The 50293-nt window shown below is 63.1% G+C and carries 48 protein-coding genes and 1 pseudogene; 28 read left to right on the top strand and 21 right to left on the bottom strand.

The window, feature by feature from the left end; all coding sequences use genetic code 11:
* On the bottom strand, window positions 1-199 hold a 199-nt coding region (locus tag P3W85_RS00575), incomplete at its 3' end, for a hypothetical protein (protein WP_276263337.1).
* On the opposite strand from P3W85_RS00575, the gene P3W85_RS00570 reads away from it, so the two are divergent.
* Window positions 182-2491: a DNA repair protein gene (locus tag P3W85_RS00570; RefSeq protein ID WP_276263336.1), complete on the top strand. Its 2310-nt coding sequence runs from the start codon at window positions 182-184 to the stop codon at window positions 2489-2491. The two genes, P3W85_RS00575 and P3W85_RS00570, sit on opposite strands and share 18 nt — an antisense overlap.
* 113 nt (window positions 2492-2604) lie before the next feature.
* Here the strand turns inward: P3W85_RS00570 and P3W85_RS00565 are convergent, their stop codons facing one another.
* The gene (locus P3W85_RS00565) at window positions 2605-2913 is read right to left on the bottom strand and encodes a hypothetical protein (RefSeq protein WP_276263335.1); all 309 of its coding nucleotides are present in this window, start codon (window positions 2911-2913) and stop codon (window positions 2605-2607) included.
* 159 nt (window positions 2914-3072) lie between these two features.
* Entirely contained in the window at window positions 3073-3648 is a 576-nt protein-coding gene (gene radC / locus P3W85_RS00560) for a RadC family protein (protein ID WP_276263334.1), read from the bottom strand.
* A gap of 295 nt (window positions 3649-3943) precedes the next feature.
* Between radC and P3W85_RS00555 the strand changes: the two genes are divergently transcribed.
* Entirely contained in the window at window positions 3944-4207 is a 264-nt protein-coding gene (locus tag P3W85_RS00555; RefSeq protein WP_276263333.1) for a hypothetical protein, read from the top strand.
* Between the two features lie 132 nt (window positions 4208-4339).
* Here the strand turns inward: P3W85_RS00555 and P3W85_RS00550 are convergent, their stop codons facing one another.
* Window positions 4340-4834: a hypothetical protein gene (locus P3W85_RS00550; RefSeq protein WP_276263332.1), complete on the bottom strand. Its 495-nt coding sequence runs from the start codon at window positions 4832-4834 to the stop codon at window positions 4340-4342.
* A gap of 123 nt (window positions 4835-4957) precedes the next feature.
* Here P3W85_RS00550 and P3W85_RS00545 point away from each other — a divergent pair, with 123 nt between their 5' ends.
* Window positions 4958-5188 (top strand): hypothetical protein, encoded by a 231-nt coding sequence (locus P3W85_RS00545; protein WP_276263331.1) that lies wholly within the window; start codon window positions 4958-4960, stop codon window positions 5186-5188.
* A 59-nt stretch (window positions 5189-5247) separates the two neighbouring features.
* Here P3W85_RS00545 and P3W85_RS00540 read toward each other — a convergent pair whose 3' ends face one another.
* Window positions 5248-5424 carry a hypothetical protein gene (locus P3W85_RS00540; protein ID WP_276263330.1) on the bottom strand — a complete coding sequence of 59 codons (177 nt, stop codon included), beginning with the start codon at window positions 5422-5424 and terminating at the stop codon, window positions 5248-5250.
* Window positions 5425-5788: 364 nt separating this feature from the next.
* Between P3W85_RS00540 and P3W85_RS00535 the strand changes: the two genes are divergently transcribed.
* The gene (locus P3W85_RS00535) at window positions 5789-6031 is read left to right on the top strand and encodes a hypothetical protein (protein WP_276263338.1); all 243 of its coding nucleotides are present in this window, start codon (window positions 5789-5791) and stop codon (window positions 6029-6031) included.
* A gap of 102 nt (window positions 6032-6133) precedes the next feature.
* On the opposite strand, the gene P3W85_RS00530 is transcribed toward P3W85_RS00535, so the two are convergent.
* A complete protein-coding gene (locus P3W85_RS00530) occupies window positions 6134-6529 on the bottom strand; it encodes a winged helix-turn-helix transcriptional regulator (RefSeq protein WP_276263329.1) in 396 nt (131 codons plus the stop codon).
* 117 nt (window positions 6530-6646) lie between these two features.
* Here P3W85_RS00530 and P3W85_RS00525 point away from each other — a divergent pair, with 117 nt between their 5' ends.
* Window positions 6647-7111, top strand: coding sequence for a nuclear transport factor 2 family protein (locus P3W85_RS00525; RefSeq protein WP_276263328.1), 465 nt, complete (start codon window positions 6647-6649; stop codon window positions 7109-7111).
* Window positions 7108-7716, top strand: coding sequence for an FMN-dependent NADH-azoreductase (locus tag P3W85_RS00520; protein ID WP_276263327.1), 609 nt, complete (start codon window positions 7108-7110; stop codon window positions 7714-7716). The genes P3W85_RS00525 and P3W85_RS00520 overlap by 4 nt, the downstream gene beginning before the upstream one ends.
* A gap of 98 nt (window positions 7717-7814) precedes the next feature.
* Here P3W85_RS00520 and P3W85_RS00515 read toward each other — a convergent pair whose 3' ends face one another.
* Window positions 7815-8711: an AraC family transcriptional regulator gene (locus P3W85_RS00515; protein ID WP_276263326.1), complete on the bottom strand. Its 897-nt coding sequence runs from the start codon at window positions 8709-8711 to the stop codon at window positions 7815-7817.
* A 99-nt stretch (window positions 8712-8810) separates the two neighbouring features.
* Here P3W85_RS00515 and P3W85_RS00510 point away from each other — a divergent pair, with 99 nt between their 5' ends.
* Window positions 8811-9554 carry an SDR family oxidoreductase gene (locus tag P3W85_RS00510; protein ID WP_276263325.1) on the top strand — a complete coding sequence of 248 codons (744 nt, stop codon included), beginning with the start codon at window positions 8811-8813 and terminating at the stop codon, window positions 9552-9554.
* Window positions 9555-9835: 281 nt separating this feature from the next.
* On the opposite strand, the gene P3W85_RS00505 is transcribed toward P3W85_RS00510, so the two are convergent.
* Window positions 9836-14587 (bottom strand): Eco57I restriction-modification methylase domain-containing protein, encoded by a 4752-nt coding sequence (locus P3W85_RS00505; protein ID WP_276263324.1) that lies wholly within the window; start codon window positions 14585-14587, stop codon window positions 9836-9838.
* A gap of 797 nt (window positions 14588-15384) precedes the next feature.
* Between P3W85_RS00505 and P3W85_RS00500 the strand changes: the two genes are divergently transcribed.
* Window positions 15385-18693, top strand: coding sequence for a hypothetical protein (locus P3W85_RS00500; RefSeq protein ID WP_276263323.1), 3309 nt, complete (start codon window positions 15385-15387; stop codon window positions 18691-18693).
* A gap of 130 nt (window positions 18694-18823) precedes the next feature.
* Here the strand turns inward: P3W85_RS00500 and P3W85_RS00495 are convergent, their stop codons facing one another.
* The 6 genes from P3W85_RS00495 to P3W85_RS00470 all read right to left on the bottom strand — a co-directional run bounded on the left by P3W85_RS00495 (window position 18824) and on the right by P3W85_RS00470 (window position 24784).
* Window positions 18824-19369: a hypothetical protein gene (locus tag P3W85_RS00495; RefSeq protein ID WP_276263322.1), complete on the bottom strand. Its 546-nt coding sequence runs from the start codon at window positions 19367-19369 to the stop codon at window positions 18824-18826.
* Window positions 19370-19606: 237 nt separating this feature from the next.
* Window positions 19607-21376, bottom strand: coding sequence for a hypothetical protein (locus tag P3W85_RS00490; protein WP_276263321.1), 1770 nt, complete (start codon window positions 21374-21376; stop codon window positions 19607-19609).
* Window positions 21377-21410: 34 nt separating this feature from the next.
* Window positions 21411-22091, bottom strand: coding sequence for a hypothetical protein (locus P3W85_RS00485; RefSeq protein WP_276263320.1), 681 nt, complete (start codon window positions 22089-22091; stop codon window positions 21411-21413).
* Window positions 22092-22094: 3 nt separating this feature from the next.
* Window positions 22095-22628 (bottom strand): hypothetical protein, encoded by a 534-nt coding sequence (locus P3W85_RS00480; RefSeq protein WP_276263319.1) that lies wholly within the window; start codon window positions 22626-22628, stop codon window positions 22095-22097.
* A 396-nt stretch (window positions 22629-23024) separates the two neighbouring features.
* Window positions 23025-24230 carry an MFS transporter gene (locus P3W85_RS00475; protein ID WP_276263318.1) on the bottom strand — a complete coding sequence of 402 codons (1206 nt, stop codon included), beginning with the start codon at window positions 24228-24230 and terminating at the stop codon, window positions 23025-23027.
* Between the two features lie 11 nt (window positions 24231-24241).
* A complete protein-coding gene (locus tag P3W85_RS00470) occupies window positions 24242-24784 on the bottom strand; it encodes a Chromate resistance protein ChrB (RefSeq protein ID WP_276263317.1) in 543 nt (180 codons plus the stop codon).
* Between the two features lie 192 nt (window positions 24785-24976).
* Here P3W85_RS00470 and P3W85_RS00465 point away from each other — a divergent pair, with 192 nt between their 5' ends.
* From P3W85_RS00465 to P3W85_RS00450, 4 genes are all read left to right on the top strand, one after another.
* Window positions 24977-25603 carry a hypothetical protein gene (locus P3W85_RS00465; RefSeq protein WP_276263316.1) on the top strand — a complete coding sequence of 209 codons (627 nt, stop codon included), beginning with the start codon at window positions 24977-24979 and terminating at the stop codon, window positions 25601-25603.
* Window positions 25596-26540: a nucleotidyl transferase AbiEii/AbiGii toxin family protein gene (locus P3W85_RS00460; RefSeq protein WP_276263315.1), complete on the top strand. Its 945-nt coding sequence runs from the start codon at window positions 25596-25598 to the stop codon at window positions 26538-26540. The genes P3W85_RS00465 and P3W85_RS00460 overlap by 8 nt, the downstream gene beginning before the upstream one ends.
* A gap of 89 nt (window positions 26541-26629) precedes the next feature.
* Window positions 26630-27010 carry a hypothetical protein gene (locus P3W85_RS00455; RefSeq protein WP_276263314.1) on the top strand — a complete coding sequence of 127 codons (381 nt, stop codon included), beginning with the start codon at window positions 26630-26632 and terminating at the stop codon, window positions 27008-27010.
* A gap of 130 nt (window positions 27011-27140) precedes the next feature.
* A complete protein-coding gene (locus P3W85_RS00450) occupies window positions 27141-28574 on the top strand; it encodes a hypothetical protein (protein ID WP_276263313.1) in 1434 nt (477 codons plus the stop codon).
* 102 nt (window positions 28575-28676) lie between these two features.
* Here P3W85_RS00450 and P3W85_RS45425 read toward each other — a convergent pair whose 3' ends face one another.
* Both P3W85_RS45425 and P3W85_RS00445 read right to left on the bottom strand, forming a co-directional pair.
* Window positions 28677-28847 (bottom strand): hypothetical protein, encoded by a 171-nt coding sequence (locus tag P3W85_RS45425; RefSeq protein ID WP_430869465.1) that lies wholly within the window; start codon window positions 28845-28847, stop codon window positions 28677-28679.
* A 126-nt stretch (window positions 28848-28973) separates the two neighbouring features.
* Window positions 28974-29825: a LysR substrate-binding domain-containing protein gene (locus P3W85_RS00445; protein WP_276263312.1), complete on the bottom strand. Its 852-nt coding sequence runs from the start codon at window positions 29823-29825 to the stop codon at window positions 28974-28976.
* A gap of 98 nt (window positions 29826-29923) precedes the next feature.
* Between P3W85_RS00445 and P3W85_RS00440 the strand changes: the two genes are divergently transcribed.
* The 10 genes from P3W85_RS00440 to P3W85_RS00395 all read left to right on the top strand — a co-directional run bounded on the left by P3W85_RS00440 (window position 29924) and on the right by P3W85_RS00395 (window position 37750).
* Window positions 29924-30823 (top strand): DMT family transporter, encoded by a 900-nt coding sequence (locus P3W85_RS00440; protein ID WP_276263311.1) that lies wholly within the window; start codon window positions 29924-29926, stop codon window positions 30821-30823.
* 112 nt (window positions 30824-30935) lie between these two features.
* Window positions 30936-31100 carry a hypothetical protein gene (locus P3W85_RS00435; RefSeq protein WP_276263310.1) on the top strand — a complete coding sequence of 55 codons (165 nt, stop codon included), beginning with the start codon at window positions 30936-30938 and terminating at the stop codon, window positions 31098-31100.
* Window positions 31101-31214: 114 nt separating this feature from the next.
* Window positions 31215-33029, top strand: a complete 1815-nt coding sequence (locus P3W85_RS00430) for a PRTRC system ParB family protein (RefSeq protein ID WP_276263309.1) — start codon at window positions 31215-31217, stop codon at window positions 33027-33029.
* Window positions 33030-33109: 80 nt separating this feature from the next.
* The gene (locus P3W85_RS00425; RefSeq protein ID WP_276263308.1) at window positions 33110-33607 is read left to right on the top strand and encodes a PRTRC system protein E; all 498 of its coding nucleotides are present in this window, start codon (window positions 33110-33112) and stop codon (window positions 33605-33607) included.
* A 107-nt stretch (window positions 33608-33714) separates the two neighbouring features.
* A complete protein-coding gene (locus tag P3W85_RS00420; protein ID WP_276263307.1) occupies window positions 33715-34155 on the top strand; it encodes a PRTRC system protein C in 441 nt (146 codons plus the stop codon).
* A complete protein-coding gene (locus tag P3W85_RS00415) occupies window positions 34152-35198 on the top strand; it encodes a PRTRC system protein F (RefSeq protein ID WP_276263306.1) in 1047 nt (348 codons plus the stop codon). Before P3W85_RS00420 ends, P3W85_RS00415 begins: the two co-directional genes overlap by 4 nt.
* 23 nt (window positions 35199-35221) lie before the next feature.
* Entirely contained in the window at window positions 35222-35962 is a 741-nt protein-coding gene (locus P3W85_RS00410; RefSeq protein WP_276263305.1) for a PRTRC system protein B, read from the top strand.
* Window positions 35962-36675, top strand: coding sequence for a PRTRC system protein A (locus tag P3W85_RS00405; RefSeq protein WP_276263304.1), 714 nt, complete (start codon window positions 35962-35964; stop codon window positions 36673-36675). Before P3W85_RS00410 ends, P3W85_RS00405 begins: the two co-directional genes overlap by 1 nt.
* Window positions 36663-37517: a PRTRC system ThiF family protein gene (locus P3W85_RS00400; protein WP_276263303.1), complete on the top strand. Its 855-nt coding sequence runs from the start codon at window positions 36663-36665 to the stop codon at window positions 37515-37517. Before P3W85_RS00405 ends, P3W85_RS00400 begins: the two co-directional genes overlap by 13 nt.
* Before the next feature lie 26 nt (window positions 37518-37543).
* Window positions 37544-37750, top strand: coding sequence for a hypothetical protein (locus P3W85_RS00395; protein ID WP_276263302.1), 207 nt, complete (start codon window positions 37544-37546; stop codon window positions 37748-37750).
* Window positions 37751-38119: 369 nt separating this feature from the next.
* Here P3W85_RS00395 and P3W85_RS00390 read toward each other — a convergent pair whose 3' ends face one another.
* Window positions 38120-40018, bottom strand: a complete 1899-nt coding sequence (locus tag P3W85_RS00390; protein ID WP_276263301.1) for a phospholipase D-like domain-containing protein — start codon at window positions 40016-40018, stop codon at window positions 38120-38122.
* A gap of 204 nt (window positions 40019-40222) precedes the next feature.
* Between P3W85_RS00390 and P3W85_RS00385 the strand changes: the two genes are divergently transcribed.
* Entirely contained in the window at window positions 40223-40699 is a 477-nt protein-coding gene (locus P3W85_RS00385; RefSeq protein ID WP_276263300.1) for a PaaI family thioesterase, read from the top strand.
* Window positions 40700-40971: 272 nt separating this feature from the next.
* Here the strand turns inward: P3W85_RS00385 and P3W85_RS00375 are convergent, their stop codons facing one another.
* On the bottom strand, window positions 40972-42171 hold the full coding sequence (locus tag P3W85_RS00375) for an integrase domain-containing protein (RefSeq protein ID WP_276263299.1): 1200 nt from the start codon (window positions 42169-42171) through the stop codon (window positions 40972-40974).
* Between the two features lie 1192 nt (window positions 42172-43363).
* On the opposite strand from P3W85_RS00375, the gene P3W85_RS00370 reads away from it, so the two are divergent.
* The 5 genes from P3W85_RS00370 to P3W85_RS45415 all read left to right on the top strand — a co-directional run bounded on the left by P3W85_RS00370 (window position 43364) and on the right by P3W85_RS45415 (window position 46313).
* Entirely contained in the window at window positions 43364-44383 is a 1020-nt protein-coding gene (locus P3W85_RS00370; protein WP_276263298.1) for a PRTRC system protein D, read from the top strand.
* The gene (locus P3W85_RS00365) at window positions 44380-44670 is read left to right on the top strand and encodes a hypothetical protein (RefSeq protein ID WP_276263297.1); all 291 of its coding nucleotides are present in this window, start codon (window positions 44380-44382) and stop codon (window positions 44668-44670) included. The genes P3W85_RS00370 and P3W85_RS00365 overlap by 4 nt, the downstream gene beginning before the upstream one ends.
* Before the next feature lie 82 nt (window positions 44671-44752).
* The gene (locus P3W85_RS00360; RefSeq protein WP_276263296.1) at window positions 44753-45289 is read left to right on the top strand and encodes a hypothetical protein; all 537 of its coding nucleotides are present in this window, start codon (window positions 44753-44755) and stop codon (window positions 45287-45289) included.
* Window positions 45286-45741, top strand: coding sequence for a CFI-box-CTERM domain-containing protein (locus P3W85_RS45420; RefSeq protein WP_430869464.1), 456 nt, complete (start codon window positions 45286-45288; stop codon window positions 45739-45741). Before P3W85_RS00360 ends, P3W85_RS45420 begins: the two co-directional genes overlap by 4 nt.
* A complete protein-coding gene (locus P3W85_RS45415; RefSeq protein ID WP_430869463.1) occupies window positions 45738-46313 on the top strand; it encodes a PD-(D/E)XK nuclease family protein in 576 nt (191 codons plus the stop codon). The genes P3W85_RS45420 and P3W85_RS45415 overlap by 4 nt, the downstream gene beginning before the upstream one ends.
* A 153-nt stretch (window positions 46314-46466) precedes the next feature.
* Here the strand turns inward: P3W85_RS45415 and P3W85_RS00355 are convergent, their stop codons facing one another.
* The 3 genes and pseudogenes from P3W85_RS00355 to P3W85_RS00345 form a co-directional block, all read right to left on the bottom strand.
* Complete coding sequence (locus P3W85_RS00355; protein WP_276263295.1) at window positions 46467-47258, bottom strand: HNH endonuclease; 792 nt, start codon at window positions 47256-47258, stop codon at window positions 46467-46469.
* 14 nt (window positions 47259-47272) lie between these two features.
* Complete coding sequence (locus P3W85_RS00350) at window positions 47273-49267, bottom strand: hypothetical protein (RefSeq protein ID WP_276263294.1); 1995 nt, start codon at window positions 49265-49267, stop codon at window positions 47273-47275.
* Window positions 49268-49283: 16 nt separating this feature from the next.
* A pseudogene (locus tag P3W85_RS00345) lies at window positions 49284-50293 on the bottom strand (hypothetical protein); the annotation flags it as partial.

Genomic DNA, 50293 nt, shown 5'->3' with positions numbered 1-50293 from the left:
TAGGACATTCATCCCTGAATTGCGAGGTATGACCATGCAACCGCTTCAACTCACCCTCAAGGGCTTTCGCGGCATCCGCGACGGACTGGGGCGCGACACGCTCACGCTGGACTTCGAGCGGCTGGCCGATGGCGCTGCCCTGGTGGCCATTGCCGGCGCGAATGGCCGGGGCAAGACCACCGTGATCGACAACATGCACCCGTATCTCACCATGCCTTCGCGCGCCGCGCAGGCCGGGCCGGGCGGGTTTTCCTACTATGACCATGTCTACCTTCCCGAGAACGAAAAGGACCTGATCTGGGCTCATGGCGGGCTCAGCTACCGATCCCAGGTTGTGGTTCGGCTCAACGGCCGGCGACGGACCGAGGCCTTCCTTTTCGAACTCGCCGGCGATGGTGCCTGGAAGCCCGTGGTGCTGGACGATGGGACGGTGGCGGATGGGAAGGTGGACGGTTACGCACGCTGCGTCGAGGCCATCTGCGGCAGTGCCGATACCTTCTTCACCTCCGTGTTTGCGGCCCAAGGCAAGCGGCAACTGAGCGGCTACCGCAACGCCGAGATCAAGACCCTGCTGGCCGACCTGCTGGGGCAGGAGGAGATCCAGGCGCTGGGACGCAAGGCGGCGGAGACGGCGCGGCTGCTCAGGGCGGCCTTCGCGGCCATCCGTCAGGAGCAGGCAGGCCTGGCCGACGAGACCAGACGCGTCGACGAGGAACGCCGCCGGCTCGCTGGCGCCGGCGAGCGCGTGCGCCTCGGCATGACGGCGCGGCAGGTGGCGCAGGGCGCGCTGGAAGAATGCCGCACCCGCTGCGCTCGGCTGTCTGCGGAGGCCGACCAGTCGCGGGCCACCGAGGCGCGCCGCACGCAGCTGCAGGGTGAATGCCGCTCCGTGATCCGGGCGGGCAAGCAGGCCATCGAAGCCTTGAAGGCCCAGGAACAGACGGAAGCGCAGCGCCTGACACGGTTGGAGCAGCGCATCGCGCAACGGCATGCCCAGGCGCGCAACCGTCGGCAGGTCTTGGAGCACCAGCGGCGGCAATGCCTGGCGGTGCTGGATGCGGAGGCCGTGGTGACAAGGGCGGCGCGGCTTCGGACCTTGGCGGAATACGTGGCGGGTCAGCGCCTTGCGCGGGTTGACGGTGCGCGGCAGCGGGTCGCGCAGCTGACCCAGGTCCAGGCCGCGGAGCGTGCGGCCGCGCTGAAACTTGTCGCCATCGAGCGCGAAGCAGGACAGGCCGCGCTCAAGGCGGATGAACTGGCGCGGCGCTTCGGGCTGACCGAGGAAGTGCCGTGTGCCGGCACGGATCTGCAAGGGTGCTGCAAGCTGTTGGGCGATGCGCGCGAAGCGCAGGCCCTGCTGCCCAGCGCGCAGGGCGCGATCCGGCGCTTTGCGCGGGACCGGATGGTGGCTCAGCAGGAGCGGGAAGCCTCGCAGCGCCAACTCGTATCGCTGGCGGATGCACCAACGGCCTTGCTGCAGGCCGAGCGTCGGGCCAAGGGGGCGCGGGAACGGGCGTCGCGACTGGCCCTGCTGGCGGCCCAGGCCGGAGAAATGCACCGGACGCGGGCGGCGCTGGCTGAACTGGAACGCGAACTCGCGGCGATCGGGCCGCGGGATGCCGACGGGCAGGCGCCGGCGGAGACCGCCGACGAGCTTGCCGAACGCCAGCAGGTAGAAGCCGGGCGCCGGGCTATCGCGTGCCAACGAGAACAGCAGGCCAAACACTACCGGGCTACCCTGGATCGGTTGGAGCAGGCCTTGTTGGCATTGCCGCCTCCCTTCGACGATCAAGCGTTGGCGCAGGCCCAGTCGGCGATGGCGTCGGCAGCCCAGGTGCTCGCGGCTGCCGAACAGGCTCATCTGCGTGCCGTCCAGGATGCCGAAGCCCTGAGCGCCCTGGGGCGCCAAGCCGACGCGCTGACCGGTCGGCAGGCCCAAGTCGCAGGGCGCATGGCGCGGATCGAGACCGAGCTGGGCGCCTGGAACCTGTTTGCCAAATGCATGAGCAACGACGGCCTGATCGCGCTGGCCATCGATGACGCGGGCCCGGCCCTGTCGGGGCTGTCGAATGACCTGCTGCTGGCCTGCTATGGGCCGCGCTTCACGGTGTCCATCCAGACCCTCGTGGAGACGGCCAAGGGCGATCAGAAAGAGGGCTTCGACATCATCGTCTACGACGGCGAGACCGGGGAAAGCAAGAGCATCGGTTTGATGAGCGGAGGCGAGAAGACCTTCATCGAGGCCTGTTTGACGCGGGCGATTGCGCTCTATCTGGCGAGGCACACCGGCCGCGGCTACAGCACGATCTTCACGGACGAGGCCGACGGCGCGCTCGATTCGCAGCGCAAGCGCATGTTCATGGCGATGAAGCGAGAGGTGCTGCGCCTCGGTGGCTACGAACGTGAGTTCTTCGTGTCGCAGACGCCGGAGCTGGTGGAACTAGCCGATGCCGTGATCGACCTCACCGCGATGAGTGCGCCTGGCGTATGAGTGGGCTGACGGTCGGAACCGCGGAATCGCCAGGGCGGGGCCATTGTCGTCCGGCCGCCGTCCTTCCGGAGCCGATGGCGCTCCTGGACGCGGCGGCGCCGGACGATGGCTTGTCAGCAGCCCAAATTAATCCGATCGAAGATCGGCAGTCCATCGATCAACTCGGCTTCCGGGTCGAATTTCAGCCAAACCACGCCGGCGAGTTCCGCGACCTCGAAGATCGTCGCCAGGCCCGGCTCGTCGGGAGTGCGGTAGCACAGGGTCCCCACATAGACACAGCCGCCTAATTCGTTGGGGTAGGCATTGACCGAGAGATCGTCGTTCGCCAGCTTCAAGCGGGTGTTCGGCGTCAGATGGCGGGTGGACAGGGCTACCAGGAATTCGGCCTGCTCACGCAGGCGGCTCGCGGTGCTTGCTTCCATGAGTGGCGCCTCCTTTCAAGGGCAATAGTGACTCATGCAGGCGGCGAGCCGCAGCGCAACCCATACTGCGATCTCGACATCCCCAACGACAGCCCGGCGTCCTCCAATACCTGGAGGCGCCGGTCACGACATTGTTCAGCATCCTGTAACCTGCGGCCTCTACAGTAAGCCACATTCGGCAAAAGAGACCACCTCGTCGCCGCTGACCACAAAGTGGTCGATGAGTCGCACGTCCACCAATGCCAGGGCACTGCGCAGGGTTTGCGTGAGTACTTCGTCTGCCCGGCTCGGCCGCGGCTGGCCGCTTGAGGGGTGATTGTGCGCGATCGCGATCGCAGCCGCGTTGTGGGCCAGTGCGCTCTTGATCACTTCGCGTGGATAGACCGAAGTTTGGGTCAGCGTCCCGCGAAACAGCTCCTCCATATCGATGACCCGATGGCGGCAGTCGAGGTAGACCACCAGGAAGATTTCGTGCTCGAGGCCGGCGCAACGCAGGCGCAGCCAGTCGCGCAAGGCCTGTGGCGAGGACATGATCGGACTGTCACGCAGATCCTCGTGCAGATCGCGCAAGAGCAGTTCTCTGGCGACGCCGAGGCGGTGGGCAAGGATTTGTTGAACTGCGGTATCGGTGGGCTGGAGGGCCTGCAGTTCGCCAACGTAGGATGTCTCGATACCGACAGAGGGCGCCAGCAGCTCGCGGACGAGTTCGGCCCGGGAAACGGTGGAATAGTCCATGGTGTTCTCCTGTGATGGCAGCGGGAACACGCGATCCCGCAGGGATGGTGTCCCGACGGGAATGGAGGCCGGCAGGCGGCCTGGAAATGGATGGCAGCTGCAAGCCGCCACCTTGGCATTGCGTCAATGCAATGACGGCAATCAGATCCCTGATCGACTACAAAATCGCACTGTAGTGAGACTGGATTCGGGTCCAATCGCAGCAGAAATATCTTTTGAGAATCGCTTGTCAAATACGCGACACGCGTCGTGAATGGGTTCAAGATGGCCAGCGAAATCGATTGGATACAAGGCCATGCTTCGCCTCGGCAACCACGTACGCCTGACCCGCAGGGAGATCGAGCGCTTCCATGAAATCACCGACTTCGAGCCGGCCGGAATTCGCACGCTCGCCGATCTGGACGCTTATATCGCCCGGTGCAAGGCGCACTACTGGGGCGCGTCGAGGGAGACACGGTTCCTGCACTGGCTCATTGACGAGGAGTACGCCCAATGCTGGCGTCCACCTGAGCCCAGGGCGCGTGTCGGACATCCTACCAACCGGAAATCAGCTCCATAGATCCCTGCAGCCGCGATCGGAGAAGGTCGCGCGCCACACGCACCACCGAGTAGGGCGGGCGCGGGCGTCGACGGCTTCGATGTCCCGTGACCCGGGACATACCAGGCGGCTTGCGGGCCGGGTGTCACTTGCTCAGGCGGTTGCCCGTGACGACGGCGCGGGGCTGGTCGCTAGCGCGTCGGCTTGAGGCTCCGCCTGCTGCTGGTCGAAGGCTGTTCGCTTGGCCGCGAACTCCCGCTTGGGCGCCAAGCGTCGTGTCTGCGCTTGGGCAGGCTCGGGCATGGCTTCAGGCAGGCATTCGGCAGCCAGTTCGGCACCGCGTTCGAACCGTCGGCGCGTCAGACGCGGGAACTGTATGAACAGTGCGCTGAACATCGACCGGACAAACTGCCCGACCCGTTTGTTGCGGGCTTGGCGTGCCTTGGCTTCGCGCAGACTCTCCTTGCAGCACAGATAGAGCGCCAGGTGCTGGCGCTTCATCTCCGGGTCTGCATCGAGCTGGGACAGCACCTCCGCCGCGATGGACGCATCGCTGCGCACGCGTCGGTAGAAGCCGACCCAGGCTTTCTCTTCCTCGGTGTCGACGCTGGCGCGTCGGGAGCGAGGGCGAGTTTTCTCCAAGGACATGGTGTTTCTCCAGTAAATTGGAGGCCACACCAGTCCCCCGCGAGGAGGTGGTGGACTCTCACGGGTTGAAGGAAAGCATGCGCCAGCTATGCTAAGCACACACACGACAAGGGCCTCCCACACATGCTCCGTGCAGGCGACACGCGACGGTTCACGCCCGACGAAATCGAGGGCTTCCGAAAACTCGGACTCGACTTCGACAGGGCGCGAACACGGGACGACATCGCACTCGCATTGACACAGTGGGCCGATGCGGTGAACGATGGACGTCCCGATCTGCTGGAAAAGATCGCCATGGCCATGGCGAAGGCCAAGGGCGTCCCGCTACCCGCACACTTGACGCGGGTGCGCTGACACGCTGGCCTGACCGATGCCTTCGGCGATGCGCCGGCGGTAGAGGCCGATCGGCATGATCAGGCCGCTTCCGCGCACGGCTCGGAGGCGGTGCCGGAACGTCGATCAACGTCAGGCAGCGGCTTCAGCAACGCGGGAACGACCGATACATGGGCCACGGGCGGCCGGGCATGCCCGGAACCTCCCAACAGCACAGCAATCGGACGCGACGCGTTGAACTCAGGGTTTGCGAACATGGTGTTCTCCTTCAGGAATGAATGGGAACACCCATCCCTGGCGGGGAACTTGGGGTTCCCCGCCAGGGATGCTCTGCCGGAGGGCAGGGCGGCTCGGCACGCGTCGGTTGACGCGCGATATGAAGGCTCCCACGTCTGGCGAAGCGGAGCCCTCGGATCGTTGCCGCTCGACCCGTGGGGCGTGCGGCAAGGACAGGACTCAGCCAGGTGGCAGAGCCCAACACAAGGTCACGGAAAGGACCTGACCCGACGGAGGCCGGATCGCTCAAAGGCAGGTAACGACTGCGACGCCAGCGAAGCTGGACTTCAGGGCAGCCGAAGCGGCCGATGAAGGCTGCGCGGACGCGATGTCCACAAGTAGCGTTTGGAGTATCGCCTGCCGGTGCGTCCGCGCCAAGACGGCATTGACGATTGCCACACGCAACTGACCGGTTTACATGTGCGAAGACGGGTCAATGACGGTGCACCGCGGATTGTGCGAGCACGGCACGCGCAGCGGACCGGATCAAGGCCTCTGGGCTTCTCGCTGGTGCCGTGGAAGCCGGTGATCGAACAGCGGCTGGAGCAGCAGATTGCCGCGACGGTGAGCGGCAGTGGGGTGTCATGAGCAATGGGGCGGCAGCGCGGGCCATCCGTGGGGTGACGATCGAGCGATGCCTACCAGCAAAGCACAGCAAAGGCGCTTGGTGCTGGTCCGAAATGGGAGCCGCTACTTCGCGTCATAAGCGGATTGCGCCTGCCTGACCTGTTCCCAGTTGGCCTTGGCCCAATCGACCAGTCCCTGCGTCGGGAGCAGGAGGCTCCGTCCGAGGTCTGTCATCTCGTACTCGACACGGGGCGGCACTTCGGGAAATACCTCGCGAATCGCCAGACCATCGCGTTCGAGATTCCTCAGGGTCAAGGAGAGCATTCGCTGCGAAATCCCAGGCACCGCGCGTTCGAGCTGGGAAAAGCGGGCGCGCCCACCGAGCAGGTCTAGCGACAGCACCACGAAGATCGTCCACTTGTCGCCGATCTTCGTCAGCAGCTCCCGGACCGCCATCGGGTCCGAGCTTTTGCAGATGGCGGCGGGGTCCAATTGACCTGACTTGCTCGGCTTCTTCATCACTTACCTCGGTGTTAGCGACTGATCTTAAAGTGCCTTCTTCTTCGGAACAAGCTTCCTGTTTATATTTAACTCTCATTTCGTAAGCAACTACGCAAAACGCGAAAGGAGTCTGGAATGCCTAAGCCGAAATACGCTGCCTTCAACCCCGCTGCCCCTTACTTCGATCTGGTTCGAGAGGCGCTAGGTGATCTTGTCGATGGCGAACACTTCTTCGATGTCGTCACCGACAACACCGTCTACGAGGTTCTCTATGACGTCCCCGGTTGGCCTCGCGTCATTCGGGGCCGCACCGACCTGATGACTGCGTTCAGGGGCTACGTCGACAACATCGCTCTGCAATCCGCCGATCAACTGGTTGTCCACCAGACGGAGGGAGGTCGTGTCGTCGTCATCGAATACGGGGTTCACGGAATCATCCTCGCGACGGACGTGAAATACGACAACCGCTTCTGCTCCATCATCAGGATCGAGAACCGGAAGGTCGCGCACTGGAGGGACTACATGGACTCTCTTGCAGCCTGGAACGCATTGACCGCGCGGGCTCGCCCTGCGGCCAACTCCCAGGAGGTGTCGCGATGAACACCATCCTTTTCATCGAAGCCAGCCCGAGAGGGAAGGCTTCCGCAAGCCGATCGGTCTCTGACACGCTTGCCGCGCGGCTCACCGATCTCTATCCGTCGGCCAAGCTGATACGGCGCAATCTGGCCGCCGAGCATCTTCCCCATCTGGACGACACCACGCTTCGGGCCATCTCGACGAAGGACGCAGACGAGGCGGAACGGCTGAAGGAGGCGGCCCGGCAGTCGGATCAACTGATTGACGAGCTTTTGGAGTCCGATCTTCTGGTGATCGCAACGCCGATGTGGAATTTCGGGATCCCTTCGGCCCTCAAAGCCTGGATCGACCTCGTCGTGCGGCCGGGCAGAACCTTCCAGTACGCCGACAGCGGTGTCCTGGGGCTGGCAAAGGACAAGAAGGCTATCCTAGTCTTGGCTTCCGGCGGCGTGTTCACGAGTGGCCCGTGGCGCCCGTGGGATTTCGTTGAGCCTTACCTGCGCCAGATCCTGGGCTTCATCGGCATCGTGGATGTGCAGACGGTTCGGGCCGAAGGCATGAACATCCCCGATTTGGCTATCGGCGCGGTGCCGAGGGCCAACAAGGCCGTCGAGGAGCTGGCTTTATAGGGATCGTTCCCGTCAATGAAGCTGCACCGTCTGCAGTAATTGCTCATCCCCGACGATCCTCGGCTAACGGGATTCATGTGGCCGAGGGCTGGCAATGTTCAATGCAAGCGAGCGTAGTGACTTGGCGGTTGGCCGACATACCGACTAAATGCGGTGCTGAACGCGCTTGCTGATCCATAACCTACTCGTTCGGCGACTGTTGCGATTCCAACATCACCCTTCCGGAGCAGATCTTTGGCGATAGCCATGCGCCACGCCAGCAGGTACTCCATTGGAGGCAGTCCCACGGCGCATGTGAATCGCTCGAAGAATGCGGACCGTGACAGTGCGGCCTTCTTTGCGAGTTCCTCCACTGTCCAAGACCGGGAGGGATCACCGTGCATGAGTCGCATCGCTGTCGCGAGCCTGGTATCAGCCAACCCGCGAAGCAGCCCCGCGGGCGTATCTGTTTCGGCCATTGAGCGCAGCGCTTCGACAAGCAGAACCTCCACTAGCCTGACGAGGACATGATCGCGCCCCGGGCGCTGCTCCAAGGACTCTTCTCTGACGAGCTGCACTAGGGTGGAGAGCCGCTCCACACCGCGCACATGCAATAGCACAGGCAATAGTGATACCAGCAACGCAGCATCCGGAGAATCAAACAGAAAGTACCCGCCGAGCATGCGTACATCAGGTCGGCCACCGCGTCTTCCGTGGCGGACCTCACCCGTCGGAGAAAGCATCGTCTTCGGATTGATCTGTTCAGGCGTCACGGGCTCGAACCCGGTCATGGTGAAGCCGGGTGTTGCAGGCATGAGCACGAAGTCTCCCGCCTTGAGCGTGATGGATTCCTGCCCATCGACCGTCAGAAGACAGCTGCCTTCGAGGACAGTGCAGAAGCTTGGCTGCTCGAAGGCAGAGTAGCGAACGCCCCACCGACCAGCTCCGCTGATGAGCTTGCTGAACACAGTCCGAGGTCGGAGCAAGGTGATGACCTCAGATAGCGGATCGACCATGTCTGGACTCTGGATAATGAAATGTGGACTAAAAATTATAGTCAGTCCTGATCCTAATGGCTATCGTTACGTCACCCCTAACCACTGAGGAAAGCCATCATGAACACAGTACTCGTCACGGGTTGCTCATCCGGCTATGGCCTGGAAACCGCCCGCCACTTCCATTCAAGGGGCTGGAACGTGATCGCCACCATGCGTATCCCACGTGAAGACATCCTGCCCCATTCGGACCGCTTGCGCGTGCTTGCGCTGGACGTGACCAAGCCCGAGAGCATTGCCGCTGCGATCAAGGCGGCTGGCCCCATCGATGTGCTCGTCAACAACGCAGGCATTGGTGTTGTCGGCGCGTTTGAGGCTACGTCGATGGCCACGACCCGCGAGGTGTTCGAGACCAATACCTTCGGTGTCATGGCGATGATGCAGGCGGTCGTACCCCAATTCCGAGAGCGCAAGTCCGGCGTGATCGTGAACGTGACTTCCAGCGTGACGCTGGCGGCGATGCCGTTGGCTGGCGTCTATACGGCCAGCAAGACAGCGATCGAAGGACTCACTGGCTCGGTGGCGTTCGAGCTTGCTGCCTTCAACATCCGCGTCAAGCTGGTCGAGCCGGGCTATGGCCCCACGACTCGCTTCACCGAAAACGGAAGCACCCGCATGCAGGGGTTGATTCCCCAAGCCTACATGGCGTTCGCCGAGCCTATCTTCGCTGCGTTTGCCAAGCCAGCTACGGTGACAACGGGGGCTGACGTGGCCGAAGTAGTGTGGCAGGCGGCGAACGATACGTCGGAGCAGCTTCATTTTGCGGCCGGTCCGGATGCCGTTGCTCTTGCCACGGCGAAGTAGATTGGATCGGAACAGATCTCGCTGCTTCAGGGCCTCTTGCCGAGCGCGCTCGATAAGGGCGCGTGGGTACGCATCCTACGACGTAGCAGGGTGCATTGCTGACGCGCCCCGTGCAACATCGATTCTGGCTATTACGACATGCGTGAAGTGTCAGCATGCCGCGGAGCGCGCGAATTCATGTGACTTGTGTTGCTTCGCACGGCCCAGGCTTTGCGCGACGGCGCAATGCACACTGCCAAAACAAAACCCCCACAGCCTTTCGGCCATGGGGGTGAAATGGATCAAGCGACTTGCCGCATCTCTTCGGCGTCAACCTTTGTGCTGCCGGCCTCGTCCTTGTCCAGGTCGAGCTGCTTGAGCAACTCGCGCTGGCGGATCAGCAGATCGGTCAGACGGCTTTCGTGCTCGAAGGTCCGTGCCAATTCCAGCCGCAGGTCTTCCAGCCGCTTGCGGCGGGTGACCAACTGTGCCACGGCATCTGCGTGCTGTTTGCCCACCGACTCCAGCGCGCCGAGCAGGGCCGCCACCAGCGCCGGACCCGTTTGATAGGGCTCGGCGTTGTACAGGCAGTGGCCCGCCAGGTACAGGTTGGGGGTCTCTTCGCCGCGCGCGGCCAGGATGCCCAGATCGAAGCCGCCGCAGCGGCCGACAATCCTCTCGATCATGCGGCTCGCCGTGCGCACTTCTTCCTTTGCAGCCTTCACCAGGCCGCGCATCGCCTCGCCCACTGCATCGGGGCCGACGATCCTGCGGCCGGACAGATCGATCGTGATGCCCTGCATGGTCTGCGGTTCGATGCGGGCCACGTCATGCGCATGTAGCGCGATCCGCTTCTCCAGCGACTCGATCATCATCGGCAGCCGGCCCACTTCGCTTTCGTTGGCATAGCGCTGGTTGCGCCACACCGAGAACAGCGTCGATAGCATGGCCACCTCCGCGTCGATCCCGGCCTTCTCGATCACCAGCGGATTGCCCGACGCCAAGGCCTTGACCTCGGCATAGGACAACGCCGCCAGCTCCACATCCTCCAGCGACCGGATGCCCTTGTCGCCCTTCATCACCTGGGCGATGAAACGCGCTTTGGTCTCCAGCGTCTGCCACATGTAACTGTCAAATGACCCTTCCGTCACATACCGGAAGATCTCCACCTCCTCACATTCATTGCCCTGGCGCAGGATGCGCCCTTCGCGCTGTTCGACGTCGCAGGGACGCCAGGGCGCATCGAGGTGATGCAGGGCCACCAGGCGCGTCTGCACATTGGTGCCGACGCCCATCTTGGCCGTCGACCCCAGCAGCACCCGCACTCGGCCTTCCCGCACAGCCTTGAACAACGTGGCCTTCTGGACGTCGGTCTCGGCGTCATGGACGACGGCGATCGCCTTGTCGGGGATGCCGGCATCGATCAAACGCTTCCGCAGGTCGTCGTAGACGCTGAAGGCCTTGCCGCCCTTGGACGAGGACAGGTCGCAGAACACCAACTGCGCACCGCGGAAATCCATCGTACGCTGCCAGATGGCATGTATCTCGCGTACACAGGCGGCCACCTTGCCGTTCTCGTCGAAGCGCGCCAGCGGCGCCACCAGCCGGAAATCCAGCGCGGCCTTGCGGCCGTCGGTGGTGATCGCCAGCATGTTGTCTTCATTCGGCTTCACGTGGCCGTTGCGGATGGCCTCGGCGCGTTCGACCAGCGTTTGCACGAAGGCCTTGAGCGAGGCGCTGGCCGGGCAGGCCACGATGCGTGGTTTGCCGCCGCGCAGTTTCGGCACCGGCAGGGCCAGCATCGCGGCCGTGCGGATGTCGGCCACTTCGCCGAACACGGCCATCAGCTCGGGCACGTTGATGAAGCGTGCGAAGCGCGTGTGCATGCGGTAGCCGCTGCCGTCCGGCGCGATCTCCAGCGCCGTGACGCTCTCGCCGAACGTGGCGGCCCAGGCGTCGAACTGTTGCAGCCCAAGCTCCTCCAGCCGGTTGGGCTGCAGGTAGCGCATCATGGTATGGATCTCGGCCATGGTGTTGGCCACCGGCGTCGCGGTCGCGAACACCACGCCGCGCTGCGCATGCCCGTGCAGCTGCATGGTGTAACGCGTCTTCAGGAACAGATCGAAGGCGCGCTCCGAGCTCGTCATCGGCAAGCCCGCCACCCGCGTCATCTTGGTGAACCGGTAGAGGTTCTTGTGCAGGTGGGCCTCGTCCACGAACAAGGCATCGATGCCCAGCAGCTCCCAGGTCAGCAAGTTGTCCTTCTTCTGGTCGGCCGACAGCTTCTCGAGCCGCACCTTCCAGTTTTTTTTCATCGCCTCGAGCTGCTTGACGATCCGGTTGGACCGATCGTTAGCCTTCTCGGCGCGCACCGCCATCTCTAGCTCATGGATGATCTCCTTGATGAATCGCTCAGTGAATTGCGGCGACATCTTGATGCGCTCGAAACTCGAGTGCGTGATGACCACCGCGTCCCAATCGCCCGTGGCGATGCGTGACACTAGCTCGCGCCGGCGATCGCCTTCCAGGTCCTCCTTCGTGGCCATCAGCACCGACGCGTTGGGGTAGAGCCGAACGAACTCCGCGGTGTACTGGGCCAGCATGTGGTTGGGGACCACATGGCAGGGCTTGCTCACGAACCCCAGTCGGCGCAGCTCCATGCTGGCGATGACACACACCGCCGTCTTGCCGGCCCCGACGACATGGAAGAGCCCCGTGTTGCCGGACTGCACGACGCGCCACACCGAGTCCAACTGGTGCGGGTGCAGCGCAAAGCAGTGCGAGAAGCCCGGCAGCTTCAGGTGTGAACCGTCGAAGCAGCGAGGACGTGTCGCGTTGAACAGGTCGTTGTAGATCCTGCACAGTTTCTCGCGCCGCGCCGTGTCCTCGAAGGCCCAGCCGGCGAACCGTTCCTTGATCAGGCCCAGCTTCTCGCGGGCGGCCAGCGTCTCGTCAGGATTGACGAAGTACCGGTCGGTTTCCGGATCGCGATCCCGTACGGTGGGAACCTGCACGTTGAGCGCGCATTGCACGAGCTCGATCGCGTTCATGCGTGAGGTGCCGAATTCCTGCGTCACCTTCACGTTCTGGCGGGCAGCCCACTCGCTGTAGGTCACCGACCAGGCGCCCGCTTCGGCCGAGTAGCCGACCTGCGTATCCTGCAGGCCCAGCACCTCCTGGATGAAAGCCTCGACGTCGATCGCCGGGATCCATACCGCGCCCAGGCGCGGTTCGATCGCCGCCGGCAGCAAGTCCTCCGGCTGCACCTGTTCCAGCGCGTCGATGTTGCGCTGGTAGGTACTGCCGGACAGCACCGCCTGCTTGAGCTTCGCTTTCACGTTGCCCGACAGGTACTCGTCGGCGGTCTTCCATTCGGCATCCGCCGGATCGCGGAAGATGTGACCCGCCTCTGCCAGGGCCGCCAGTACCGCGGATTCGGGGGCCGACAGCAAGCCGGCCATGTAGGCCGGATCGACCCGGCCGCGCCATTGGACGGAGGCCGCCAAGGCTTCGACGGGATCGCCGGCCGTGCTGGGTTCGACGACCCGGCTCAGCGTGCGCCGTGAGAACAGCGCCGCCTTGCGCGCGGTATCCGACTCTTCGTCGTAGTGCTCCAGCGACAGCAGCAGCGGATAGTCCGGGTCGCGCCGGAAGGCCAGCGCATTGGCACGCGTGGACAGGCAGCCGTACTTCGCGACGAAGCGGTCATAGGTCCCGTTGAGCATGGCCCGCAGCTGAGCCAGCCGACCGTCGGCGTCGTCCGCCAACTGCGCGTCGAGCAGGGCCCGGGCGTGTTCGCGGATGGCGCACATCCCGGTGACCCGGGCGCGCTGCGTCGCGTTGAGCTGGTCATGGACATCGACCATCTCGCTGCCCTCGACCCGGTGCACCCGCCCCTGGTGGAGGCGGTAGCTGCCGGGCCGCGCGCCGGTCTCGGCTGGAACAACGACCCGCAAGGACGCGGGTTTGTGGACGGCCGGCTGATAGACGCCGGCCGGCAGCAGGACGATGCGCTCGCGCAGCGCGGGCTTGAGGTCGCCCTCGAACACGGCCACCGGCACTTCGTCATAGCCATTGCTTTCGTGCCGGATGCGGCCGATGCAGAACTGCGGGTGCTCGGCGTACCAGGCGTTGATCGGCAGGTAGCGCTCGTAGCAGCGCGGGTGCCGCAAACTGTCGGGCACCGCTCCCAGCTTCAGCCAGTTCGCTTCGACTGTCTCCGCCCGCTGCCGCTTGCGCAGGAACAGGATGTCAGTCTGCACCTCGGTGCCGGCGAGCCCCGAGAACGCGCCCTTGGGCAGCCGGATGGCACCCAGCAGATGCGCCTGCGAAGCGATGTACTCGCGTACCGCGTCGTACTGCGCATCCATCGTGTGGCTGCTGGTGATGAAACACACCATGCCACCGGGCCGCACCAGGTCGAGCGCGCGGCCGAAGAAGTAATTGTGGATGCTGAAGCGGGCATAGGCCCGATTGCCCAGGTCGGCGACCTTGTACTTGCCGAACGGAACGTTGCCGATCACCAGGTCGAACCAGTGGTCGGGTAGGGCGGTTTTCTCGAACGGAGAGATCCGCACGTCGACGCCGCCGGGCTCGTAGAGCGCCTTGAGCAGGCGACCGGCAAGCCGATCGATCTCGACGGCCGTAACGCTGCTGCGCTCGGCCAGTCCGCGCGGCATGGCGCCGATGAAATGGCCGATGCCAGCCGCGGGTTCGAGGATGCGCCCGCCACTGAAGCCGAAACGCTCGACCGCCTGCCACATCGCCTCGATCACGTGGACCTCGGTGTAGTGGCTGTTGTTGACCGACGATCGCGCCGACTCGTAGTCCTCGGCGCCGAGCAGTGCCTGCAGACGGCGCGCACGTTCCACCCAGGCAGGATCGTCGCCGTCGAGGTTGAACGCGGCGGGCAGGCCGCCCCATCCGGTGTAACGTAGCAGGCACTTTCGCTCGTCCGGCAACAGCGCGCGGGGTTCGGATTCCTGATTCCGCAGCAGTTCGATGGCGGCGATGTTGGTTTCGAACTTCGCCACCGCGCCGCCGAGATCGGCCAAGGCACAAGCCTCCAGGAGCGGCCAGAGCTCCCGCGTACCCGTTTCTGCGTGGGTGTTGACGCGCCAACTCGCCCGGGCAGCGACCGCAGGCGACTCCGGGAGCGTGGTCGTCTCGCTGCTTTCGTGCGCGTTGACATTGACGCGAGGCGGGCCTCCGAAGAGGTCGGGTGGCTCAGGGGTTGGGGAAGGCGCCGTCGCCGGTTGTGGCGCGGCGATGAGGGCTAGGCCATCCGGCTCAAAGCCGGGCAGCCAGAGAGAAGGCGCGACGTGACGTGCCATTGGTGTGTTCTCCAGGGAAAGAGGGAACACACCTGCCCACTCGGGGAGACATGCTCCCCAGGGGTGGGAATGACGGGCGGGTTGAGTTCTTCAACCCGCCAAAGCGGTGGCGATCGACTCAGCACCGAGGCTGGATCGACGCAGCAGCGGCTGGGCCGCTGCAATCAAATGCGGGTAACGACCGCGACGCCGAACAATCGGAGCGCCCACGAGGGCGCGCGCTGGCTTAAGGCCAGATGCCCCTTCAGTCTGCGATTGCGCGGTACAGATCAACAGGGCCTTCGGCGCATTGATCGGAAAACGGGCGACGATTCCCCGCCGTTGCGGAAGGCGGTTGGTATGGGGCTTCATCCATCAGGGACCTAGCCAATGGATCGCACGCGACTGCCTACCTGCTATTGATAGTGTTCGCTCAAGTAGAATTGAGCCCGCGCTGCCAACCATCGACCGGCATGGTCGAAACCTGCGTTGACCACGAGCCGGGTCACGGGCGCATCGGGGGGAGATAAAGGGAAGCGATGAGGGATAGCAATGCGTACCGGGCGTTTCGCAAGCGTGTTCTAGCGAAGATCGAGGATGAGTGCCCGATCCGTGGCCGACGGCGATTCGACGCGGACGAAGACAAGCTGCGGCCTTTCGGCATGGGCCGAAGGGCGATTGCCGCGTTTCGAGGCGATGTGGCTGATCACGCGGAAGCGCTCTTGCGTGAATCACCCGAGCTCGAGTCTGTCATTCGCCGGGCCTTGAGCATCCCACCATCGCTAGCGCTCCTGCCGACACGGGCGGCAATCGTGGGGCAGGTTGCGTTGTTCGTTCTGCCGGATGCGATGCGCCTGCACCGAGCACGCCGGCTGCTCCGGCGCGTGCGCACTTTCGAAGGCCGTGCGCACATCTTCCGGCACTTCATTGAGCGCACACTCCCCCCTGGTTTCGACTATTACAGTGAAGAACTTGACTTCGCGCTGTTGCGGTTCGACCCGGCGCAAAGCACACGGGAATTGGGCAACCTTCAATACTTTGACCTAGATGTGCTCAAGGCTGGTTTTTGCCTGGGCCTTCGCGTTCCGAATGCGGTGATGGAGGCCTTCCCGCGGACGCCTGGCAGGCCGCCGGGTGGTCTGCTGCGGGCGCTCGTCGAAGAGGGCGCCATCCGGCATGTCGCGGAACTCTCATGGACGGGCCGCAAGGTGCGGGCGCGGGAATTCTATGCGGTTCGTCCGCAACCGTCTGAGCTGCTCGACGCACGCGCCACGATCCGATGCCTGCTGGCGTATGACATAGATCGGGAGCTGGTTGCCGGTGTTTCCCGGTTCTACCTCGAGACGCTGGCGCCTGACCGGCTGGCGGCGAACCTCGCGCTGCTGCAGGGCGCCGGCGTGACCGACTTGTCCAGGGTGTTCGCGCAAGTCGGAGAGTCGCTGTGGCGGACGCCGACGGAGGGGTGGCGCTTCATCCTCGAGACCATCGGAGCGCGAAGCGCCGGCGACATCGGTCGCTTCAAGCCCTTGCTGGAGTCGCATCGCAACGTCTCGGCAGAGCTCGTGCGCGGGTTGCTCGCGTTGGGAGCGGATCTCGACGGTGTGGCGAGTTGCCAGCAGTTGTTGCTGTCGGTGGCCGACGAACGCGATCAGGGCGCGCCGCCCGTCGATGCATTGAAACTGTTGGTCTCGCCTCCGCACGCGCTCGGCATTGAACAGATCGCGCAATGCGCGGTGTACCTGACCGGCAAGCGCGATCTCGCCGCCTTTCTGAGGGTGCTGGCCGATCACGGCTATGGCGGCGCGGACGCTGTGTTGGCGTTCCTGGCCTGCTATGTCAGCGTGTCGGCGCCGACGCTCAATCGCCTCCTGGCCATCCTGGGCGAGCGAGGCCGCGCAGAACCGCTCCCGCTCGTCGCGACCTGGGTGCAGCAGGCGGGCCAAGGTGGGTACCTCGATGCGTTCGAGTATCTCGTCTCGGCTGTCGACATGCCGGGCATGCCGGCGCTGCAGCAGGCGCTGCGGCTGGTCTCGCTGGGAGTGCCGTTCCTGCGCTATCTGGTCGAGGACCGCAGCTTGGGAAGTCTCAAGGCGATCCGTGATTGGTACTACCATGACGCCAAGGGGATTGACGGCTACCGCAGCTGGGGCGCCTTCGATGCGGTCGACAAGGTGCTGCTCGACGACGCGTACATACGCCGGGAATTCAGTCGGTTGCACGGCAATCAGCGCTGCATCGCCGGTGCCGTGAGCGATCGTGTTGTAGCCCGAATCGGGCGCTGGCCGTTCCAGGCCGACGAAGCGACCCAGTCGGCGTACCGACGGGCGAGCGAGATGGCCGAGCGTCAGGAGCGAGCGGCAATGCTGCCCGCTTTGTCGGTGATACTGGGGCGAACCGGCGGAGGGCTGCTGCCCAGCCTCTTTGAAGGCGGCTGGGAGGGCGAGCATGACCTCGAGATAAGGCTCGCCCGGCTGACGCCGCTGCTGGCGGACTTGCTGGATGGGCGAGGACCGACCGGCTCCAGCCTGAGTCCCTTCGAAGTGGATGCAATCGCCCTGATCTATCGTACGACGGCCGATACGGTGACATCGCAGTGGCCGGGCGTGGTCGGCAGAGAACGTGACGTGGATGGGCTCAAGCTCCGCTCCCACTATCCGATGTCGTGGACGCAGGCCCGCTGGCAGATTCAGCGGCCTTTGGATCGCAACGGCTTCTTTACCCTTTGCAGGGCAGCGAAGTTTGCTGGGCGCTTCGCACCAAGTTGTTTCCACGACATGTTCACCGCCTGCCAGCATCTGAGTCCCAAACAGCTGAGCGAGCCTTCAGCGGACATCGGGTCGCTTGCGCTGCACTTGGGAAGCTTGTTGGCCATCGCGCGCGAGGATGACGTTGCCGCGCAATGGATCCGCGAAGGATTCGAGGCGCTGACCCTGATCGACGAGGAGAGCCTGATCGCCTATCAACGCATGGGAGAACTGATCGCGCTGTTCGATGTGGTTTTGCCCGATGCGCTGGATGCTCATCTGGAGCGCTTCGTGCAGCGCTTCGATGACGACGAAGCAGTCCACTGGGCTTCCCGTCTTGAGCAGATTTCACACCGGGCGGAAGCGGAGGACGGCCGGGCTCGGCTCCGGTCAAGCCTGATGCGGGTTCGAGATAAGGTCCTGCCGATTTACCTGGCATGGGCACGCCGTCAGTGGCGCAAGTTCGGCAAGGCGAGCAGCGCCGGCCACGAGACCACCGCGCTCAAGGCTGTCGTGTCCAAGCATCCAGCGGCATTCTTCGCAAAATCGGCGGTCAGTTTGTGTACGGCTGCAAACGTCGACATGTGGAGAGAGGCGCGCCAATCGCACTTGCTGGTGTTCGATCCGGAGGGACAGCGCCTGGCGGGCATGGCCTTGCTATACGTCGAGGTCGTGCCGGCAATCGACCCGATTCGGCCGAGCCTGGTCATCCGTGCACTTAACCCGACGGACGAGATGCTTGCTGGACACGCTGCCGATTCCATCGTGGCGAGCTTTTTCGCGGTGGCTGTCCAAATTGCCGAGGCCAACGGCCTGGCCAGCGTGGCGTTTCCGGCGCCCACCGGAATGCACCTGATGTCCAATCGACGGGCCATCGAGGAGCATATTCAGAGTCGCTACATCAAGCGAGCCACACCCGCGTGGTCGCGGCAATCTGAGTCCGCCACGGAAGTGCGGTCGTTGCACGAAGCCCCACAGCGCGTGGAGGCCTCGTTTGACGCCTACGAACGAGGTAAGGAACGGGTCGACACGCTGTACGTCGTCTGGCGAGCTGATTTGGTCGAAAGATTGGATGAAACGGAAGAGCGTACGATGACTGTGTGATGCATGCGGCACTTATGCGGGCGGTGCCATAGGATTGATATCGCCGCCTCGCATTGGCAGCGAGTTCGGTACTTGCGTAACACGGTTCTGAAGACAGGTCTCTTTGGCACCTGTGCGCCCGCCTGCGGGTTCATGCGGGCGCGGTTGTTGAGGTCTTGCTCCATTTCAGTACGCTGTTTGTCCGGCGCACAAATATCCAGTGCCATATCCAGAGCACTATTGCCGCGATGCCAGCGACTGACCCGGCGCTGTTGGGTGTCAGAGAGATGACTTGCGCAAGACACCAGCCGAAGCCGCTTGCCCTGCCAAACGATTTCAATTTCGCAAGCGCCGGACTGATGCGGGCCTCTGATTCCAGCGACTTTGCGACATTGGAAATGATGAAGAAATCTTCAATGAAGTTGTAGGGGAGCAAGAACATCAACCAGACACTGCTTGGTTCGGCCGCCCGCGATTCTCGATGGACCAATGTCAGGGTGGTTTTGAGATCGTTCGCGTAGAGTAAAACCAGCATCAGGAAGACCAGGGCGACAACTGCGCTGCCTGTCGTCCCGAGCATTTCCTTCTCGCCGAGAACGCCTCCGCCTGCCGTTGGGTAAAGGAAGGGGTATGCAAGCCCATATGCGATAGGAAGGCTCAGTACAACTTTGCCGATGGTGAGGGTGATCTTGTTCATGCACAGTGACGGGCCGACAAAGCGAGTATTTGACCTACATGTTGACGGATCGCGGATGCAGCACTCCGCGCGGGGGGCAGCCGAAGGTCGGGCCTACGAGGCCGATGGCGGCGGTGCACTGCATCAGATATGCTAACTAAAACCCAGTACCGGCATTCGCCTGAGCGAGTCGCTCACCGTGGCCCACGAGTACGGCATAGACGAACCGGGCGGCAGCTAACTCAGCAGATACCGTCTTCAGGCCCGACGCGCCATGGTGTAGCGGCGCCCCCCGTGTCCGCCGGCAACACTAACTTCATGGTCACCGATGTGTTGCACGTCGACATATTGCGCGAGGCTGTCCAGCTCCGCTGACTCTGCGAACTGCTGCAAGAGGTCATCCAGGAGTGCGGTGACATCCCCGTGTCGATGGGGCACGTTGTCGTTGCGGACCACCGCTGCGATCAAGTTCCCCGTATAGGCGGCGCTCTCGGTGTCTCGGTGGTCGAACCCGCCGGCCAAAAGAGAGGCTCGAAGAACGCCGGCATAGCTCGCCAATTTCGGGACGCGGACGAAATCGAGAAAGAGATCGAGCCCGATCGAGGCGAGATAAGACTTAAGCCGAGGCGGGATGCGCTCCGTGACCAGGATTGTCTTCAGGCACATGCCGAGCACGAGAATGCTGCTCTTGATGATGTTGCCGTTTTCGTGTGTGAGCGCGTCATCCTCAAGCACGATGTTTTCTTGATCGGGCGGCAGGTCACGGACCTCGGCGATCCAGTGACGGAGTGTCGACACGATCTCGTACAGGAGGAAGCTGTACACAGTTGGAAATTCATCGTCGAGTTCGACGCGCTGCTCGTCCGGTGCATAGTTTCGGCAGATGCCATCCACGAAATGCGGATAGTAGTAGAGCCACATGTGCCAGCAAATGTTCTGCGCGATCGCCTCCGATACCATGATGTCGAAGAACCGGATGCCGACGAACACTGGGCACTTCCACTGATATCGGTCACGATAGTCCATCAAGCTATCGTTGTACCGATCGGTCTCGCTGCGGTGGCGCCGATCAAGCTCAGCGATGACTGCCTCTCCAACCGGCTCCCAGACGCCCAAGGCTTCGGCATTCTTGGCGTCGGCGAAGAGGTACCGGAGGAGTCGATTGCCTTCGGGCAAGTTGTAGCGATGTCCGCGCGCGTAGTTCTGATTGTTCCTGATCTCCCAATAAAGAATGCTCGACGTATCTAGCATCAAGGCGCGCAAGAATTCATCGGAAAAGTGGAACCGTTCCTGTGCATCCATTGCGAGCACGCGCAATCCGAAGTGCGCCTGCGACTTGGCGATCGCCTGCACACATTCCGGGCGTAGAAGAGTCGATCGCAGCATCACGCCTACGGCTTCTTGCTGCGTTTCAGCAGAGGGAAGCAACTCCCCCAGTCGCGACGGGATACTGCCGATTACGTGTTTCGCCCTCTCAATGAGAGTGCGCCTGGGCGGCCTTAACGGCTCTCCTGGGGCCAACTGAAGCAACTGTTCGGCGAGACGTTCCAGATCCGGCCCTCGATTGAACCGGTCCCTCGAGACCAACCGCGCCCGTAGTCGCGGTAACAGGAAGTCGCCCTTGTAGATGCGGACCAAGCGATCCAGGTGCGTCTGCAGGAGGGCCAGGACTTCGACCGTTTGCCCGTTTACTGTGAGCTCATCAATCAGTTGGCCAAGCCGCCGCACGCGGCTGCGCGGAAGCGGTGAAAAGTGGATGAGCACCCCGAGGCAGAGTGCGCCCGCAAGGAGGAGCAAATACGCGGCCTCTTTCGGCTCAAGGACCCAATCGGCGACTGGCGGCACTCTCGGGAGGGCGGCAACGATTTTGGGAAGTTCGAGGACATGCACGGCCAGCAGTAGCAGGATGATTGCTGCCCAATGCCAAATGCGGATTTTCAGAGAGAGATTCAGGCGCTGTGCCCGCGACATGATTGTGTAGACGGCAATCAGCAGCGCGAGGAAGGTCAGGAGGCCGTCGATTGTCATGGGGTGATGCGCTCTTGCGTGGGTGGCTTTCTCGTCATGCGGCAACTTTGCGCAGGAGACTCTCCAAATCCCGGCGAACGTATTCTTCTTCGCGCAGTTTGTGGTCGATCAAATTGGTCAGTCTGCCGTTGTTGAAAAGCTGTTCGACGACTGCGGCAACCTGATGCAAGATTTCGAGGATCGCTTCCACCTCCTCGATCTTTGTCTTCGCAAACAGCGAGTCCTTGCCGCCGATCGTTGCCACATCTTTGTGGGCGATCAGCTTGTTCCGAATCGGCTGGTAGTTGGTGTTGTACACAGCCTCCCACGGTCCGATCGCATCCGCGAGCGCTTGGAAATCGGCAGCGACCGGCTCGTACACGCCGAGCAGGTACCCATCCAAGTAATCCGGCCTAACACCGTGGTTGCTGGCCAGTCGACGTGCTTCAAGCGCGGGCTTGCTGAATTGGCTGAGGGCCACCTCGCATTGGCTGATGAACGTGCGGGCAGTGAGCGAGCGCTTGTCGCGATCAAAGAGTCGCCCAAGCGCCGAAAAGAACGCGATTTGCAGCGCATGCACAATTAGGTTCCATGACAGCGCATTCCGCTGCAACGCCTGAAACAATGCAGTGTCGTTCGCGGCCAGGTTGTTGATGTTCTTCCAGGCGTAGAAGCTGGATGCAGCGACGTTGACTTCGCCGCGGTATTCCTTGAGCAGTTCTTCAATCGCGCTCATGGGTCAGGTCAACTCGGGCAGATAGGCGCCGGTCAACCGAAGATTGCCCTGCCGATCGAAATTCTTGGGATCGGCGAGCGCGGCGCGCACGCCGTCGAGGATGCTGCCGCGAAACTTGTCTAAGGTCTTGAGATAGACGGCGTCCTCTTCGGTGCCGGTGTGCCGGCCGAGATCTTCGATCGCCTCGCGGGTGAGGAACACCGTCACTTCCTTGCCTTGCCATTCGATCGTGAACGGCAATCCGTCCCACTTGGTCATCGTCGTCGGCCGGCGGGCCAGGTTCGGGCGGTTCGCGATCAGCCGTACCCCTGGACCGCCGTCCGCAGTACCGGGCAAGAACTCGATGCCAGCGTTCTCCAGCGTGCGGCGGAAAGCGGCGGCTGTGCCGCTGTTCGCCGCGACCGCGCGCTTCTGGCTTTCGAGATCGCGGACCGACGTGAGCGCTACGTCAGCCGCCTTGGCGAGTTCATCTTGCGACGAGTCGAGCAGTGCTCGGCCGGCACGGATCTGCGCTGGGATGACGATCATCTTCTGCATGGCTCGCCCCGTAAAGGGTTGGATTATGCTGCCAGTGTATAGGCTAAATACGCCTATCGTAAGACAGTCCTAAAACGCTGATCGTCTTCCCGGACCCGCCGAACGGTTGCTGTCTTCAACTCTGGGCGCGTGGCCGGGCGGGACGGGTTCCCCATGCGCAGACCGTCGGCAAACAGCCAGTTGGACTTTTCGACGGCGATCGGACGGATCGATTCGCGGCCCTTGGTAGGCGATAGGCTGGCGCCGAGCCCTAAGTTCGGGCTCGAGTCACGCGGAATAGCACCATGGGGCAGGTTTCAGGCCGAACCTGATTTCCGCCGCGACGCGTCGCTAAGTGCGCGCGTCGAAGAATTCGCCGATGGGCATGGTCTGCGGGCGCAGCGGCGTCGCCCTGCGTCAAGACGCCAGATGGGTTCGTGGGGAGAGGCGCTGCCGGATGGTGAGGCCTGCCAGTGCGACCACGGAAAACCCTGCACCCGCATAGAAGGTGAAGGATGCGCCGAGGCGATCCCACAACAGGCCGGCCACGACGCTGGCCACCAGCATGGCGATGCCGCTGACCAGGTTGAAAAAGCCGTAGGCGGTGCCGCGCAGGTCGGCCGGGGCCGTGTCGGCCACCATCGTCGCGAGCAAACCCTGGGTCATGCCCATGTGGATGCCCCACAGCGCGACGCCGACGGTGACAGTTGACCAATGGTCGTTGAGTGCCAGCACCAGATCGGAGGCAACCAGCACGCCCAGGCCCAGCGCCAGCAGCGTCGAGTGGCTCATGCGGTCGGACAGCTTGCCGAACGGGTAGGCTGATACCGAGTAGACGAGATTCATGGCCACCATCACCAGAGGCACGAGGGCGACAGGGATGCCGCCCTGTTGCGCCCGAAGCACGAGGAACGCTTCGCTGAACCGTGCCAGCGTGAACACGGCACCGATACCGACCACCCACCAGTACGCACAGCTCAGCCGCCTGAGGCTTTCGCGCCGGATGGGATTGCTGCGCTTCTCTCCAACGTGCCGTTGCGGCTCGCGCACGCCGATGAACAGCAGTGCGACGGCAAGCGCACCGGGAATCACTGCAACCCAGAACACCGCGCGGAAGTCGTTGGCCCACAGCAGCATCAGGCCGACGGCCAGCAGCGGCCCAAGGAAGGCGCCCACGGTATCGAGCGACTGGCGAAGTCCAAACGCCGCGCCCCGCAACTCGGGCGGCGCGATGTCGGCCACCAGCGCGTCGCGTGGTGCGCCCCGAATCCCTTTGCCGACCCGGTCAAGCAGGCGCGCCCCCAGCACCATGCCCATGGCCGGCGCGATGGCGAAGAGCGGCTTGCTCAGCGCTCCCAGCGCGTAGCCCAGTACCGCCAGCCCCTTGCGTTTGCCCAGGTAGTCGCTGAGCGCCCCGGAAAACACCTTGACGATCAGCGCGGTGGACTCGGCCAGGCCCTCGATCAGTCCGACCGCCAAGGCGCTGGCCCCCAACGTGCCGACCATGAACAGTGGAAGCAGGCTGTGGATCATCTCGGAGGAGATGTCCATCAGCAGGCTGACAAAGCCGAGGACCCAGACCCCGGAAGGGATCTGGCTGAGCGTCGAGGTGGTTTTTGTCATGGAAGGTCCTGCTATCGGTTCTCGTCCTGTGCTTCGAAGACTTGCTTGGCGTAGCGATCCAGCAGGGCCTCGCAGGCCTGGAGGCGACGCTGTGCTTCAGCGGCGAGAGCCGCACCATAGAAATCGAGCTTGCGAATCTTCTCGAGCCAGGTCTGGAGCTTTTTCAGGTCGACGTCGTTTTCTTCGAGTTCGGCGTAGGTGAAGTGATTGGCCGCCGTTTCTTTGGCAATCTCCGCCTCGAAGTCCTTGCACTTGTCGAGGAATTCGACGTATTCCTCGTCGCGGTCCGCCTTGAAGCGCGCCACCACTTTGTCTTCCTGAGCTTGATCCAGTGCGACCGTTTCCAGCAGAACGGCGTCTCCAAACATTTCCTGGATGTCGTGCTCGATGATCTTGAGACGGCGGGCGTGATCGTCGGATTTGGGGAGCAGGCAAACCCCGTTCTGCAGATAGACGGCGCCCATGCCCTTGAGCTTGCGCCACAGCGCGATGCGCTTCTTGGCGGGCTCAGGCGGCACCTTGTATGTCAGCAGTAGCCAGTTCTGTGAACTCATAGAAACAGTTTTAATGTAACCATGGTTTCATTATATCTGCAATCAGTGTGAATGGGAGCGTGAATTCCGAAGCCAGTCTGGCTGGCGAGCGAAGGTCCGTCGTCATTGGCTGTGACGACGGCCGGGAGCGCACGGAAGCAGTCTCGTGCTGGCGTAACGACGGTACACGGGCTAAAATTGCATGAAATCTCAATGGAAATTCATGCCGTGGCTGCCACCGCACCCAATCCGGTCAAGTCCTTGCGACGTGCCACCGCGCATCTCGCGGACGGGTTGCGCGCGGGCCGTGTGTACCGGCGCGAGGACCTGGCCCGCATGTCCAATGCGGTCGACCGGCACTTGCGTGAGCTGGTGGCCTCCGGCCAGCTCAAGAAGCTGGCGCAGGGCCTGTACTACGCGCCACGAACGTCCAGCTTCGGCCCGCTGCCGCCAGACGACGTGGAAGTGGTCGGCGGCTTTCTCCGCGACAAGGATTTCCTGGTGTTTTCGCCTTCCGCCTACAACGCCATCGGCCTGGGCACGACGCAGTTGTACAACCGAACACTGGTCTACAACCACAAGCGCCACGGCGTCTTCAAGCTCGGCAACCGCCAGTTCGATTTTCGGGTGAAGCCGCGCTTTCCAAAAAAATTGACGCCAGAGTTTCTGTTCGTCGATCTGCTGAACAACCTGAACGATCTGGCCGAGGACCGCGATGCGGTGTTGCGCCAGGCGCGGGACAAGCTGCCGTCGTTCGATCGCGCGCGATTGCAGCGCGCCCTCGACAGCTTCGCCAATGTGGCAACGCGCAAGCGCGTGCGGGAGTGGGACGATGGCTGACTTTCTGCACGACCGCAAGGATTTTGATCAACTGCTGGCGCTGGTCGCAGATGAGCGAGGCCTGGACCCGGTGCTGGTCGAGAAAGATTACTGGATCATGCATTGCCTCTGGGGCCTGCAAGCGCAGGGTTTCCAGTTCGAGCTGAAAGGCGGCACCTCGCTGTCCAAGGGCTTCAGCGTGATCCATCGTTTTTCCGAGGACATCGACATCCGCATCGAACCGCCCGACGACATGGACGTGAAGTCGGGGCGCAACCAGGACAAGCCGGCCCATGTTGCTTCGAGGCGCGCTTACTACGACGGGCTGGCGGCGCGCATTCGGATCCCCGGCATTGACCGGGTGGAACGCGATGCGCAATTCGACGACGAGAAGATGCGCGGTGCGGGCATCCGGCTGCAATACGCAACGCGCGCCGCTGCGTTGGCGGGCGTCAAGGACGGCATCCTGCTGGAACTCGGTTTCGATGACACGGCGCCGAACCGACCGGTCACCATTTCTTCCTGGGCCTGGGACGTGGCCAGGAACAGGGGCGTCGAGGTTTTCGACAACCGCGCGATGGCGGTACCGTGCTATGCGCCGACACACACCTTCGTCGAGAAGCTCCAGACCATATCCACCAAATACCGCCGCCTGGGCGAGGCGCAATCGTTTCCGGCCAATTTCCTGCGTCACTACTACGACGTGTATTGCCTGCTCGGCCTCGACGAGGTGCATGCCTTCATGAAGGAGCCGGCTTACCAGGAGCGCAAGGCGCAACGTTTCCGCAGCGGCGACGAGCTGGTGATCGCGCGCAATCCGGCCTTCCTCTTGCCGGACAGCGCGCAACGGGAGCGTTTTGCGCAGGAATACCGCAAGACCAGCGCCTTGTATTACCAAGGGCAACCGGAGTTCGACGCCTTGCTGGCGCGCGTACATGAATTCATCGCGGCAATGTAGGAGGGGGACATTTGACAGATCGATTTCACACCACATCAGTTGGGCCTGACGCGGAGGCATTGCGTGCGGCGTTTCTGCGCTGCAGCAGCTTGCTGCAGAAACGCGGCGGCTCGGTGATGGGACTGGCCGTGCACAGCAAGAGCAATCTGGACGGCGTGTTCCGCACGGTGTTCAGCGAGCAGGTGATCAAGGCGCTCGACCGGGACAATCGACTCGACCTCAAAGGCGTCACGATCCAACTGCTGACGGAGAAGATCCAGGTCCGCAAGCTCGAAGGCCCGGTGCTTGCCGCTTTCGTCGCCCCCGAGAAGCTGGGGAAGATCATTGCGTGTCACGGTGTGACCGACATCGTCTTCGTTCCCTGGGCAGTCGAGGAGCTGGTGGCCTATGTGGAGACGCATCCGGGATCGCAGGAGGTCTACCGATCGCCGGGATTCGATGCCCTCGCGACCGAGGCGGGCAACGAGTGATGTGGCAGGAGAGGGACCGTGAGAGCATCGATGAATAGCCGACTCGCCTTCGGTGCTGTGCGCTGGCCGACGTCCGAGGGCTTCCGCCTAGCTCGCATGCCCGCCCGCCTAGGGCATCGAGGAGAGTGACATGGCCACGGTCGTTCCCGTCGACACGTTGCGCGATCACATCGCGGAAGCGCTGGCGATCAATGTGAAGGCGTACAACGTCCCGACTGTCTGCGTGCGTTTGGCAATTCAGTCCACAGTGGAGGAAGGCGACGCAGCCGAAGCCCAGAACAGCAAGCGCGTCTATGTGAAGAATCGACTGCTGGCCAAAGAAAAGGCCGAGTTGCTCCAGATCGCCGAACGTGTGTTGGAAGAGTACGCATCGACCGACCTGAGCGAAACGGTCAGCGAGATGAGTTTGCACGCTGACCAGCGTGTGAGTCAGTTGGTGCGCCGCGATGTGCTCAAAGCCATCAACCCGGTCGATGCCCTGTTCGGCGAGTTGCCCTTGCTCGACTGCCTGCGCGAGGTGTTCGGGGCGGTGATCGATCACGATGAGACCTTTGGTCTTCTTGGGCGCGAGAGCTTCGCACAGGAGATCGTCCGGCATTGTGTGAGCTTCCCGGGCGATTGGTCTCACGAAGAACTGCTCACTCGTTGTGGCGCGCTGACGTGCAGCCAGACGCGCTTCTTTGCGCTGATCGAGAAGCTGCTGCATCCCTTGACCCGTCGGGACGTAGAGCAGGGTGAGCTTGCTGCGGCGATCAGCCTGGCGCTCAAGCGCGATGGGTTCGAAGTGCGGCAGCTTGGGGCCGAGTCGGGCTATGCCATTTTCGGGGTGGTGCCGAGCCGGCCCGGCGTGGCCGGCGCGATGAAGAATCTCATCTTCGCTTCCATCGGCGAGAAACCGGAACTCGTGTTCAGGGACGCGGTGAACAATGCGGTGGAGATCGTCAAGCACGCGGACAAGGTCCTGGTCTACGACCGACCGCTGCCCAGTTCGGGTCTGTTGCTGTGGCGGGATCTGCAGGATTGGTGGGCTCAAACCCATGGCCTGGGCGATCCAGCCCTGGCCAAAGACCCCCTCTACAGAAGACTCCTGCAGGCCGTTCGCGGTGCGAGATCAGCGGGCGAATACGCAATCTTCCACGGCTATTACAAAGGATATGGCGCGCTACTGGGCGATAGGTTGCCAGCTTTGGTTCCGCAGGTCTATTTGCACTACGACCCCTATACACGCCGGGAACGCGGCGACGAGAAGTACCTCGTCCGCCAGCGCATGGATTTTCTGTTGATGCTGGACCATGGCGTTCGCATCGTCATCGAGGTCGACGGTCGGCACCACTACGCCGTCCCCGATGCGGGCGACCCAAGTCGATACATCGCGGATGCGAAGAGCTACGCCGAGATGGTGGCCGAGGATCGCCGCCTGAAACTGATGGGCTATGAGGTCTACCGATTCGGCGGTCGCGAGTTCGTCGATGTGGACCTTGAGTCCTGGGCCATAGGCAAGCGGGCGCAAGAGGCGGTGAGGGAGTTCTTCGACCGGCTGTTGAAGAAGCACCACGTGCTGTGATCTCGAGCAGCAGGAAATGAATCGCGCTGGCCAGGCCTTGGGGGCGCGGCCTTGAACGAGGGGCGTAGGGCGGGACCATGAATCCATGCCATGAGGCATGCGTCATGGAGTCTCCAATGCCTGGTCGTCGTCCGGCGTCTTCGGCGTCGTCTTGATGAAAGCGTGCAGGGCGACGAGCACACCATCTTCGGGGCACAGGAACACCCGCGCAATCCGGTTGCTCGTCCGGTTGCTCGGCGACTCGGTTCGCACTTCCCCGAGCCCCTGCCTCATGGGCCGGCACAGCGGCATGCCGACGGGCCAGCGCCACGCGCGCGCATCAGGTCAGCCCGACGGCCAGCCTGTCGACCGGGTGCTACGCGCGTGCACTCGGATTCTGCCGAGACCACTTCAGGTCTTTTAGCGGCGTAGTTCCTTTTTCAGAAATTCTTCCAACCGTGTGACCACGGTAGCGCTAGCGCTGGGGTTGCGGATCAGACTCATGTCGAGCGGGCTCATTGGAGGCAGCCCCTCGGCTTCGCCAATAACGCTCAGAGTTGGTGGGACGCTCGACGCCGCAAGACCAGCCACTGCCAGACCTGCTTGCACGACAGCGCACAGTCCTAACAAGCTCGCGCTCGAATAGGTGCCGCGGTAGGCGCGCCCGCTCTCGCTGAGCGCATTGATGACGTTCAGGCGTGCGGCGCATCCGGGCTCGAAGAGCGCGACAGGAAGGGGGTCAATGGACCAAGCGACGTGTCGGGGCGATGCAACCCATACGAACTGCTCCTGCCGCAACACTTCAAAGGTCTGCGTCGACAAGCGCGTCACGATGGCCAGATCCAGCCGGTCATCTCCGATGGCGGGCACCAACAATCGTGACGGTTCGCAAACAACCTCGACGCTTACCCGGGGATAGTCTTCGGCAAAGCGGGCGAGCACAGGCGGAAGAAGGAAGGCCGCATAGTCGTCTGGCACGCCCAGTCGCACGCTGCCGGTGTCCTCGGGACGGGACACGCTTGCCAGGGCTTCATCCGACAGCTTGAGCAGGCGCCGAGCGTAGACGAGGAGATCCCCGCCCGCCGCGTTGGGTACGACGGACCGTGGCATTCGCACCAGGAGCTGCCGTCCGACAGCCTCCTCCAACCGCTGCATTTGCATGCTCACGGCCGATTGGCTGCGCCCCACCCGCGGCGCTGCGTTGGAGAAATTCCCGCTCTCGATTACGGCAACGAAGGTGCGCAGCAGTTCGAGATCCAGGGTATGTGTCATCTTGGTATCAGTATAACGAATAGATGATAGCAATTCTATTCGTTTGATTTGAGCTTTTCTCCATTCCAAAATGAGTCCCATCCCATGAAGGAGTCGAGATGAAACCGGAATGCGAGGAAGCCCCGTCACTGCCGCCCACCCTTGGCCTGGCGCTCGCCATGCTCATCATCGGTACGGTTGGGGCTTTTGCGACGGAGGCCGGGCTTGATCCGGTAACCACCGTGTTTTGGCGCTGCGTTTTCGCAACAATCTTTCTCGGGACATGGTGCTTCGCGCGTGGTCATCTGCCTGACCGCTCGCTGTCCTGCTGGGGGCTTGCTATCGCGACCCTGGGTGGGGTCTGCATGGTCCTAAGTTGGGTGGCCTTTTTTGCTGGCTTCGCCATGACGACCATCGCGACCACGACCATCGTTTACCACATCCAACCATTTTTCGTAGTGCTGTTCGGCATCCTCTTTCTGAAGGAGCGCGTTACGCTATTTCAGCTCATGTGGATGTTCGGCGCCTTCCTCGGTGTTGTTTTGGCAAGTGGCGTGACGGCCACACCGCTGTCGATCAGCGAGCGGTGGTTTAGCGGTATCGGGCTGACCCTTGTCGCGGCCTTGCTTTACGCCGTCGCGACGATCCTCGCGAAACAGCTCCGGGCGCAGCGCCCGGAGGTGACGGCGTTCTGTCAAACGCTAGCAGGAATCATCCTTCTCGTGCCGTTCGCCGGAACCTCGATCCCACCGGCTTCCTGGGGATGGCTCATTGGTATCGGGGTACTCCACACCGGTATTGCCTATGTCCTGATGTATGCCTCTTACCCGCGCCTCAGCACGCCGGCGATTGGGGTGTTGACCTTCATCTATCCACTCGTCGCCATCTTGATCGACTGGTCTATCTACGACCATGCGCTCGGTTGGTCGCAAGGGGTTGGTTTGGTACTGATCGTCATCAGCACTTTGGGTTTCAAGCTCGGTTGGCGTGTTCCTCTGCGAGCGAGCCAATCTGCGTAGTGGCAGTTCATGAAGATCGATGCAGGCGGTTCGATCGGCATCACTACGCCGTCCCCGATGCGGGCGACCCAAGTCGATACATCGCGGATGCGAAGCGCTCTACGCCGAGACGGTGGCCGAGGACCGCCGCCTGAAACTGATGGGCTATGAGGTCTACCGATTTGGCGGTTGCGAGTTCGTGGATGTGGCCCTTGAGTCCTGGGCCATAGGCAAGCGGGAGCAAGAGACGGTCGGGGAGTTCTTCGACCGGCTGTTGAAGAAGCACCGCGCGCTGTGACCACGAGCGGCAGGAAGGGAATCGCGCCGTCCGGGCCTGGGGCGCGGCCTTGAACGAGGGGCGTCGGGCGGGACCATGAATCCATGCCATGAGGCATGCGTCATGGAGTCCCCAATGTCCCAACAAACCTTACCGATCTCGCGGATCTTGCAGGGCAAGAATCCGCGCGAATACTTCGATCCCGACGAGATGGCCGAACTCGAAGAAGGCATCCGCGTCTTCGGCGTGATCGAGCCCATCATCGTCCGCCCCATCCCGAACACCGACCAGTTTGAGATTATCGCCGGGGAGCGCCGTTGGCGCGCCGCCAAGAACGTTTTCGGCGACCAATATGCCATGCCGGTGGTCATCAAAGACGTGAATGACGCCAGTGCAGAGGCAATGGCCGTCATCGAGAACTACCACCGGGCCGCCATGTCAGTGGCGGAGGAGGCCCGCGCCGCCCAGCGCCAACTGCTGCGCCACCGGGGCGACAAGCAGGAAACCGCCGCCACGATGGGCTGGTCGCCGGACGTGCTGGAGCGCCGCTTGGCCCTGCTGGCCTGCACGCCCGCCGTGCTCAAGGCGCTGACCTGCCGACAGATTCTGATCGGCCATGCCGAACTGCTGGCGGGCATTCCGCCCGACAAGCAGGACACTGTGCTGGCCGGCATCATCACACACAAAGTGCCGGTTGCTGCCCTCAAGGCGCAACTGGGTCAATATGCCCGCCGCTTGGCCGACGCCGTGTTCGATACCGCGCAATGCGTAGGCTGCCCCTACAACTCGGCGAGACAGGCGGGCCTGTTCAATGAGTCGCTTGGCGAAGGCTACTGCCAGCATCCCGCCCATTTCGACGAACTGATGATGAAGGAAGTCGAAACCCGGGCGCAGGCGCTGCGTGACGAATATCCGGTGATCCGCATCGTCAAGCCGTCGGACGGCTTCACCCCGCTTGCGGTGACGGCGGACGGCGAATTAGGTGTCGGTGCCGAGCAGTACGGCGCGTGTAAGGGCTGCCAGTCCTTCGGTTGTGCGGTGTCGGCGATGCCGGGATCGTATGGTCGCGTGACGCCATCCTTGTGCTTCGACGCCGCCTGCAACAGCCAGAAGGTGGCGCAGTGGCGCAAGGCCCGGCGTGCCGCGCAGGAGGTTTTAGTCGTTGCTGGGCAGGGCGGCGGTCCCAAAGCGAAGGCTGCTTTCTCTGGCGCAGCGTCGAGCAGCGCAGGGCCTGGACAAACCAAGCGTCAACGATCATCCAAGCCCTCGAACCAGACCCCGCAACGCGTCATCGACCATCGCATTGCCCAGTGGCGTAAATGGACGGCGCACGCACTCATGACGCAGCCAGAGCGCAATCGGCGCGTGCTGATCGCGCTGGCGCGCTCGGGGCGCACGGGCGACGTGCGTGTCCCCGAGTTCGCTCAGGCCGCGCAGAAGATTGCCGGTAGCTGGGTGGTGGAGGACATGGAGCTCGCATCCTGCCTGCGCCACGCGGACGCCATCGACATCGGTCTGCTGGACAAGCTGGTCCTAGCGGTGACCGCTGCGGCGGCATTCGGGGTGGACACCCGCGACCTGGAGTTGCTGCTCAACTACCTGGAAGTGGACGAGGCACGGTACTTCCAATGGGACAAGACCTTCCTCGAACTGTTCACGATGAGCGAACTGGAGAGCCTTGCCGAGGAAGTCGGCCTCAAGAAGGCGATGGGCGCGGACTTCAAGGCGGCGCGGTCCGGCAAGAAGCCCGACTTTGTTGCGGCTTTGCTGCAAGTCCCCGGCTTCGCCTACCGGGGCACGGTGCCTGCGGTCATGCGCTATCCACGCCAGGCGGTGCCTGCCGTTGAGGCGGAAGAGGGCGGATCAGAGGACGGCGTCGACCCGCGTGTCGCCGACGGAGCAGACGATCTCCGAACGCCGAGTGACACGGAGGCAGCCCTCGCGGTCTGAGGCTCGGCGAGCCACTGGAAACCCTGCGACCCGGCCCTAGCATGGGTCACAGGGACCCCATCCCATTCAAGGAGAGCGATATGACGATGTTCGAAGAACTGTTCGCGCTGGCCACCGGCGCGACCCTGACGATGACCGTGAGCGCCGACGAGAAGACCGGGCGGATGACGGTCAACGTGATTCCCAAGCCGAAGAAGGACGTGGCCGAACCTGCGTTGACCAAGGCCTTGAGCCTCACAGCCACACCGCAGGAGTTCGATGCGGGGTTTGTCGAGGCCCTGCAAGGCTACCGGGAGGTGCGGCAAAGCTTGGCCGAGCAGGCCGAGGCAACCAAGGAAGTGCTGGAGGCCGCGAAGGTGGCCTCGGTGAAGAAGGCAACCGACGCGACCACCAAGGCGACCACGGCCAATCCACCTGTTGCCGCTCACAAGCCCGCCGCCACCGCTACCGGCCCTACAGTCTGCACCACCGCCGCAGACGATGCGACGGATACGGCAGATCGTGACGAAGGCGAGGATGGCGCACCCGCACAGCCCGCGCTGGCGGGGAGCGGCGATTCCTACGACCTGTTCGGCTGAAAGGGGCGGCGGCAGGCGCAGGCGCTTGATCGAAGGGAGGCCGCTGAGAGACTGATCGCAAGGCAACCGGGAAGCGGTTGCCGCTTTCAACCAGAAGGAGCGACACCATGTCGATTGCGATCACCGAAATCCGGCGGACCTTCCGCTACAACGGCATCCAGTTGCCGGACGTGCCGGGGCTGGGCCCCCGCGAAGTCCGCGACCTTTACAGCGCGCAGTATCCCGAATTGATCAGCGCCGAAATCGAAGCGGGCGAGGTCCGCGACGGCGAGCAGGAATTTACCTTCCTCAAGGCGGTGGGCGTGAAGGGCGGCGGTTCGCCGCGCAAGGGCGAACGGCTCGCTGCGCTCAGCGCCCGCATGCAGGCCGAATGCGAGGGCGTGTGTGGGACGGACCCGAAGCTCACCCGGCAACTGGAGCGCCCCTCGGTCAAGGCATGTTCTGAAGCCTGGAGCGCCTTCGCGCAGCGCAGCCTGCATTACCACCAGCAGCAGCGCGCCGACGTGCGGGTCTGTGCGACGAGCGACATGCTGGTACCGCTGCCATGAATCCCGCCGCAGTGACGCTGCGCGTCGCGGCCCCGGCGCTGGCATTGCCCCAGTTGTCGAGCCGGGTCCCGCGCACGGTGGTGCCGGGGCGCCTCGCCGCCGCCAATGCCGCCGTCTCGCGCTTCCTAATCGAAGGCGGGGCCATCCACGAGTGCGACATTCCCCCCACCTGTGAGGACTCGCTGCGGGCCTGCGAGCAGGCACTGGACCGGTGGGTCAAGCGCCAGATCGGTCCCCTGCATTGTCTGCGTCCGGGCTTTGCGCTGCACGTGATCGATGAGCACGGACACCACCCGGCCCTGTCCGGTGGCGACAAGGCTCCCGTCTATCGGGAAATCGATCTGTACTGGTGCGAAATCCGCGAGCACGAATGGCCGGTAGGCAAGGGCCTGGAAACGCTGGATGCAGCCTTGCCCAATCTTGGTCGCACGGTCCTGCAAGTCCTGCGCGAGCAGTCGCCGCTGGTCTATCCCCTGTTTACTCCGGACATTGCCTGCGACGTGGCCTCCTACGTCTACTGGTGCGGCGAGGACAACGAGGAGGCCGCGCTCGACATGCAGTGCGAGGAGGGCGACGAAGAGGCCCGCGAAGCCATGCGCGAGGAAATGGTCAGCCGTGCCATGCTGGATGCGGCCTATCCCGAGTGGGCGCGGCGCTGGATGGGCCGAAGCAAGGGCGGGCGGCGGCGCGGTTGCAGCCTGCGCAGGGCCGTCACGGAAGCGAAGACCGCCGAGGCGCGACGCATCGCAGCCGATGCGCTGGCGCTCTCCAGGTTGCACTTCGACGACACCTTCCGACCGGACATCGACGGCGAGTTCATCGGGTTCGGCGCGGTGTTGTCGTGGTCCGAGGGGGACGTGACGACGCGCATCTACGACGACCTGCTCAATCTCGCCCATCAGGCCGAGTACTGCGACCGCATCGGCGAAATCCGCATTCCCTTGGACGACCCCGGCGCGATGGGGGCGTGGCAGCGGGCGATGCGCACGCGCTTTACGGCCATCGGCCTGATCGACCGCTTGATTCATCAGCTCTCGGTGTGAGACTGGTCGTGGAGGTAACGACCATGAACGAAGCCGAATTTTCCATTCACACGCCGCGCGACGGCATCCTCAAGCTGGAGCGGGCCGTGCTGATCTACCAAGGCGCGTCGGGCAGCGCGCTGGCCACAGTCCACGACGTGGAGGACGTGGACGGCGAGCCGGTCATCGGGGCCGGGCAGGCGATGACGCCGCGCACCGCGCTCGAATTGGCGAGAGCCCTGCTCAAACGGGCGGCGCACGGCGGCTTCCTGCCCGAGACGGTCCTCTACATGGATGGCGACCTGATCCTGTGGTGGGTGCCGCCCGCACGGCGGCACATCGCGTTCCGCATGTCGGAGCAGGACGCGCCCAAGCTCGGCGCGGTTGAGCGGGGCGAAGCGGTGCCGCAGCCGGGGTTGGTGTTCGCGGCGTCGAGCCGTATCTGGCGCGTCTGGGCCGTCAAGGGCAACGCCCGCCCGACACCGGCCACCGAACTCTTTCAGGCCCCGTACTTCAACGTGGATGCACAGGGCCATATCTGCCAGGGCAATGTGCCCAAGCCAGAAGGCACCACGGCCGAGAAGATCGGTGCTTGGAACGACGCCTTCTTCCGCTCCTACTTCACCCACCCCAACGGGGCGGGTCGTCTGGTGCGCTGCCGGGGTGGGGCCTATGCCTTCTGGCGCGACATGCTCGATGGCCGCTACCCGCGATTTCCCGAGCGGGTGCTGGTGCCGTCCAAGACCACGCTGGGCGCGCTGCTCGGCCTGCCGGAGGGGGCGTGATGGACCTGCGCGACATCGCCCTGCAGACGACATGCCCGGTGCTGGCGGCTCCATGCTTCGGCGCATTGCCCGACATGGCCAACGGTCAGCGCTTGATCGTTGCCGCCAATGGTCTGTTCGTGCAGGTCAAGCTCGACTGGCTCGACTGCGTGCATTGCCTGACGCCGGATGGCGTGGGTTTGCCGCTGCCCTTCGGCTCGATGCAGGAACGGCTGTCGTTTTCCTTCGGCGTGCTGCCGATTCGCCTGATCGAAGCCTTCATCGAAGCCGGGCGTCAGGGCCTGCCCGATGAAGTGGCGGGCGTGCTGATCTATTCGCGCAGAACGCAGGCGCTGCGGCTGGCGCTGTGTGAGCCGGTGCGTACCTCGCCGCTCCAGATCGAGTACCGTGTGCCGCCGCTGGCCGATGACGAAACCGTGGCGGTCGATCTGCACACACACGGCCACGGCGCGCCCTTCTGGTCGGCGGACGATGACCGCGACGATCAAGGTATCAAGGTGGCGGGCGTGTTCGGCCACCTGCACCACCCTAAACCGTGCGCCGAATTCCGGCTGGTGCTCAACGGCCTGTACAAGGCGCTGCCGCATCCGTGGCAGGGCGAACCCGTGCTTCCGCCTGAGCCGGAGGGCAGGGCGGGCCTGACACTTGAGGTCGGCACGCTGCGCCGGATACTGAACCGGTGGCAACAAAGGGGATTCCCATGGAACATCTGATCGATCCACATCTGCTGGACCGTCGCGTCACCATCCATCTGGTCGGCGTCGGTGGCAACGGCGCGCAGATGGCGGCTTGTCTGGCGCGTCTGGACATTGCCATGCGGGCCTTGGGGCATCCCCACGGCCTGCATGTGAGCGCCTTCGACGCGGACCGGGTGAGCGAAGCCAACGTGGGCCGGCAACTCTATAGCGCGGCGGATATTGGCCGTCACAAGGCCATCGTGACCGTCCATCGCCTCAACCAATTCTATGGGCTGGACTGGAACGCGCATCCGCAGCGGTACGAAGCCCATCAACAGGAGAGCCATACGGGTCGCAGCGCCGACCTGCTGATCAGTTGCGTGGACAGCCGGGCCGCACGGCGTGTGCTGCATGGGCTGGCGTTCGACTCCCATGCGCACTACCGCTACTGGCTGGACCTGGGCAACACCGAGTCCACGGCGCAGGTGGTGCTGGGCCAACCTTCAACCCATGCGGTGTCGCAGCGCGAGACTTGCGGGCCGCGCCTGCCGTGCGTGACCGAACTGTTCCCTGAACTGCTGGACGAGAGCGTGCCCGAGGACGACCAGCCGTCCTGCTCGGTACGCATGTCGCTGGCCTCGCAAGGGCTGTTCGTCAACGATGTGGCGGTGCGCTTCGCGGTGCAGTTGCTCTACGAGTTGTTCTCCAGAGGGCGGCTGTCGGCACACGGCGTGGTGGTCAATCTGGCGACCAAGCGCAGCGGTCCCATCGAGGTTGATCCGGGTACCTGGGCGCGTTTCGGTTACCACGAACCTGCCGCCGAGGCCGAAGAGTGGCGACAGGGCGATGAGGCGTCCCAAGAGGTCGCGATGGCTTGAATCAGGCGATGGAGAGAGCGACGACAATGACTGAAACGCAGTGGAACGTGCGTGTGTATCGAGATGGGAGCGTCTCGGAACTTGGACAGGTCACCGAGACACGGGAGTCGCTGGCGCATTGCGCCGCGCTTTCGCGCTTCGGGATCAGCGAGGAAGATTTGGCCGTCGGCCAGGTCCTCGTCCGGGGCGCGGCGATCTACCCCGACGAAGAGTTCGATGTATCGCTCGACTGAGGGGGGCAGTTCGCCGCCCGCTGCAGGCCCTCGCAAGCAGAGCGACGGGCCGACCTCGTCCTGTTCACGAGCAGGCTGGTAGCCACCGATTCACTGATGTTTATGATCCGGCAATCGCGCTGCCCAAGAATCAAGCCTCCTGACAGTAGAGCGTAGACGGAAGCGTCCAAGCGGTTCGAGATTGTCATGCAGCTTCGAGTTCGGCCAAATCGCTCCGTCACCTGCTGCATTGAAGCGCCAGATGCCCAGGAAGGAGTGTGCGCGATGCGGCATTGGGGCTATCGCCGCCTTTGCGCGTCGGAGCAGGGGCTGCTCAGCGCTTCGTCCTCGCGCGCGCCGAGGAGGCTCCTGCCTCCCTGGGGGCCGGCGTCAGTCTGAGCCGAGATACTTCGGCAGGGACGGGGCCTGCATGCTGGTGGGCTTCTGCCAACTGGCGTCAGTGCGCAGGAAACCGCTCCAAGGACGCTTGCCGTCGTGCTTCAGTTCCGCCTGGACGCCGCGGAAACGGTAGTGTTCGTAGAGGTCCAGCACATGCACCATGTAGGCCTGCGCCAACGCGGGGTTGCGGCGCACGATGACCAGATTGTCGTCGTTGGCGTAGGAGGCCTTGTAGCCCAGGTTATGGCTGCCGGTGACCACCACGCAGTCATCCTCGGAGAGCGGGTCGATCACGAGGATCTTGTCGTGGATGATGGCATTGCCCGCGCTGAGCAGTTCGCGCTCGAAGTTGCCCACGATGTCGCCGGCGTTGAGCGCATTGGCGCGCACGATGTGCACGCCGTTCTCCTCGAACAGCGAGGGCTGGTAGTGGGCATCCTGCGCATCGCCGCTGTTGTCGTCGCCACCATTGGCGCGGTCTTGCGCGCCGATGTAGTTCGGCATGGCCATCGGGCTGCTGATGGCACCATACACCAGCAAGCTGGTGTCCTTGCGGCCCATGTCGATCGCCTCCTGAACAATGCTGGTCGCGCCTTTCAGGCTGGGCAGGAAGACGGCAAAAAAGATCGCCTGCTTGGCGCTGCGGATGAAGCCGTAGACCTCGTTGAGGTCGGGCGGCAAGGCCGGGTTGGAGGATGGTTTGTTGGCTTGGCGGGTGTTGGGTGACTTCCACAGCCGAACGGCACCTTGGCTCAGGGTGAGCGCTGGAAGTGCTTCGGCGTTGGTGCTTCGCAGCGGCTCGCCTTGCACGTTCCGCGTTGGCGCCGAGGTGGGGTCCGGCTGCTCGAAATGCCTGGTGTCGTCACGCAGAGCATTCCAGTACTGCAGAAACTGCGCTGCCAGACCGGGGTGCTGCGCCACATAGCCGTTGTTGCTCTGGGCGCACAGGCCGTTCTCGGTCCAGTTCGTGCTGCCTGACAGAACCGCTTGTGGCTGTCCCTGAGGACCCACGTAGACGGCGAACTTGTTGTGCCCGATGTGGCCACTGTTGTTGAACATCCGGTCGTGCATCTCGGCCAAACCTGCGCTGTGCAGGGCTTTGCGAGCCGGATCATTCTCCGTGTCCCACTGGTCGGATTTCTTGTCGAGACTGGTGTTCGACAGGATCAAATGCACCTGGGGCGCATGGTTCACGATGAGCTGCCGCAGCAGGGGGTCGGTCAGTTCGTAGAGCGCGAGATACAACTCGCCACCGCCTTGGAGGCGATCAAACATGCTCTTCATCATTGCCGGAAGATCGCCAGCGAGGTAGCTGCGGATCGGGCTGTCCAACTTGACGATCTCGGCCTTCAGGTCGTCCTTGGTCGGCACATGACCCAGGGTCTTTTCCATCGCGTGGGTCAGCCACTGCGTGGAGAGGATGCCGCTGTTGAATGCTGCCTGAACCTCGCCGAAGTCGCCCGTGACCTTGACGTTGGCGGTTTCGATGCCCTGGTCGAGGTAGCCCAGCGGCAGCGGCGTGCCGGTGTACTGTGCCTCGGCGGGAGCCGGTATGGGCTGAAGATCGTCGCGCATCCGGGCCACAGGTCGGATGCGGTATTTCACAACCGGGTCTGCGGGGCGCAAGCTCGCCTCGTCCCGGCGCTGACGCACCGTGAGGTCGCGCCAGGTGAATTTCTGCACCGGCCATACCGACGTGGTTTCCGGCAACCAGTCGGGGTTGGACTGGCCTTCGAAGGCGACCCACGCGGCCAACGCGCGCTCGGTTCCGTCCGCGTAGATACGTGTGATCTCGAACCCGAGGCAATCAGGAATGGGCTGATCGACGGTCCACGCCACGTAGGCGACGGCGTTGTTGGCGTAAGCCCTGGCAGAGCGAATCACGGACATGGGATCCTCCTGAACGATGTGTTTTGTCAACGAATGCCACCATCTCGGCTACTCGATCCATCCTGCAGGCGGTTCGTGATGGCTTCGTGACACGCGCGTCTGAGTCGTCGCTTTCATGTGCATGCTGCACCAAGGAGATGTCCGGAAATGGCGTGCCAGCCGTCAACCGCGTTGCTAAGCTCGCGACAACCTCAAGGAGCGACGATGCACACCGCAAGCACAAAGAAGACCTTCGGGACTGTCAGTCCCGATACACGACGACAGATGACTGGCCTCGAATTCGTAAGAGGGCTGGTAAGCGGCGAGTTGCCTTTGAATCGAATGGCAGAGACCCTCGGCTACGACATCGTTGAGGCTGAAGAAGGGCGCGTGGTTATTACTGCGGCGCCCCGAGAGAGTCACTTCAACCCATGGGGCACAGTGCATGGTGGCCTCTCGGCTACGTTGCTTGATAGCTGTATGGGACTCGCCGTCCAATCGACAGTGGGCAAGGGTGTGGGTTCAACGACACTCGAATTCAAGATTTCGTTCGTTCATCCCATCACGATCGAAACCGGCTTGATCCGCGCAGAGGGGAAGGTCCTGAACTGTGGCCGCCGTGTCGGCACCGCAGAAGGGTGGATAAGTGATGCCAAAAACCGCCTTCTCGTGCATGGGACAACGACTTGCCTGATCTTTTAGATGCCTCCACAGTGAGGCCACGCCCGTTTCCGCCACGGCCTCTGCCAAGCAGCACGCAGACTACGACTTCTCGCGTTGCAGCCGGTACCTGCACCGACACGGCATCGCAAGCCGTATCGGCCGCAGGGGAATCGAGTGCAATGATCGCCCGGGCCGCACCCCATTGCCCAGCTTGCCGTCATGGCAGAACAAGACGTTGCTGGACTGGCAGCATTCCTTGTAGCACCTTGGAAAGGCTGAAGCCGACCTGTGGCCCGGGGCTCCTCTGGATGTTATGCGGGGCCTGCGAGGTCAGGCTCTGCGCCGGTTGGCCCCTTTTGGGGCTTACCGCGCATAGCCGCTGACGGACCCAAATAGGGCCCCGCTGCTCGAAGTCGCCTATGTCCAGCCATTTCAGCGACGGCCTGTCGGGCCGCACGATCCTTGTCGGGGAGCAGCGGACCACCGCCCCGTACAGGCGGCGCCTCGCCGTCCGCCTCATCCCCGAAACGCCTGATCAGAGCTTCATGGCGCAGGCCGTGGGCCGTGATCCCGCGTTCGCTGGCGGTGATGCCGAACTTCTCCATCACGTAGTCGAAGCGCCGAAGGTTGCGCCTCAGGTCGCGGCCAGGGTCGCCCAGGTGTCCATCCTCGCTGTCCACGACCGCGCGTGCGAAGTCGAGCGCGGCCATCCCCGCCGCACTGTCGACCGCTACGAAGCGCAGTCGTCCCCCCTTGCTTCCCTCCTTGATCCGCAGGTACTGGTCGGCCTGATGCTGTTGCGGTGAGAGCCCCGTGGCTTCGAAGGGAACGACGCAGCGGTGGGGGCGGAACATGACCGATTCCTTGCGCCGCAATCCGAAGGCCTGCATGAGCCGCAAGGACGCGCCGATATAGCGGTCATAGGCGCAGACCTCGGCGATCAGCGCATCGATGTTCACGCCCTGGGCCGACCAGCTTTTGTCGCGCTGTGCGTATTCATGGCGCTGGTACTCCTCGGGCCGCAAGCCGTAGTCGGCAGGCTTGCGGATGAAGCCGTGCTTGCCGGTCCACATTGACAGGCCTCGCAGGAAGCTGAGGTAGGTCTGGATGGTGGCGGGCGCGAGCTTTTGCGCCTGCCACACCTTGACCATGGCGCGGATATGCCGCTCACCCAGGTTTCTCGGGTCGGGCAAGGTCTTGAAGCCGGCCTTCACTTTGAGATCCCGGAAGAAGCGCCGCAGGAAGTCGGCGCGCTCTTGCCGAGTTTTGTGCGAGACGCTCTTGTTGAGCGAGGTGTGCTGGCTGTTGAAACATTCGAGCAGGACTTCCAGCACCTTCAGCGGGTCGGCCTTGCCGGGTTTGAAGCGGGCAAGGATTACAGAAGGCGGGAGGTTCGCCCGGTCCTGGCGTCGGGACGGTTGCAAAGCGGCGGCGCGTCCCAGGCCCGCAAAGCCCTGCACACGGCGGCGGGTTGGCGGGCGGATAGGAGAGAAGTCGTTGGCGGTGGACATGGCCATTCCTTTCAATGAACGCCGTACAGCCGTCCCGGCGGCGCACAGCACAAACAGGTGGAATCCGTGGAATGAAGGGCGAGAGGGATTCCGGCGTCTCGCCCGTCCGTGGTCGACGTGCTCCGGCAGGGCGCGCGACCACGAGCACGCCACACCTACCCAAGGGTTTGCCGGTGACGCCCACTTGGGCGCAGGCACCGGCTCGGTCCGTCTTAAAAATGAACACGGTGATCCATCCGATCACGCATTTCTGCGCTCTCGGGGTTGGGGATGCCGCCAGCCTCAAAGGGCATGGCTCGACATCAGCACGCAGGTCAAGCCTCGTGGAGTCGATGGATCAGTTCGGCGAGTTCGTAGCGTCATCCACCTGCATGGGTCCGCCCCTGACCGAAAGTCCAGGGCGGTGCCAGGTTCACGAGCGGGGACACACGGGGAGCCCAGAGAGGGCAAGCACAGCCGTGTGCGGCGCGAAGTGCGCGTGCTCGAAGGATGACGGGGACGGTGGTTCGGCATCGGGTGCCAAGCCAACCAGTAGCTCGAAGCTCCGGCGCGTCCTCGGGGAACGCCCAGCGAATAACCGCTGGCAAGCCGGAAGTCGGCACTACGAGATGAAACGCTTCGGGGCAGGGCCTTGAAGGCCGCGCTCAGTCCGACTCAACAGGTCGGGGCTTGAAGGGCGGGTAACGTCCGCAACGCCTTTTGCTCCGCCATGGAGCTGGCCAGGAGGCCACGGGAGTCCACAGTTAACTCCTCTGCGCCGATGGCGTCAATGCTCGCCACCGCTTTTCCACTCAGTTTCCCGCCGTTGCGGGTGGCCCTTGAAATCGGGGTTTGAGGGGCGCTTATTTTTCGAACGATGGTGAAAGCGAAGCGCCGCGAGGGGTTGACCCGCATCGTTTTGGCCTCTGGTTCCGACCGTCGAGGTCTCGAACGCGATAGCGCGGGTCGGCGCGGTGTGTCGCTCGAAATATGCCCTTGACAGGCTGAGGTCGGGTGCGACCGTAAGTCGACACGGAGCCGCTCCAGCGCACCTGCCGGAACCTGTCGACCTACAGCAGGACTGCATCGCACTGCATTGGCAGATCGGGTCGAACTGAGGTCGAAAGGCTGGCCAGAAAGTTGGGATTCCGTGTGGATGTCCGGCCTCGACACATCGAAGCTGGGGCTTTCAACGACGAATTGGAGAACCCTTATGGACCTGACGGTCAGAGCGGTGGATGTCGGCTTCGGCAACACCAAGTACATCAGCAGCGTCGTTGGCGGCGAAATCCGCTGCGCGAGCTTCCCGTCCCTCGCGTACCCCAGCATGCGCGATCCATCGGTCCATCCGGGCTATGAGCGCCGCAAGACGGTCGTGATTCCGCTCAACGGCTTGTTCTACGAGGTTGGCCCCGAGGTCGAGCTCGCGGCCGACACCTTCCGCGCGACGCAGATGCACGACCGCTACATCGAGACGCCGGAGTACATGGCGCTGCTGCGCGGCGCACTGGCCATGATGAAGGTGAGCGCGATCGACTTGCTGGTCGTGGGCCTTCCCGTGGCGATGCTGTCGAGCAAGAAGGCCTCGCTCGAGAAGGCGATGACCGGAGCGCACGACGTCGGCGGCGGGAAGAGCGTCACGGTCCGCAAGGCCCTGGCCGTGGCCCAACCGCAGGGCGCGCTGGTCGATTTCGCGGTTCAGCACAACAAGACCACCACCATCGAGCGCGAGCAGAGCCTGATCATCGACCCGGGTTCGCGCACCTTCGACTGGCTGGTGGCGCGCGGCATGCGCCTGGTGCAAAACAAGAGCCATTCGGTCAACCGTGGCGTGTCGGACATGCTGCAGGCCATGGCGGCAGAGATCAGTGCCGACATCGGTACGCCCTACACCGACATCGACGCCATCGACTGGGCGCTGCGAACCGGCAAGAACCCGGTCATCTACCAGAAGCCCTACGACATCTCGCGGGCGATGCCGATGGCGCATTCGATCGCCCAGCAGGCGGTCGCCTCGATGATGCGCTGGATCGAGGCGTCCTACAGCTTCCAGAACATCATCCTTGTGGGCGGCGGCGCCTACCTGTTCAAGAGGGCCGTGAAGGAGGCATTTCCAAAGCACCGGATCCTGGAGGTCAAGGATCCGCTGCACGCCAATGTCCGGGGCTTCCAGATCGCCGGCATGAACCACGTGCAGAAGCTCTTCGGCACGGGCCTGGGAGCGCAATCATGAGCGTCGTCCGTCAAACTCCGCTGGAGACCATCCGGCTGCTGTTCGAGCTGGACCGGGACGACAACCCCCAGCTATACGACGATCTGGTCCGGTTCCGGAAGGGTACGAAGCGGATCAACCGCCTCCGCTTCCTGGCCCACGAGGGGCTGATGGCCCACCTGCGGGTGGTTTCGCCCGCAGGGCCAGCAATGCTGCCGACAGGACCTGTCGCACTACCAAATGGCGAGGACGTGGCCGCCGTACCGGTGGCAGGGGACATCTTTGGTGTGCCGGTGACCGACAGGTAGCCCCCATGCGGCGGCTGTCGCACTGCGTGCCCTTGACGGCGAAAGTTCGTGCGGTATGCCGTTTTGAATCGTTGGAGAGAATATGCTTATTGACAACAGAGTACAGGTCGTCCACGGCTGCGTGGTCGCTGTCGCGCTGGAGCCGGTTCGCGGTGGCGCCGATCGCTGGGCGCGCTTCGAGCTGATCGTGCAAGGGGAGGGCAAGCCTCGTGCGCTGAAGTTCTCGGCGCCATCGGTCGCCGTGGCTGTGGGCGACGTCGTCAGCGCCGCACTGCTACGAGCCAGTCGTCTCTCAAGGGTGCTGGCTTTCCACAATCACACGACCCAAGAGGGCGTCGATTTGGTTGGCCGCAGCCGACGGTTGCGGCCGGATGGCTGGGATGCATTGATCGCCTCCGCCTGCGTAGCCGGCGCTGGTGGGGCTTTGGGATGGCATGGACTCTTGCTCCTGGTGCCTCTGGGCTGTGCCTATTGGCTGCTCACTTATGGACTCCCGACGGCCATCCGATCGCGGCTGAGCGGGCGCATCGCCTTTCTGATCAATCAGTCGTATATGCGGCACCCGCACGTTCGGCAAACAGCAGGCGCGCCAGGAGAGCGCAAGGGAGGTCAGCCATGAAACCGCGGCGGACTAGCGTACGGCGGGCGCCGACCGTCAGTGCCTCGGAGTTGGCGCAGATGGGGGTGTGCGAGCGGCTGGTGGTGTTCGAACATCGCTTGGGAAAGCGCAAGACGGTGGAACAGCAGTCTGCAAGTGAACGGGGAATCGCCGCTCACGCTCAGTTTTACCAGGAAGGGCTTGCAGACGCAGCCCGCAAGGGACGCTGCTACATCGCCACAGCCGTCTATGGGGAGGGCTGGCAAACCACGGCCCTGCGCTTTGTCCGTGACTGTTACTTGAGACCGCATTCTGCGGGACGCTGGATGATTGCCGCCTACTACCGCAGCAGTCCCGGTATTTGTCGGGTTTTGGAGCGTCATCCGTGGTGGTTGATTGGGGCGAGGTGGCTGCTCTACCCAGCCGCGTGGGCTGCGCACTGCCTCTATCAGCGAACAAGGAGGTCGCAATGAGCATAGTGACGGCCGTGACCGTTGTGTCTGTCCTGGTCGTTTGCGCCTGGTGCTTCCTTCGTTGGTTGATTCGGCAACGCTGGAGGCGCAATTTGCCGAGGGAGTTGCGCAACGCTCAACTGGTCTATGCGGAGAGGCTTTTCAGAGCGGTGGGGCAGGTCACGCTGACGGCCAGACTTGATCGCGCCTACCGGCTCCAGGACGGTTCGATAACGCTTCTGGAACTCAAGACCAGAGCCGTCCACCGCTGGTACCCGTCGGACGTGATAGAACTGTCGGCGCAGGCTTACGCTATTGCTGTAGAGACAGGTGAGAGGGTCAACCGCAACGCGTTCGTTGAAGTCCAGGGCCTAGACGGCCGGACGACCTTCCATCGGGTCGAGTTGTTGTCTATCGATGAAGTGGAGGCGCTGATCCTTCGGCGAAAGGCCCTGCTCGCTGGAGAGGCGCGCGCCCAGTACGCGTGCTCCATTCGTCTATGTCAGACGTGCGCATATTTTGACCAATGTGGTGGGAGGCCCCAATCAGGTTGGTATCCGAGGCGCGGGCCCAGAGTTGGGGCTCGCTCATGAGGGGCTTGCCCTTTCGATCATGCCACCCGTCTGAATGGGACAACGGTCCACTTGACGCCCGTCTCGCAGGCCAGCCAAGCCTCTATGTCCAGTCAAGCCAGGGGGGGGACGGTATCACTGACGGTATCGGCAGAATGCCCCGAAAACATGCTGTTATGCCTTAGTGGCTGCTTCCAGTGCTGCAGTAAATTGCTCACGATGAAGCCGTAGGTAGATGAGATGGCTATGTGTGATCCATCGCAGTCGCGATGGTTGACTAAGTCCAAGCATCGTCAGATCCCTCGCTGAGATCGTGGGTGCAATGAGCAGTTGGCCGGTGTCGTCAAAGCTGATCAGAAAACGGTCGAACAAAGCGTCCAGGTGGGCGCAGAGCAGGAAGCCATTGAATACGTCAAGCCGTTCTTCGTCGTTTGCGCAGTCGGTCCATGCTTTGGCGTGGCTTGCCCGCAAGATTTCCGTGACCGAAATTCCCGTGACGGCGCACGCATTGCCCCAGTAGTTCAGCATCGCTTGGCGATAGGCCTGCTGGCCGACACGTTGTCGAATCAGGCGTTCGATCTCGGTGTTTCGAATGCCATTGGTGGGCAATTCTTCTAGAGCAGCACGGACCTGAGCCTCAAAGTCGTGAGCAGGTTGATTCGGCAATGCACGGGCCAACGCTGCCGCGCGGCGCAGCATTTGGGCCAACTCGGATTCACCATGAGCCCAGAATATTGGGTCACTGATACGAGCGTCGGGGAAAGCGCGGGACAGCTCAACCGGCAAGGTGGGCGGCACGTCGAACAATTCCACCTGATACTCGTCACTCAGTGGGCTTAGGACGCGCACGCGCGCCGTATGGCGGGCCGAGGCCAGGATGACGGCACCAACGTCAGCAGACAGTACATTCTCGAAGCCATGATCGTGGCCGATTTTCTCAATCAGGGCTTGCTGCAAGGTGTTCATGGCTCAGCCGCTTATCAGGCAATTTGCGCTTGTCGCTCGCCAGCGAATCGGCGCCCGAAGAGCAAGCCGTCGTCGGAACTGGGATCGAGCGTCAAGCACACGAGATCTCCCTGTAGCGTGGGGGGCGGTGGCGTGGTCGTGGTGACGATGTACTGAAACGGCTTCTCATGGTCCGCATATTGCCCCTTCTGCAGGGCGTCAATCAGCAATAGGAAGTTCTCGTACAACCCCGTGCTCATGTCGGCCTCCCTGGGGCAGTCGTGGATAACAAGGCCGGGCAGTGCGCTTTCCGATCTAGGGCTGTCCAACATGCAAGCGACATCGCCAAGCAGTACTTCCAGCACGCGATAGGCTTCGCCGCCGCGCAGGGACAAGCGAAAAGGCCGGTTCTCGTCGCGAGGGTCGAAGGAGCCAAACGCCCCGTCGGGGAGCAACTGGCGTGTCAGACCGTCCGTAATATGGGCCAGTGCCTTTTCCCGTTCGGATCGGTCTTGTTGCAGCACGGCCAACCGGGTGCGCGCACTGTTCAACTCCTGTTCGATTTGAGCGCTTCTCTCCAGCGATGCATCGATTGCGATCTGCGCCTCGGTGGAGCCGGCAGACCGCTCCCAGCGTTCAAGCTCTTCCAGCAGTCCTGGCCATTTGTTCGCTTCCGTCTCCGCTGTCCGCTTGGCAAACCCGATCCTCTTTCGCGTAGCGTCCAACGACTTCTCGTTCTCCGCCAACGCCGCGATCTTCTTGTCCAAGTCGTTGACACGTGCAAGCGCTGCGCTGGCTCGTCCCGCGGACTCCGCCATAGCCTGTTCGAGGCTCTTTCTGTCACGCGCATCCCGTAGATTGGAGAACTGCAGCCTGTTCATTTCCTCCTGGATGTGTCGGCACTGTGAAAAGGGGAGATTCCCTTCTTCGCAATGCCCCGCCAATTGCGTGAGTTTCGCGAGCTGGCTGCCGATGGATCGAAAGGCCGCCTCGTCTTTTCGCCTGCCCGCATCGGCAAGGTCGTATTGGCCCTGCGCTCTGGCGCGTTCTTCCTTGACCAGCTTCAAGGTGGCACGCAGGTCGGCCACTGCCTGCACAGCTTCGTCGTGTCGAGATTCCCACTGTTCCAGAACTGCTGCTGATTTCTCGGTGGCTGACTTGATGCGTTGCTCTACCGAGTCACCAAAGAGGTCATTCGCACGGATGGGCAGGTCGCTCGGCAAATTTCCAGGTGCTCGCAGGCTCGATTCAATGCGACGCTTGATGAGAACGGGTTCTTGAAGAAGTTCTGCCGTCTTCTGTTTCGCCTGTTCCAGATCCTGTTCCAGGGTGGCGATCCGGCCCATGAGCTGAGATTCCGCATGGTCTAGCAGTCCGAGCACCGACCGCATGACGATGGGTGGATCTTGCCGGCCGCGCTGCAGGCCGGTGCCTTCGCCCTCACGCCAGGAGAAGAATGACTTGAAGCGCGACCCCTGATCCCGGCTGATCCAGGCCAGCACATGCTTCCATTCAATAGCCTGTCCCGTTTCCGGGATGTTGGGCGGCGAGACGGGGCTCATCATGTCGCTCGCGAGCTTCTTCAAGAAGGCTCGGTCGCTGCTTTCCGTGATACGGGTCCAAATATCCGCGGTGTCATCGCCAGCACACGCCACGCCTTCCTTGTGTGCATTGAAATAGCGGCACAGCGTGAAGGGCTGGCCGTCCACATGCAAGACGGCGATCACACCGCCCTGGGCAAACTCGCCAAAAAGTTCATCGCGCAGTTCTGTCACCGCTTTGGAGGGTTCGCCCAGGCAGAAGCGCAGTAGCAGACACAGAGAAGTCTTGCCGACGCCGTGACCGGCAGCGCGTGTGCCATGTGCGCGGCCAACCGCAGGTTCCTTGGCCCACACCAGATTCAGCCCGCGATGGAAAGGGACGGTGCGAACGACGTGCGCTTCGTCAGGCTCGCTGAAGATTACCAAGCGTTCGAACCACAGGCGCGGATGGCGTCTGTCGGTGGGCAAGTGCTGGGTCAGTTCTTCCATCGTGCTGCTCCTGTCGTCAGGCTCGTTTCACCGATGCGTCCGTGGATGGCGCGTCACTGGCGGAGGCGTTGACCGAGGCCTGCTCTACGGCCTGGGTCAATACCGCTGCGACGCGGACCGTTTCATCGTTCACCAGCACATGTGTGGGCATGACCGCGCCGGGTACGGCGACTAGCTGGTCCGCCTGCGATTCCAACCGGATCGCACCCATGGATTCCAGGTGGCGAAGCCAAGCATGAATGCGGTTGCCCGCGAGTCGGGAGTCGTCAAAGATGGAAGGGTGACGTTGCTGGAATCCAGTGACGACGTCGACGCCCTGCGCATCCGCGAAGGCGGCGAGTAATGGGGGATGACTGGCCAGCGCCAGCGCATCCGTCAAATTGCGGCGCGGCAAACGACCCCTTTGCTGAACCAGCGTGAGCAGCAGACCTAGCAGCCGGGCATCGACTTCGTCTCTGACGATGCCGTGGGCGGAATAAGAGGGCTGTGCCTGTTGCCCCGGTGGCGGGTTCAGAAGGCTGACATAGGGCTCGCCCTGGGCGTCGGCGAGTGTCATGCGATCAAACTCGCGAAGCACGAGGTTCCCCGTGCGGTACTCGCCGAACTCCTTTAACTCCTTGTTCTTGAGCACACGGAAGGTCTCGGAGGGGTAGTCCGCGCCCATCACGTCGGCGGGGTCGAGGATGTAGCGCAACTCGTCACGAGTCAGGCTGTAGAGCTTGGCGTAGCATGCGTCGAGTTCGGCGCGCAGCACAGCGCGACGCTCAGGGTCGAAGGTGAAAGGCGGGCCGTCGTAGCCGAGATCTTGCGCCCAGGGCGCGAGGTCGATCGCGGTGTAGGTCAGTTCGAGCACACGCGGGATGATGGAACTGAGGTCGGAGTCGGTATAGCGGCTGGGAGGCAATATTGGGAGTTGCTTCAAGTATGAATAGGTCAAGTGGGTACCTCCCACTTTGACTCGCGCACAAAAGTCCAGAACCAGCGAATTCAGGTTACCGAGCAGTGCTGCCATCGGCTGCGGTTGTT

Source organism: Cupriavidus basilensis (assembly GCF_029335485.1).
GTDB classification, from domain to species: domain Bacteria; phylum Pseudomonadota; class Gammaproteobacteria; order Burkholderiales; family Burkholderiaceae; genus Cupriavidus; species Cupriavidus basilensis_E.
This window is presented reverse-complemented; position numbering and strand designations above follow the sequence as displayed.

Coding starts and splice junctions, on each gene's coding strand:
- P3W85_RS00430 (WP_276263309.1), top strand. CDS start 31,215: ATGTCCCAACAAACCTTACCGATCTCGCGGATCTTGCAGGGCAAGAAT.
- P3W85_RS00355 (WP_276263295.1), bottom strand. CDS start 47,258: ATGAACACCTTGCAGCAAGCCCTGATTGAGAAAATCGGCCACGATCAT.
- P3W85_RS00395 (WP_276263302.1), top strand. CDS start 37,544: ATGACTGAAACGCAGTGGAACGTGCGTGTGTATCGAGATGGGAGCGTC.
- P3W85_RS00545 (WP_276263331.1), top strand. CDS start 4,958: ATGCTCCGTGCAGGCGACACGCGACGGTTCACGCCCGACGAAATCGAG.
- P3W85_RS00405 (WP_276263304.1), top strand. CDS start 35,962: ATGGACCTGCGCGACATCGCCCTGCAGACGACATGCCCGGTGCTGGCG.
- P3W85_RS00525 (WP_276263328.1), top strand. CDS start 6,647: ATGCCTAAGCCGAAATACGCTGCCTTCAACCCCGCTGCCCCTTACTTC.
- P3W85_RS00540 (WP_276263330.1), bottom strand. CDS start 5,424: ATGTTCGCAAACCCTGAGTTCAACGCGTCGCGTCCGATTGCTGTGCTG.
- P3W85_RS00440 (WP_276263311.1), top strand. CDS start 29,924: ATGAAACCGGAATGCGAGGAAGCCCCGTCACTGCCGCCCACCCTTGGC.
- P3W85_RS00370 (WP_276263298.1), top strand. CDS start 43,364: ATGGACCTGACGGTCAGAGCGGTGGATGTCGGCTTCGGCAACACCAAG.
- P3W85_RS00415 (WP_276263306.1), top strand. CDS start 34,152: ATGAATCCCGCCGCAGTGACGCTGCGCGTCGCGGCCCCGGCGCTGGCA.
- P3W85_RS45420 (WP_430869464.1), top strand. CDS start 45,286: ATGAAACCGCGGCGGACTAGCGTACGGCGGGCGCCGACCGTCAGTGCC.
- P3W85_RS00460 (WP_276263315.1), top strand. CDS start 25,596: ATGGCTGACTTTCTGCACGACCGCAAGGATTTTGATCAACTGCTGGCG.
- P3W85_RS00465 (WP_276263316.1), top strand. CDS start 24,977: ATGGAAATTCATGCCGTGGCTGCCACCGCACCCAATCCGGTCAAGTCC.
- P3W85_RS00365 (WP_276263297.1), top strand. CDS start 44,380: ATGAGCGTCGTCCGTCAAACTCCGCTGGAGACCATCCGGCTGCTGTTC.
- P3W85_RS00520 (WP_276263327.1), top strand. CDS start 7,108: ATGAACACCATCCTTTTCATCGAAGCCAGCCCGAGAGGGAAGGCTTCC.
- P3W85_RS00490 (WP_276263321.1), bottom strand. CDS start 21,376: ATGACAATCGACGGCCTCCTGACCTTCCTCGCGCTGCTGATTGCCGTC.
- P3W85_RS00475 (WP_276263318.1), bottom strand. CDS start 24,230: ATGACAAAAACCACCTCGACGCTCAGCCAGATCCCTTCCGGGGTCTGG.
- P3W85_RS00510 (WP_276263325.1), top strand. CDS start 8,811: ATGAACACAGTACTCGTCACGGGTTGCTCATCCGGCTATGGCCTGGAA.
- P3W85_RS00410 (WP_276263305.1), top strand. CDS start 35,222: ATGAACGAAGCCGAATTTTCCATTCACACGCCGCGCGACGGCATCCTC.
- P3W85_RS00470 (WP_276263317.1), bottom strand. CDS start 24,784: ATGAGTTCACAGAACTGGCTACTGCTGACATACAAGGTGCCGCCTGAG.
- P3W85_RS00565 (WP_276263335.1), bottom strand. CDS start 2,913: ATGGAAGCAAGCACCGCGAGCCGCCTGCGTGAGCAGGCCGAATTCCTG.
- P3W85_RS00390 (WP_276263301.1), bottom strand. CDS start 40,018: ATGTCCGTGATTCGCTCTGCCAGGGCTTACGCCAACAACGCCGTCGCC.
- P3W85_RS00495 (WP_276263322.1), bottom strand. CDS start 19,369: ATGAACAAGATCACCCTCACCATCGGCAAAGTTGTACTGAGCCTTCCT.
- P3W85_RS00515 (WP_276263326.1), bottom strand. CDS start 8,711: ATGGTCGATCCGCTATCTGAGGTCATCACCTTGCTCCGACCTCGGACT.
- P3W85_RS00400 (WP_276263303.1), top strand. CDS start 36,663: ATGGAACATCTGATCGATCCACATCTGCTGGACCGTCGCGTCACCATC.
- P3W85_RS00385 (WP_276263300.1), top strand. CDS start 40,223: ATGCACACCGCAAGCACAAAGAAGACCTTCGGGACTGTCAGTCCCGAT.
- P3W85_RS00480 (WP_276263319.1), bottom strand. CDS start 22,628: ATGCAGAAGATGATCGTCATCCCAGCGCAGATCCGTGCCGGCCGAGCA.
- P3W85_RS00550 (WP_276263332.1), bottom strand. CDS start 4,834: ATGTCCTTGGAGAAAACTCGCCCTCGCTCCCGACGCGCCAGCGTCGAC.
- P3W85_RS00350 (WP_276263294.1), bottom strand. CDS start 49,267: ATGGAAGAACTGACCCAGCACTTGCCCACCGACAGACGCCATCCGCGC.
- P3W85_RS45425 (WP_430869465.1), bottom strand. CDS start 28,847: ATGAGGCAGGGGCTCGGGGAAGTGCGAACCGAGTCGCCGAGCAACCGG.
- P3W85_RS00485 (WP_276263320.1), bottom strand. CDS start 22,091: ATGAGCGCGATTGAAGAACTGCTCAAGGAATACCGCGGCGAAGTCAAC.
- P3W85_RS45415 (WP_430869463.1), top strand. CDS start 45,738: ATGAGCATAGTGACGGCCGTGACCGTTGTGTCTGTCCTGGTCGTTTGC.
- P3W85_RS00450 (WP_276263313.1), top strand. CDS start 27,141: ATGGCCACGGTCGTTCCCGTCGACACGTTGCGCGATCACATCGCGGAA.
- P3W85_RS00360 (WP_276263296.1), top strand. CDS start 44,753: ATGCTTATTGACAACAGAGTACAGGTCGTCCACGGCTGCGTGGTCGCT.
- P3W85_RS00445 (WP_276263312.1), bottom strand. CDS start 29,825: ATGACACATACCCTGGATCTCGAACTGCTGCGCACCTTCGTTGCCGTA.
- P3W85_RS00425 (WP_276263308.1), top strand. CDS start 33,110: ATGACGATGTTCGAAGAACTGTTCGCGCTGGCCACCGGCGCGACCCTG.
- P3W85_RS00375 (WP_276263299.1), bottom strand. CDS start 42,171: ATGTCCACCGCCAACGACTTCTCTCCTATCCGCCCGCCAACCCGCCGC.
- P3W85_RS00420 (WP_276263307.1), top strand. CDS start 33,715: ATGTCGATTGCGATCACCGAAATCCGGCGGACCTTCCGCTACAACGGC.
- P3W85_RS00530 (WP_276263329.1), bottom strand. CDS start 6,529: ATGAAGAAGCCGAGCAAGTCAGGTCAATTGGACCCCGCCGCCATCTGC.
- P3W85_RS00500 (WP_276263323.1), top strand. CDS start 15,385: ATGAGGGATAGCAATGCGTACCGGGCGTTTCGCAAGCGTGTTCTAGCG.
- P3W85_RS00555 (WP_276263333.1), top strand. CDS start 3,944: ATGCTTCGCCTCGGCAACCACGTACGCCTGACCCGCAGGGAGATCGAG.
- radC (WP_276263334.1), bottom strand. CDS start 3,648: ATGGACTATTCCACCGTTTCCCGGGCCGAACTCGTCCGCGAGCTGCTG.